At 72.1% G+C, this 55,998-nt stretch carries 52 protein-coding genes (2 of these 52 cut by a window edge); 29 read left to right on the top strand and 23 right to left on the bottom strand.

Annotated features, from left to right (window positions below; genetic code table 11):
* From BMZ82_RS01315 to BMZ82_RS01300, 4 genes are all read right to left on the bottom strand, one after another.
* A protein-coding gene (locus BMZ82_RS01315; protein ID WP_093770689.1) for a TetR/AcrR family transcriptional regulator crosses the window boundary here: on the bottom strand, positions 1–224 show its 5' portion. It extends 424 nt beyond the left edge of the window; only the first 224 of its 648 coding nucleotides appear in the window; its start codon is at positions 222–224; its stop codon lies beyond the left edge, outside the window.
* A 15-nt stretch (positions 225–239) separates the two neighbouring features.
* Entirely contained in the window at positions 240–2,675 is a 2,436-nt protein-coding gene (locus BMZ82_RS01310) for a glycoside hydrolase family 3 N-terminal domain-containing protein (protein ID WP_093770687.1), read from the bottom strand.
* Between the two features lie 11 nt (positions 2,676–2,686).
* Positions 2,687–5,140 carry a glycoside hydrolase family 2 TIM barrel-domain containing protein gene (locus BMZ82_RS01305; RefSeq protein WP_093770685.1) on the bottom strand — a complete coding sequence of 818 codons (2,454 nt, stop codon included), beginning with the start codon at positions 5,138–5,140 and terminating at the stop codon, positions 2,687–2,689.
* Positions 5,141–5,244: 104 nt separating this feature from the next.
* Positions 5,245–6,957, bottom strand: a complete 1,713-nt coding sequence (locus BMZ82_RS01300; protein WP_093770683.1) for an IlvD/Edd family dehydratase — start codon at positions 6,955–6,957, stop codon at positions 5,245–5,247.
* 49 nt (positions 6,958–7,006) lie between these two features.
* Here BMZ82_RS01300 and BMZ82_RS01295 point away from each other — a divergent pair, with 49 nt between their 5' ends.
* The 6 genes from BMZ82_RS01295 (at position 7,007) to BMZ82_RS01270 (ending at position 12,988) form a co-directional block, all read left to right on the top strand.
* Positions 7,007–7,876, top strand: a complete 870-nt coding sequence (locus BMZ82_RS01295; protein ID WP_093770681.1) for an IclR family transcriptional regulator — start codon at positions 7,007–7,009, stop codon at positions 7,874–7,876.
* A 49-nt stretch (positions 7,877–7,925) separates the two neighbouring features.
* A complete protein-coding gene (locus BMZ82_RS01290) occupies positions 7,926–8,786 on the top strand; it encodes a fumarylacetoacetate hydrolase family protein (protein ID WP_093770679.1) in 861 nt (286 codons plus the stop codon).
* A gap of 11 nt (positions 8,787–8,797) precedes the next feature.
* Positions 8,798–9,817, top strand: coding sequence for a zinc-dependent alcohol dehydrogenase (locus BMZ82_RS01285; RefSeq protein WP_093771101.1), 1,020 nt, complete (start codon positions 8,798–8,800; stop codon positions 9,815–9,817).
* A 449-nt stretch (positions 9,818–10,266) separates the two neighbouring features.
* On the top strand, positions 10,267–11,388 hold the full coding sequence (locus tag BMZ82_RS01280; RefSeq protein ID WP_093770677.1) for a PP2C family protein-serine/threonine phosphatase: 1,122 nt from the start codon (positions 10,267–10,269) through the stop codon (positions 11,386–11,388).
* Between the two features lie 119 nt (positions 11,389–11,507).
* Positions 11,508–11,762 (top strand): hypothetical protein, encoded by a 255-nt coding sequence (locus tag BMZ82_RS01275; RefSeq protein ID WP_093771099.1) that lies wholly within the window; start codon positions 11,508–11,510, stop codon positions 11,760–11,762.
* A gap of 8 nt (positions 11,763–11,770) precedes the next feature.
* Entirely contained in the window at positions 11,771–12,988 is a 1,218-nt protein-coding gene (locus BMZ82_RS01270; RefSeq protein ID WP_256251702.1) for an SPFH domain-containing protein, read from the top strand.
* A gap of 81 nt (positions 12,989–13,069) precedes the next feature.
* Here BMZ82_RS01270 and BMZ82_RS01265 read toward each other — a convergent pair whose 3' ends face one another.
* From BMZ82_RS01265 to BMZ82_RS01255, 3 genes are read right to left on the bottom strand one after another with little or no spacing between them, the layout of a single operon-like run.
* On the bottom strand, positions 13,070–13,921 hold the full coding sequence (locus tag BMZ82_RS01265) for a carbohydrate ABC transporter permease (RefSeq protein ID WP_256251701.1): 852 nt from the start codon (positions 13,919–13,921) through the stop codon (positions 13,070–13,072).
* Entirely contained in the window at positions 13,918–15,024 is a 1,107-nt protein-coding gene (locus BMZ82_RS01260) for a carbohydrate ABC transporter permease (RefSeq protein WP_093770673.1), read from the bottom strand. The genes BMZ82_RS01265 and BMZ82_RS01260 overlap by 4 nt, the downstream gene beginning before the upstream one ends.
* Position 15,025: 1 nt before the next feature.
* Positions 15,026–16,303, bottom strand: coding sequence for an extracellular solute-binding protein (locus tag BMZ82_RS01255; protein ID WP_093770671.1), 1,278 nt, complete (start codon positions 16,301–16,303; stop codon positions 15,026–15,028).
* 402 nt (positions 16,304–16,705) lie between these two features.
* Here BMZ82_RS01255 and BMZ82_RS01250 point away from each other — a divergent pair, with 402 nt between their 5' ends.
* From BMZ82_RS01250 to BMZ82_RS01230, 5 genes are all read left to right on the top strand, one after another.
* Positions 16,706–17,458: a DeoR/GlpR family DNA-binding transcription regulator gene (locus BMZ82_RS01250; RefSeq protein ID WP_093771097.1), complete on the top strand. Its 753-nt coding sequence runs from the start codon at positions 16,706–16,708 to the stop codon at positions 17,456–17,458.
* A gap of 71 nt (positions 17,459–17,529) precedes the next feature.
* Positions 17,530–17,796 carry an RICIN domain-containing protein gene (locus BMZ82_RS01245; protein ID WP_093770669.1) on the top strand — a complete coding sequence of 89 codons (267 nt, stop codon included), beginning with the start codon at positions 17,530–17,532 and terminating at the stop codon, positions 17,794–17,796.
* 48 nt (positions 17,797–17,844) lie between these two features.
* A complete protein-coding gene (locus BMZ82_RS01240; RefSeq protein ID WP_093770667.1) occupies positions 17,845–18,729 on the top strand; it encodes an intradiol ring-cleavage dioxygenase in 885 nt (294 codons plus the stop codon).
* Positions 18,730–18,918: 189 nt separating this feature from the next.
* Complete coding sequence (locus BMZ82_RS01235) at positions 18,919–22,323, top strand: S8 family serine peptidase (RefSeq protein WP_256251716.1); 3,405 nt, start codon at positions 18,919–18,921, stop codon at positions 22,321–22,323.
* Positions 22,324–22,455: 132 nt separating this feature from the next.
* Positions 22,456–23,451, top strand: coding sequence for a helix-turn-helix transcriptional regulator (locus tag BMZ82_RS01230; protein ID WP_177244326.1), 996 nt, complete (start codon positions 22,456–22,458; stop codon positions 23,449–23,451).
* Between the two features lie 27 nt (positions 23,452–23,478).
* Here the strand turns inward: BMZ82_RS01230 and BMZ82_RS01225 are convergent, their stop codons facing one another.
* Entirely contained in the window at positions 23,479–24,867 is a 1,389-nt protein-coding gene (locus BMZ82_RS01225) for a glycoside hydrolase family 43 protein (protein WP_093770661.1), read from the bottom strand.
* Between the two features lie 200 nt (positions 24,868–25,067).
* Here BMZ82_RS01225 and BMZ82_RS01220 point away from each other — a divergent pair, with 200 nt between their 5' ends.
* The 4 genes from BMZ82_RS01220 (at position 25,068) to BMZ82_RS01205 (ending at position 28,057) form a co-directional block, all read left to right on the top strand.
* Complete coding sequence (locus tag BMZ82_RS01220; RefSeq protein ID WP_177244325.1) at positions 25,068–25,286, top strand: hypothetical protein; 219 nt, start codon at positions 25,068–25,070, stop codon at positions 25,284–25,286.
* A gap of 154 nt (positions 25,287–25,440) precedes the next feature.
* Positions 25,441–26,958, top strand: coding sequence for an SPFH domain-containing protein (locus BMZ82_RS01215; RefSeq protein WP_093770659.1), 1,518 nt, complete (start codon positions 25,441–25,443; stop codon positions 26,956–26,958).
* A gap of 44 nt (positions 26,959–27,002) precedes the next feature.
* Positions 27,003–27,455 (top strand): type II toxin-antitoxin system PemK/MazF family toxin, encoded by a 453-nt coding sequence (locus BMZ82_RS01210; RefSeq protein ID WP_093770657.1) that lies wholly within the window; start codon positions 27,003–27,005, stop codon positions 27,453–27,455.
* A 149-nt stretch (positions 27,456–27,604) separates the two neighbouring features.
* Entirely contained in the window at positions 27,605–28,057 is a 453-nt protein-coding gene (locus tag BMZ82_RS01205; protein ID WP_093770655.1) for a hypothetical protein, read from the top strand.
* On the opposite strand, the gene BMZ82_RS01200 is transcribed toward BMZ82_RS01205, so the two are convergent.
* Complete coding sequence (locus BMZ82_RS01200) at positions 28,054–28,878, bottom strand: TIGR02452 family protein (RefSeq protein ID WP_177244324.1); 825 nt, start codon at positions 28,876–28,878, stop codon at positions 28,054–28,056. The genes BMZ82_RS01205 and BMZ82_RS01200 overlap by 4 nt on opposite strands.
* A 264-nt stretch (positions 28,879–29,142) precedes the next feature.
* On the opposite strand from BMZ82_RS01200, the gene egtA reads away from it, so the two are divergent.
* From egtA to BMZ82_RS01175, 5 genes are all read left to right on the top strand, one after another.
* On the top strand, positions 29,143–30,453 hold the full coding sequence (gene egtA, locus BMZ82_RS01195) for an ergothioneine biosynthesis glutamate--cysteine ligase EgtA (protein WP_093770651.1): 1,311 nt from the start codon (positions 29,143–29,145) through the stop codon (positions 30,451–30,453).
* A complete protein-coding gene (gene egtB / locus BMZ82_RS01190) occupies positions 30,450–31,814 on the top strand; it encodes an ergothioneine biosynthesis protein EgtB (RefSeq protein ID WP_093770649.1) in 1,365 nt (454 codons plus the stop codon). Before egtA ends, egtB begins: the two co-directional genes overlap by 4 nt.
* Complete coding sequence (egtC, locus tag BMZ82_RS01185) at positions 31,814–32,605, top strand: ergothioneine biosynthesis protein EgtC (protein ID WP_093770647.1); 792 nt, start codon at positions 31,814–31,816, stop codon at positions 32,603–32,605. The genes egtB and egtC overlap by 1 nt, the downstream gene beginning before the upstream one ends.
* The gene (gene egtD / locus BMZ82_RS01180; RefSeq protein ID WP_093770645.1) at positions 32,602–33,570 is read left to right on the top strand and encodes an L-histidine N(alpha)-methyltransferase; all 969 of its coding nucleotides are present in this window, start codon (positions 32,602–32,604) and stop codon (positions 33,568–33,570) included. The genes egtC and egtD overlap by 4 nt, the downstream gene beginning before the upstream one ends.
* A gap of 133 nt (positions 33,571–33,703) precedes the next feature.
* A complete protein-coding gene (locus tag BMZ82_RS01175; protein ID WP_093770644.1) occupies positions 33,704–33,922 on the top strand; it encodes a dodecin in 219 nt (72 codons plus the stop codon).
* Between the two features lie 26 nt (positions 33,923–33,948).
* On the opposite strand, the gene BMZ82_RS01170 is transcribed toward BMZ82_RS01175, so the two are convergent.
* On the bottom strand, positions 33,949–34,440 hold the full coding sequence (locus BMZ82_RS01170; RefSeq protein ID WP_093770642.1) for a phosphatase domain-containing protein: 492 nt from the start codon (positions 34,438–34,440) through the stop codon (positions 33,949–33,951).
* A 125-nt stretch (positions 34,441–34,565) separates the two neighbouring features.
* Here BMZ82_RS01170 and rpmF point away from each other — a divergent pair, with 125 nt between their 5' ends.
* The 3 genes from rpmF to BMZ82_RS01155 are packed head-to-tail and all read left to right on the top strand — an operon-like array spanning position 34,566 to position 36,966.
* Positions 34,566–34,736, top strand: coding sequence for a 50S ribosomal protein L32 (gene rpmF / locus BMZ82_RS01165; protein WP_093770640.1), 171 nt, complete (start codon positions 34,566–34,568; stop codon positions 34,734–34,736).
* 5 nt (positions 34,737–34,741) lie between these two features.
* Positions 34,742–35,923: a GTP-binding protein gene (locus BMZ82_RS01160; protein WP_093770639.1), complete on the top strand. Its 1,182-nt coding sequence runs from the start codon at positions 34,742–34,744 to the stop codon at positions 35,921–35,923.
* Positions 35,924–35,964: 41 nt separating this feature from the next.
* Positions 35,965–36,966, top strand: a complete 1,002-nt coding sequence (locus BMZ82_RS01155) for an LLM class flavin-dependent oxidoreductase (protein ID WP_093770637.1) — start codon at positions 35,965–35,967, stop codon at positions 36,964–36,966.
* 6 nt (positions 36,967–36,972) lie between these two features.
* Here the strand turns inward: BMZ82_RS01155 and BMZ82_RS01150 are convergent, their stop codons facing one another.
* The 6 genes from BMZ82_RS01150 to BMZ82_RS01125 all read right to left on the bottom strand — a co-directional run bounded on the left by BMZ82_RS01150 (position 36,973) and on the right by BMZ82_RS01125 (position 43,419).
* Positions 36,973–38,028, bottom strand: a complete 1,056-nt coding sequence (locus BMZ82_RS01150) for an NAD-dependent epimerase/dehydratase family protein (protein ID WP_093770635.1) — start codon at positions 38,026–38,028, stop codon at positions 36,973–36,975.
* A gap of 64 nt (positions 38,029–38,092) precedes the next feature.
* A complete protein-coding gene (locus BMZ82_RS01145) occupies positions 38,093–39,067 on the bottom strand; it encodes a lysophospholipid acyltransferase family protein (RefSeq protein WP_218159002.1) in 975 nt (324 codons plus the stop codon).
* Positions 39,067–39,837 (bottom strand): GNAT family N-acetyltransferase, encoded by a 771-nt coding sequence (locus BMZ82_RS01140; RefSeq protein ID WP_093770633.1) that lies wholly within the window; start codon positions 39,835–39,837, stop codon positions 39,067–39,069. The genes BMZ82_RS01145 and BMZ82_RS01140 overlap by 1 nt, the downstream gene beginning before the upstream one ends.
* Before the next feature lie 215 nt (positions 39,838–40,052).
* Positions 40,053–40,802 (bottom strand): succinate dehydrogenase/fumarate reductase iron-sulfur subunit, encoded by a 750-nt coding sequence (locus BMZ82_RS01135; RefSeq protein WP_093770631.1) that lies wholly within the window; start codon positions 40,800–40,802, stop codon positions 40,053–40,055.
* On the bottom strand, positions 40,799–42,745 hold the full coding sequence (locus tag BMZ82_RS01130) for a fumarate reductase/succinate dehydrogenase flavoprotein subunit (RefSeq protein ID WP_093770629.1): 1,947 nt from the start codon (positions 42,743–42,745) through the stop codon (positions 40,799–40,801). The genes BMZ82_RS01135 and BMZ82_RS01130 overlap by 4 nt, the downstream gene beginning before the upstream one ends.
* 2 nt (positions 42,746–42,747) lie before the next feature.
* Positions 42,748–43,419 (bottom strand): succinate dehydrogenase, encoded by a 672-nt coding sequence (locus BMZ82_RS01125; RefSeq protein WP_093770627.1) that lies wholly within the window; start codon positions 43,417–43,419, stop codon positions 42,748–42,750.
* Positions 43,420–43,550: 131 nt separating this feature from the next.
* Here BMZ82_RS01125 and BMZ82_RS01120 point away from each other — a divergent pair, with 131 nt between their 5' ends.
* The gene (locus BMZ82_RS01120) at positions 43,551–44,435 is read left to right on the top strand and encodes a LysR family transcriptional regulator (protein ID WP_093770623.1); all 885 of its coding nucleotides are present in this window, start codon (positions 43,551–43,553) and stop codon (positions 44,433–44,435) included.
* Between the two features lie 4 nt (positions 44,436–44,439).
* Here BMZ82_RS01120 and BMZ82_RS01115 read toward each other — a convergent pair whose 3' ends face one another.
* A complete protein-coding gene (locus BMZ82_RS01115; protein ID WP_093770621.1) occupies positions 44,440–45,330 on the bottom strand; it encodes an NAD(P)H-binding protein in 891 nt (296 codons plus the stop codon).
* A gap of 136 nt (positions 45,331–45,466) precedes the next feature.
* On the opposite strand from BMZ82_RS01115, the gene BMZ82_RS01110 reads away from it, so the two are divergent.
* Positions 45,467–46,294, top strand: a complete 828-nt coding sequence (locus BMZ82_RS01110) for a LysR family transcriptional regulator (RefSeq protein WP_093770619.1) — start codon at positions 45,467–45,469, stop codon at positions 46,292–46,294.
* A 22-nt stretch (positions 46,295–46,316) separates the two neighbouring features.
* On the opposite strand, the gene BMZ82_RS01105 is transcribed toward BMZ82_RS01110, so the two are convergent.
* The 4 genes from BMZ82_RS01105 to BMZ82_RS01090 form a co-directional block, all read right to left on the bottom strand.
* Positions 46,317–46,703, bottom strand: coding sequence for a nuclear transport factor 2 family protein (locus tag BMZ82_RS01105; RefSeq protein ID WP_093770617.1), 387 nt, complete (start codon positions 46,701–46,703; stop codon positions 46,317–46,319).
* Positions 46,704–46,765: 62 nt separating this feature from the next.
* Positions 46,766–48,901: a putative bifunctional diguanylate cyclase/phosphodiesterase gene (locus BMZ82_RS01100; protein ID WP_093771093.1), complete on the bottom strand. Its 2,136-nt coding sequence runs from the start codon at positions 48,899–48,901 to the stop codon at positions 46,766–46,768.
* The gene (locus tag BMZ82_RS01095; protein WP_093770615.1) at positions 48,898–49,710 is read right to left on the bottom strand and encodes an SAM-dependent methyltransferase; all 813 of its coding nucleotides are present in this window, start codon (positions 49,708–49,710) and stop codon (positions 48,898–48,900) included. The genes BMZ82_RS01100 and BMZ82_RS01095 overlap by 4 nt, the downstream gene beginning before the upstream one ends.
* A 325-nt stretch (positions 49,711–50,035) precedes the next feature.
* The gene (locus tag BMZ82_RS01090; RefSeq protein WP_093770613.1) at positions 50,036–51,037 is read right to left on the bottom strand and encodes an SCO0930 family lipoprotein; all 1,002 of its coding nucleotides are present in this window, start codon (positions 51,035–51,037) and stop codon (positions 50,036–50,038) included.
* Positions 51,038–51,335: 298 nt separating this feature from the next.
* Between BMZ82_RS01090 and BMZ82_RS40135 the strand changes: the two genes are divergently transcribed.
* The 3 genes from BMZ82_RS40135 (at position 51,336) to BMZ82_RS01075 (ending at position 53,544) form a co-directional block, all read left to right on the top strand.
* Positions 51,336–51,968 carry a hypothetical protein gene (locus BMZ82_RS40135; protein WP_177244309.1) on the top strand — a complete coding sequence of 211 codons (633 nt, stop codon included), beginning with the start codon at positions 51,336–51,338 and terminating at the stop codon, positions 51,966–51,968.
* A 21-nt stretch (positions 51,969–51,989) separates the two neighbouring features.
* Positions 51,990–52,754 (top strand): bestrophin-like domain, encoded by a 765-nt coding sequence (locus tag BMZ82_RS01080; protein WP_093770609.1) that lies wholly within the window; start codon positions 51,990–51,992, stop codon positions 52,752–52,754.
* A 241-nt stretch (positions 52,755–52,995) separates the two neighbouring features.
* A complete protein-coding gene (locus BMZ82_RS01075) occupies positions 52,996–53,544 on the top strand; it encodes a hypothetical protein (RefSeq protein ID WP_093770607.1) in 549 nt (182 codons plus the stop codon).
* An 87-nt stretch (positions 53,545–53,631) separates the two neighbouring features.
* On the opposite strand, the gene BMZ82_RS01070 is transcribed toward BMZ82_RS01075, so the two are convergent.
* On the bottom strand, positions 53,632–54,138 hold the full coding sequence (locus BMZ82_RS01070; protein WP_177244323.1) for a hypothetical protein: 507 nt from the start codon (positions 54,136–54,138) through the stop codon (positions 53,632–53,634).
* Positions 54,139–54,472: 334 nt separating this feature from the next.
* On the opposite strand from BMZ82_RS01070, the gene BMZ82_RS01065 reads away from it, so the two are divergent.
* Complete coding sequence (locus tag BMZ82_RS01065; RefSeq protein ID WP_093770603.1) at positions 54,473–55,144, top strand: class F sortase; 672 nt, start codon at positions 54,473–54,475, stop codon at positions 55,142–55,144.
* Positions 55,145–55,177: 33 nt separating this feature from the next.
* On the opposite strand, the gene BMZ82_RS01060 is transcribed toward BMZ82_RS01065, so the two are convergent.
* A protein-coding gene (locus BMZ82_RS01060; protein ID WP_093770601.1) for a polysaccharide deacetylase family protein crosses the window boundary here: on the bottom strand, positions 55,178–55,998 show its 3' portion. Its footprint extends 19 nt past the window's final position; only the last 821 of its 840 coding nucleotides appear in the window; its start codon lies beyond the right edge, outside the window; it ends in the stop codon at positions 55,178–55,180.

Genomic DNA, 55,998 nt, shown 5'->3' with positions numbered 1-55,998 from the left:
TTGCCCACCACGTCCCGCCGCTCCAGCACCGCGAGCAGCAGGTCGTCGCGGGTGGGGAAGTAGTACGTCAGCGCCGGCTGCGTCACCCCGACCCGGTCGGCGATGTCCTGCAAGGACGCGCGTTCGCCGTGCTCGTCGATGGCCTCGTAGGCGGCCTGGAGGATCTGTTCCCGTCGCTCGGCGCTCTTGCGGTAGGGCCCGCGCGGCTTTCGCTGGTTCGTCACCCGTCAGACCGTACTTCACGCCGTACGCGCACAAGACGCCGTACGGCCTGGGCTGTTGCGGGATTCGGCCATCGCTCGACCACCTGTCGCCGGGCCCGGGATGGTCACCGTCGCCGTGCAGGGGAGCGCGTCGGCGGCGAGTCCGGCCAGGACGGTGACGTCGCCGGGCTCGATGCCGCGACGGCCGTCGGCCAGGGTGTGGTGGAGCCGCTCCACCGGGGCTTCCAGGACGAGGGTCCGGGTCTCCCCCGCCGCGAGGCCGACGCGGGCGAACGCGATGAGCTGGCGCACCGGACGGACCACCGACGCGAACTCGTCGCGCGCGTACACCTGCACGACCGTCTCGCCGGCCACGTCCCCGGTGTTCGCGACCGTGAGCCGGGTCCGGATCACCCCGTCGGCCAGGTCGACCGCCGGGCGGCCCGCCCGCTCGTCGAGCGTGACCTCGAAGGTGGTGTACGACAGCCCGTGGCCGAAGGCGTAGCGGGGGCCCTGGGTGTCGAGGTCGCCGTAGCCGTGGCGGGTGCCGGTGGGGTGGGCGTAGCCGCTGCCGTGGTGGTGGCCGTGGTAGAGCGGGAGCTGCCCCAGGTGGCGCGGGAAGGTGCTGGGCAGCTTGCCGCTGGGGTTGATCAGGCCGAACAAAGTGTGCGCGATCGCGGTGGCCGCCTCCTCCCCGAGCAGCGGCGCGAGCAGGACGGCGCGGGAGGCCGAGGCCGCCTTCTCCAGCAGCAGCGGGCGGCCGGAGACGACGACGGTCACCAGCGGTGTGCCGGTGGCGGCCAGGTGGTCGAGAAGCTCTTCCTGGTCGCCGGGGAGGGCGGGCGAGGCCGTCGACTGGCCCTCGCCCGCCGTGTTGTTGCCGACCCAGCCGGTGCGTTCGCCGAGCACCGCGAGGACGAGGTCGGCGTCCGCGACGGCGGCCTGGACCGTGGCGGCGTCGAGCGAGCCGTCACCCGAGTCGGTCTTCTCGAACCGGCCCAGGGGGACGAACTCGGCCTTCGGGTCCAGTTCCCGTACGGCGTCCAGGACCGTGCGCGCCTCGGGGTGCAGGGCGCGGGTCGCGTCCTCGAAGGTGGGGTCCATGCCCGGCATCCGGGTCTGGAAGATGTCGGTGAACACGAAGGACGCCGGGTCGACGCCGGGCACCCGGCCCTCCATGACCGCCGCCATGCCGAGCGGCATCTCGGCTTGGGAGACGGAGGTGTACGCGCCGAAGTGGACGCGCAGTTCGTCGGCGGCCGGTCCCACGACGACGATGCGCCGCGCACCCGGGGTCAGCGGCAGGACGCCGTCGTTCTGGAGCAGGACCGTGCTGCGGGCCGCGATCGCCCGACGGACCTCGGCGGCCTCCTCCCGGTCCGGGCGCGCCGCGGACGCCGTCGGGGGCGTCGGGGCGAAGCCGGGGACGAGTCCGACGCGGGCCTTGACGGCGAGGACGCGGGCCACGGCCACGTCGACGACCTTCTCGTCCAAGCGCCCGGCGGTGACCTCGGCGGCCAGGAACGCGTAGTTGGTGTTGCCGGGGAGTTCGACGTCAAGGCCGGCGGTGAGCGCCTGCACGGCCGCCTCGCCCTCGGTGCGGGCGGTGCGGTGGTGGACGCGCAGCATGTTGACCGAGTCGTAGTCGCTGACCACGAGGCCGTCGAACTCCAGGGTGTCACGGAGGAGTTCGGTGAGCAGCCAGCGGTTCGCGGCGGCGGGCACGCCGTCGATCTCGTTGTACGAGTTCATCACCAGCCGCAGGCCCGCCTCCGCGATCGCGCGGCGGAACGGCTCGGCGTACTCGTCGACCAGCGCGCGGCGGCCGAGCGGGGTCACCGCCTGGTTGAGGCCGCCCTCCGAAGCGCCGTAGCCCAGGAAGTGCTTGCCGGTCGCGAGGACGCCGGGCTCCGTCTGCGCGCCGCGCACGAACGCGACGGCCATCCGCGCGGCCAGCTCCGGGTCCTCGCCGTACGTCTCGTGGACGCGGCCCCAGCGCGGGTCGCGGCTGATGTCCAGCACCGGGGCGAACACGAGCTGGATCCCGGCGTCGCGCAGGTGCGCGGACGTCACCGTCGCGGCCCGCCGGACCAGCTCCGGGTCCCAGGTCGCCGCCTGCGCCCACGCGGTGGGGAACTGTGAACCGGAGGCGTGCAGAAAGCCGTTGACGCCCTCGTTGTGGATCAGCGCGCCGATCCCGAACGGCGAGACCTCGCGGACGGCCGTCTGGATCTGCCCGAGCAGTCCGCGCAGGCTGTCGGCGTCGTGGCCCAGGAACCAGGCCAGGGACAGGTGGCCCACACCGTGCGGACGCAGCTCCGCCACGCGCCGCGGCTCGACGGCGGGACCGGAGTCCGACCGGGTGAACACGTCGGTGGCGTGCAGACCGGCGAGTTGGGCGACCTTCTGTTCCAACGTGAGCCGGGAGACCAGCTTGCCGATCCCGTCGGAGCTCCACGCATCGGTGGCCATGTCGGATCCCTTCATTCGGCGGTGACGACGACGTCGGCCGGGTCGCAGCCCTCGGCCGTCGCGGTGAGGCGGATCTTTCCGGGCCCGGTGGGGCGCAGGACGGCCAGCGCGCGTCCCTCGTATGTGAGGCGTTCCGAGCTGCCGAACGGCTCTTCGGTCCACGGGTCCGCGCTGCCGAGGCCCAGCAGGACGCCGGGGCCGCAGACCTCGACGGCTACGCGGCGGTCGGCGGCGGTGTGGCCGGTGCCGTGGGCGTCGGTGAGGGCCAGGGTGACGTACGCCAGGTCGCCGCCCGTCGCCCCGATCATCTCGCGGTCGGCCTCGGCGGTCAGCAGGACGGGGCCGTCGGTCGACCGCAGTCCGGTGCGGCCGGTCTCGACGCCGTCGCGGTAGGCGACGGCGACCAGTTCGCCGGGCACGTAGGTGATCTCGTACGCGGTGCGGAAGCGGTGGTCCGCGCCGACGGGACGCCGCCCGAAGGAGGTTCCGTTGACGAGGAGTTCGACCTCGTCGGCGTCGCCGTAGACCTCGACGGTGATCGGTGCGCCCTCGAAGCCCGGCCAGTTCCAGTCGGCGACGGTGTCGCTCCACGCCCACGGCGACGGCGCGACGGTCTTGCCGTGGTGTTCGGGGCGGCGGACGGCGAGGTACGGCTCGGCGCGCAGGCCGAAGACGATCTCCCGGTAGTAGGAGGCGGGGCGGCGACGGCCGGTGATGTCGAGGTCGCCGCAGCCGGCGACCAGGTAGGGGTAGGGAGCGGTGTGGGACGGGACGGGCGTGTCGGGGGTGACGTACTGGGGGCGGCCGATGCCGGCCTCGCCGAGGTAGTCCCAGCCGGTCCAGGTGAAGTCGCCGATGACATGGCCGTGTTGGCGCACCAGCCGCCAGTTGCCGTCGATGCGGGTGGGGAAGGTCTCGGTGCCGAGGATGATCCGGTGCCGGAACAGCTCGCGGTCCAGGGCGTAGCGGGCCTCGGAGTAGTTCATGCCGGCCACGTCGAGGACGGCGTAGGACTCCGCCGTACGCTCGGTGACCAGCTCCGAGGCGCTGACGGCGTTCATCGCGTCGCCCGCGTCGGCCATGAGGGTGTTGATGCCGGCGCCGTCCTCCGCCGCCGCCTCCTCCCGCGCGTTCTGCGTCGACTGGTGGAGGGCGCCCAGTTCGGACATCACCGCCAGCATGTTGTTGACGGCGTTGGTGACGTAGCGCGTGGGGTCCAGGGAGCGGACCTTCTCGGCGAGTCTGCGTCCCCACGCCGCGCCGAAGGGCGAGCCGGTCTCGGGGATCTCGTTGCCGATCGAGTACATGATGACGCTGGGGTGGTTGACGTCCTTGGCGACCATCGCCTCGATGTCGCGCTCCCACCACTCGGGGAAGTTCAGGCTGTAGTCGAACTCGGACTTGGCGGACGTCCACACGTCGAAGGCCTCGTCGACGACGAGCATGCCGAGGCGGTCGCAGGCGTCCAGCATCGCCTTGCTCACCGGCTGGTGGGACATGCGGATCGCGTTGAATCCGGCGTCCCTGAGGAGTTCGACGCGGCGTTCCTCGGCCCGCGCCCAGGTCGCCGCGCCGAGGATCCCGTTGTCGTGGTGAACGCAGGCGCCGCGCAGTTTCACGCTCTCGCCGTTGACGCGCAGGCCGTGCTCGGGGTCGAGCCGCAGGGTCCGGATGCCGAACGTGACCTGCTCCTCGTCCACCTCGCCCAGGGCGACCCGGCAGCCGTAGAGGTGCGGTGTGTCGGGGCTCCACAGGGCCGGGGCGGGGACGTAGAGGTGCTGGCGGACCGTGGCCGGCTCGCCGGGCAGCACCGTCACCCTCGACACGTCACGCGCGACGACCGCCCCGGACGCGTCCCGCAGCTCGGTGACGACGGGGAGCGTGCGGACCTCGATCGAGTCGTTGACGACCTCCGTGGCGACCTCGACGACGGCGCGCGAGCCGTCGACGTCGGGGGTGGCGACCCGCACGCCCTCGGGCACGATCCGCACCGTCTCGCCGACGAGCAGCCAGGTGTCGCGGTAGATGCCCGCGCCCGTGTACCAGCGGGAGTCACGGTGGGCGCGGGCCTCGACGCGGATCTCGTTGTCCGCGCCGAAGCGCAGGAAGCGGTCGGCGTCGATACGGAACTGCGAGTAGCCGTAAGGCCGTTGGCCCGCGTAGTCGCCGTTGATGTACACGGTCGCGTCGCGGTAGACGCCCTCGAACTCGACGAAGATCCGCCGGCCCCGGTGCTCCTCGGGGACGGCGAAGGTCTTGCGGTACTCGAAGACGCCGCCGGGGAAGTACCCGCCCGCGCCGCCCTCCATCGTGGTCGCGCCGTCCGGGGCGGTGCGCCGCTGCTCGATCATCGCGTCGTGCGGCAGCGTCACCGGCCGGAAGGGGACCACTCGACCGGACAGTTCGGCGAAGGGGTTGACCTTGGGCCGGACCTGCCAGGCGTCGTTGAAGGACGTGCGGATCATGCGGACTCCCTGGGTAGTCGGCTCGCCGGCGACCGGCGAGCCAAAATCTACTACCCGAAAAAATTCACGGCCAGAGTCGCCGCCCGGCGTCGACGGGAGTCGCGTCAGTGGGAGTCGCGGCTGACCTCCGAGCCGCTGGAGCCGACCAGGAAGTCCAGGTCGGCGCCCGTGTCGGCCTGGAGGACGTGGTCGACGTAGAGGCGTTCCCAGCCGCGCCGGGGCGCGGCGTAGCCGGTGACGGTGGCCGCGTCGGGGGTCCGGCGGGCGAGTTCGTCCGCCGGGACGTCGACGTCGATACGGCGGGCCGCGACGTCGAGGGTGATGAGGTCCCCGGTCCGCACCAGCGCGAGGGGGCCGCCGGCCGCGGCCTCCGGGGCGACGTGCAGGACCACGGTGCCGTAGGCGGTGCCGCTCATCCGGCCGTCGCAGATCCGGACCATGTCCCGGACGCCCTGTTCGAGCAGCTTCTTCGGCAGCGGCATGTTGGCGACCTCGGGCATGCCCGGGTAGCCCCGGGGGCCGCAGCCGCGCAGGACGAGGACCGAGTCGGCGTCGACGTCGAGAGCCGGGTCGTCGACGCGGGCGTGGAAGTCCTCGACCGAGTCGAAGACGACCGCCCGGCCCCGGTGGCTGAGCAGGTGCGGTGAGGCCGCCGCGGGTTTGATGAGCGCCCCGTCGGGTGCCAGGTTGCCGCGCAGGACGGCGATGCCGCCCTCGGCGACCAGCGGGTGCGCGCGGGTGCGGATGACCTCGGCGTCCCAGATCGGGGCGTCGTCGAGGGAGTCGACCAGGGGTGTGCCGAGGACGGTGAGCGCGTCGGGGTCGAGCAGGTCGCGGACCTCGCGCAGGACGGCGAGCAGGCCGCCGGCGCGGTGGAAGTCCTCCATGAGGAAGCGGCCGGCCGGCTGGAGGTCCACCAGGACCGGCACCCGGGAGCCGACGCGGTCGAAGTCGTCGAGCGTCAGGTCGACCCCGAGCCGGCCGGCGACGGCCAGCAGGTGGACGACCGCGTTGGTGGAGCCGCCGACGGCCGCCAGCGCCACGATCGCGTTGTGGAAGGACGCCTTGGTCAGGAAGGTGCCCGGCCGCCGGTCCGCGGCGACCATGTCCACCGCGAGCCGGCCGGTGCGGTGCGCGGCCGCGAGCAGGCGGCTGTCGGGGGCCGGGGTCCCGGCCACCCCGGGGACAACCGTGCCCAGCGCCTCGGCCACCAGCGCCATCGTGGAGGCGGTGCCCATGGTGTTGCAGTGCCCGCGACTGCGGATCATCGCCGACTCCGACCGGGCGAACTGCTCCTGCGAGAGCGTGCCGGCCCGGACCTCCTCCGACAGCCGCCACACGTCGGTGCCGCAGCCCAGCGGCGCGCCGCGGAAGGTCCCGGTGAGCATCGGGCCGCCGGGCACGACCACGGCGGGCAGATCCACCGAGGCGGCGGCCATCAGCAGCGAGGGGATCGTCTTGTCGCAGCCGCCCAGCAGGACGACGCCGTCGACGGGGTTGGCCCGCAGCATCTCCTCGGTGGCCATCGCGGCCATGTTCCGCCACAGCATGGCCGTGGGCCGGACCTGCGTCTCGCCCAGCGACACCACGGGCAGCTCCAGCGGGATGCCGCCCGCCTCGTACACGCCGTCACGGACGGAGGCCGCGACCTCGTTCAGATGCGCGTTGCAGGGGGTCAGGTCGGAGGCGGTGTTGGCGATGGCGATCTGCGGCCGGCCGTCGAAGGCGTCGTCCGGCACACCCCGGCGCAGCCAGGCCCGGTGGAGGTAGGCGTTGCGGTCCTGACCGGCGTACCACTGTGCGCTGCGGAGCCCCATCCCGAACCTCTTCCAATAATCGGTACACCGATCTAAAGTCTGGAATGCGATGGAGCATACGCAGCCGGACGACGGACCAACAGACCACGCCGAGGGCGACACGACCGGTGCCGGAGGCGGCACGGCCGGTGCCGAAAGCAGTCGGCTCGTGGGGTCGGACCGGGTGCTCGCGGTTCTCAGGGAGCTCGCCCGGTATCCCGACGGCGTGGGCCTGGAGGAGCTGACCCGGGTGATGGGCAGCCCCAAGCCGACCGTGCACCGGGCGCTCGGCGCGCTGCGCCGGGCCGGTCTGGCCGACCAGGACGCCCGCGGTCACTACGTGCTCGGCGACGAGTTCCTGCGCATGGCCTTCGCCCACCACGAGGCCCGGCCCGAGCATGTCCGGGTGCGCCCGGTGCTGGAGGCGCTGGCCCGCCGGTTCGGCGAGACCGCGCACTACGCGGTGCTCGACAGCCGGGTCGACGGCCGTCTCGACGACCGTGACGTCGTCTACCGCGCCAAGGTCGACCCGCCCACCGGCGCCGTCCGGCTCACGTCGACGATCGGCGGGCGCAACCCCGCCCACTCCACCGCCGTCGGCAAACTGCTGCTCGCCCGGCGGCTGGGCACCCTCGCGGAGGTCGAGGCGTGGATCGGCGACGCGCCCCTGGAACGCCGGACGCCACGGACGCTGTGCACGGCCGCCGACCTGCACCGCGAGCTGACGGCCACCCGGCTGCGCGACCACGGCGTCGACGACCAGGAGAGCGAGACCGGCGTCAACTGCCTCGCCGTACCCGTGTACCTCACCTCACCGACGACCCCCTCCGGAGCCGTGAGCATCAGCGCCCTGGCCTACCGGACGCCCCTGACGACCCTGGTCGACGCCCTCGACGAGATCCGCGCCCTCCTCGGCCCACTGGGCACACCGCTCCACTGACCCCTGCCGCTTGCCGTGACCGACCCCCGCGAACCCTGGAGAGAGACCCGTGTACCTCATGCGTATCGGTGCCCCCGGCGCCGAGAAGCCCGTTGCCCGCATCGACGACGAGACGTACGTCGACCTCTCCGACGTCGTCATGGACTTCGACGAGGCGTTCTTCGGCACGGGCGGCGTCGCCCGGGTGCGTCCGATCGTGGCCCGGCGGGCGGCGGAGGGCCGGGTGGGCCTGTTCGCCGGGGAACGCGTCGGCGCTCCCATCGCCCGCCCGCACCAGATCCTCTGCGTCGGGCTGAACTACCGCGACCACGCGGCCGAGAGCGGCATGCCGGTGCCCGACGAGCCGATCCTGTTCACCAAGTCGCCCAACACCCTCGTCGGCCCGAACGACGACGTGCGCATCCCGCGCGGGTCCGCCAAGACCGACTGGGAGGTGGAGCTCGGCATCGTGATCGGCAGGCGGACGAGTTACCTGGACGACGTGGCGCAGGCGCGCGACGCCATCGCCGGGTACGTGGTCGTCAACGACGTCAGTGAGCGCGCCTTCCAGTTGGAGCGCGGCGGGCAGTGGTCCAAGGGCAAGTCCGCCGAGACCTTCAACCCGGCCGGGCCGTGGCTCGCGACCGCCGACGAGATCGACGACGTCCTCGCGCTGGACATGTGGCTGGACGTCAACGGGGTGCGGCGGCAGACCGGCAACACCAAGACGATGATCTTCGACCCGTACTTCATCGTGCACTACCTGAGCCAGTTCCTCGTCCTGGAGCCCGGCGACCTGATCAACACCGGCACCCCGCCCGGCGTCGGCATGGGCCTCAACCCGCCCGTGTGGCTCCAGCCCGGTGACGTGATGGAGCTGGGCATCAGGCACCTCGGCACCCAGCGTCAGCACGTGCTCGGCCCCCGGTGAGCACCCGCCTCATGCGCGCCTTCGTCCTCACCGCCCCGGGCGCGTACGAGGTCCAGGAACTCCCCGCGCCGGTGGCCGGCGCCGGGGAGGTCGTCGTGGACGTCGAGCGGGTCGGCGTGTGCGGCACCGACATGGAGTTCTACACCGGCGCGATGGCCTACCTCCACCAGGGCCACTCGTCCTATCCGATGCGGCCGGGCCACGAGTGGTCCGGCCGGGTGGCCGCCGTCGGCGCGGGCGTCGACCCCGGCTGGCTCGGCCGCCGGGTCATGGGCGACACGATGCTCGGCTGCGGTGCCTGCCGCCGCTGTCTGCGGGGCCGCGGGCATGTATGCGAGGAGCGGCAGGAGGTCGGCATCCGCGGCGCGCGGGCCGGCGCGCTTGCGGAGCAACTCGCGGTGCCCGCCGCCTCGTTGCACGCGCTGCCCGACTCCGTCGACGCGGTGCTCGGCGCGCTGGTGGAGCCGGGCGGCAACGCCCTGCGCGCCGCGCGGGCCGCCGCGCCGAGTCCCGGGGACCGGGTGCTGGTCCTCGGGCCGGGCACGATCGGCCTGCTGGTCGCGATGTTCCTGCGGGCCGCCGGTGCCGAGGTGCATCTGATGGGCGCCACCGACGGCTCCCTCGCCTTCGCCCGCGGTCTGGGCTTCGCCCACGTGTGGACCGAGAGCGCCGTCCCGGACCTGCCGTACGACGCCGTCGTCGACGCCTCCAACGCCGCCCATCTGCCGGGCAGCGCCCTGGAGTTGGTGGAACCGGGCGGCCGTGTCGTGTACATCGGGCTGGCCGGCGAACCCAGCAGGATCGACACCCGCGCACTCGCCCTCAAGGACGTGACCGCGGTGGGCGTCCTGTCCGCCTCCCCCGGCCTCGCCGCCACCATCCGCGCCTACGCCGACGGGACGGTCGACCCCCGCCCACTCGTCGCCGCCACCGTCCCCCTCGACGAGGTCGGCCCCGTACTCGCCGGCACCCGCCCGCCCGACGCAGGCCCCGGCCCCAAGATCCACGTGAACCCCGGCAGGTCCTGGTGAACCCGGCAGGTCCCGGCAGGTCCCGGCAGATCCCGGTGACCCCGGCAGATCCCGGTGAACCCGGTGAACCCGGTGAACCCGACTGAAGGGGATCACATCCCGCCATACCTCCCGCGCGCCCTGCGGCCTGCGGCCCGTCCGCCGCCGACCGGGCCGGGCCGGGCATGCCTTCGCCGACCCGGACGAGCCGGACCTCGCCCGCGGCCCCGGCCCTCATCTCGCTTCCGGCGCCGGGAACTGTGCGCGACGAGGACGGTGTCGTCGTCCTGCTCGATCCCGAACCCGCCGCGGACTCGCGCGGCGCGCCGTCCGGGACGACGCCGCCGACTGCCCCGGCGCGCCGTGATCGCCCTAGGCGACGCCTGACGTATCCCGCGTATCCCGCCGGGCCGTCGTCCGTGCGAGGTTCTGCCTAAGGTGGAGAGATCACCGTTTGCCCGGGAGCGTTCATGATCGGTATCCGTCGGAAGAGACCCGCCGACGCCCTCGATGCCATCGAGCCGCCGGGTAACGCGGAGACGGTCGCCGGTGTGCTGTCGGTGACCGTGCTGGTCGAGGTGCTCGGGGTGCTGTCCGGGTCCGAGGTGTGGCTGCTCGGGCTGCTGGTCTTCCTGCCGGGCACGGCGTCCGCGCTGTGCACGGTTCAGCAGACGAGGTTCATCGCCGCGTGGACCACCCTCTTCGTCACCCTCACCGTGGTGCTGCGGGCCGGTGACGGGGCGAGGTGGCTCGATCGCGCGCTGCTGGTGCTGCTCACGCTCGCCCTGGGAGCCGCCTCCGTCTACGCCTGCCACCGGCGCATCGGGCGCGAGCACGAGATGCTGCGGCTGCGCTCCACCGCCGCCGCCATGCAGCGGCACATCCTGCACCCGCTGCCCATGCTCACCGACGACGTCCTGGTCAACGGCGTCTACGAGCCCGTACAGGAGGACCGGCTCGTCGGCGGCGACATCTACGACGTGGTCACCTCGCCCTGGGGCACCCGGGTGCTGATCGGTGACGTGCAGGGCAAGGGGCTGGCGGCGGTGGGCGCCGCGTTCGCCGTCATCGGCGCGTTCCGCGAGGCGGCCAACCGGGAGCCCACACTCACCGCGCTCGTCGACGCCCTGGACGCCTCCGTCGTCCGGCACAACTCGTACGCCGAACAGACCGGCGAGGACGAGCGGTTCGTCACCGCCCTCATCATCGGCGTCGACGCGGGCACCGAGGCGCAGGTCGTCAACTGCGGCCATGTGCCGCCCCGGTTGGTGCACGAGGGCGCCGTCACCACGCCCGCGCTGGACACCGGCGTCCCCCTCGGCCTCGCCGAACTGGCCGACGAGCCCACGACGGTGGACTGGTTCGCGTTCCCGGCCGGTTCGACACTGGTGCTGACCACCGACGGCCTCACCGAGACCCGCGCCGCCGACGGCACGTTCTACCCGCTCGACGAACGCCTCGTGAAACACCTCGGTCTGTCCCCCACCGAACTCCCCCGGGCCCTGTACGAGGACGCCCACGCGTTCGCCGGGGACGGCCTGCGCCACGACGACGTCGCCGTCCTGACCGTCCGCCGGTCACCGCGCGGCTGAGCAGCAGCAAAGCCGCAAAAGGCCGCAGGTCGCAGGCCGCGGCGGAAGCCCCGTTGGGTCACCGACCCGGGTGGGTCTATCGTCTGAATCGTGGGCCAGAACATTGGAGAGCGGCCATGATGCCGCAGGACGAAGCCGTGATCGGCTGCACGGGGCAGGTGATCGTCGCAACCCGCGGTGCCGCGGGCCCCGGCGAGATCCTGGTGCGGGTGAGAGGCGGCTCCGAAACCTTCCTCGCCTGGTCCGAAGATCCACTGCCCCTGGGGGCGACGGTGCTCGTGATCGAGTCGCGTGGATGTCGCGAGGTCGGCGTCATCGAGTGGGTGGATCCATTGGACGCGCTCGGCGATCTGCCGGCGCCGACTGAGGAGTAGAAAGAGAAATGTTCGGATACCGCGTTCCCGCTCCCGACGAGGCGATGCTGATCTCGGGGGGCCGGCGGGGACTGGGCGGCGCGCCGTTCCGAGTGGTGACGGGGCACGGCAAGTTCGTCCTGCCGGTCTTCCGCAAGACCCGCTTCCTCACGCTGTCGATGTGCGAGGCCGAGGTCACCGAGACCTGTGTCACCAGGCAGGGCATCGCGCTGCACGTGCGCGCCGTCATCGCGTTCAAGGTCGGCAACGACCACGAGAGCATCATCAACGCGGGCCAGCGCTTCCTCTCCGACCAGGACCAGATGTCGGTCCTGACCGGCCGGATCTTCGCCGGGCACCTGCGGGCCATCATCGGCTCGATGACGGTCGAGGAGATCGTCACCGAGCGGCAGAAGCTCGCCGCCGAGGTGCTGGACACGTCAAAGGTCGAGATGGCGAAGATCGGCCTGATCGTGGACTCGCTCCAGATCCAGTCGATCGACGACGGCGAGGTCGGCTACATCGAGGCCATGTCCGCGCCGCACAAGGCGGCCATCCACCGGCAGGCGCAGATCGCCCAGGCGCAGGCCACCCAGGCCTCGGTCGAGGCGGAGCAGGTCGCGGCACGCAACCAGGCCGAGTACGCCCGGCAGACCGCGGTGGTCAAGGCGGAGTACTCGGCCGAGGTGGACCGCGCGCAGGCGAAGGCCTCCCAGGCCGGACCACTCGCGCAGGCCCACGCCCAGCAGGAGGTGCTCGCCGCCCAGACGGAACTGGCGCAGCGCCAGGCCCAGTTGCGCCAGCAGCAGTTGGTCGCCGAGATCGTCAAGCCGGCCGAGGCCGAGGCCCAGCGGATCAAGCTGCTGGCCATCGCCGAGGCGGAGCGCATGAAGATCCAGGCCGAGGCGGCGGCCTCCTACGACCGGGTCGCGCTCGACCGGATGATCATCGACCAGCTTCCGCAGATCGTGAAGGAGGCGGCCGGCGGCCTGGCCGGCGCCAATGTCAACGTCCTGAACGGCGCGGACGGCCTGGGCGAGATCGCCGCGGGCCTGGTGTCCCAGGGCCTGACGATCCTCGACTCGGTCCGCCAGAACCTCAGCGGCCAGGACTCCGGCGACAGCCGCCGCCCCGAGCCGGGCAACGCCTCCGCCCTGCTCCAGCTCCGCGCGGGCGAGGACAAGACCAAGAACGGCGCCAAGGACAAGACCAAGAAGACGGACGACGGCCGGGTGGACGTCGACTAGCACCGAGGGCGCCGTACCCGCCGGTGCCGCCGCAGTCGTAGGCCGGGCGCGCCAGGGTGTCGCCCACCCTGGCCCGCGCCGTCAGCGGAGGGCGCCCTTGGTGGCGTCGGCGATGAAGCCGCGGGCGAAGAAGGTGAACACGAGCACCAGCGGGACGACGGACAGCAGCACCCCGGCCATCACCATGCTGTAGTCGGTGGAGTGGCCTGAGTACAACTGCGCCAGCGCCACCTGGAGGGTCAGCCGGTCCGGGTTGACCAGCATCACCAGCGGATTGATGTAGTCGTTCCAGGCGCCGATGAAGGTGTAGATGCCGAGGAACGCGAGGGCCGGGCGGACGCACGGCAGCACCACGTGCCAGTAGAGGCGGAAGAACCCGGCGCCCTCGATCCGGGCGGCGTCCAGCAGTTCGTCGGGGACGCTGGTGGTGGTGTACTGCCGCATCCAGAAGATGCCGAAGGCGTTGGCGGCGGCGGGCACGATGAGCGCCTGGAGGGTGCCCAGCCAGCCCAACTGCACCATGATCTCGTACTGCGGGATGATCGCCAGTTGGGTCGGCAGGATGTACATCGACAGCAGCAGGCCGAAGAGGTACTTCTTGCCGGGGAAGTCGTACTTGGCGAAGGCGAAGGCCGCCAGCGAGTCGAAGAACAGCACCAGCAGGGTCGTACAGACCGCCACGATCACGGTGTTGAGCAGCGACCCGAAGAAGTCCATCTTGGCGAACAGGTGCTGGACGTTGGTCAGCAGATGATCGCCGAACCACAGCTTCGGCGGGTAACTGTAGATGTCCTGCGAGGTGTTCGTCGCCATGACGACGATCCAGTAGAACGGGAACACCGAGACGGCCACGCCGGTCATCAGGACGAGATGGACGCTCAGCCCCCGGACCCGCCGGCGGTTCAGACCGGTCATGCCTCTCGTGCCGCTCATGGCCGTCGCTCCTTACGCTGCACCAGGCGCCAGTTGATGACGACGATGAGCAGGATCAGCAGGAAGAAGGCCCAGACGATCGCGGCCCCGTAGCCGAAGTCGTTGTTGTCGAAGGCCTGGTGGTAGAAGTACAGCAAGGTGGTCAGACCCGCCTGGCCCGGTCCGCCGGAGTTGGGGTTGGTGGACGCCTCGCTGCCGAACAGCACCTGCGGTTCGGTGAAGCTCTGCAGGCCGGTGACGGTGGAGATCACCACGGTGAACAGGATGATGGGCCGCAGCAGCGGGACCGTGATGGACAGGAAGATCCGGACCGGTCCTGCGCCGTCCATCCTGGCGGCCTCGTAGACCTCCGAGGGGATCGACTGGAGGCCGGCGAGGTAGATGATCGCGTTGTAGCCGGTCCACTGCCAGGTCATCAGCGCCGCGATCACCAGCTTGATCGTCCACTCGTTGCTCATCCACGGCACGGCGGACAGGTGCACCGACCGCAGGACGGCGTTGATCAGGCCGAAGTTGTTGCTGAAGATCGCGCCGAAGAAGATCGCGATGGCCACCAGCGAGGTGATGCTGGGGATGAACAGGCAGACCCGGTAGAACGCGGTGAAGCGCTTGGTGGAGTTCACCAGCACCGCCAGCACCAGTGCCATCAGGAGCATCGGCACGGTCGACAGCACCCAGATGACGAGGGTGTTGCGGATGGACAGCCAGAACACCGGGTCGTCCCACAGGAAGCGGAACTGCTGGAACCCGACGAAGTGCATGTCCCCGATGCCGTCCCACTTCTGGAACGCCAGAAAGACGGTGTAGAGGACCGGGAAGAGCATGAAGACCGTGAAGAGCAGGTAGTACGGGGAGACGGCCAGGTACTGCGGCCAGTACCGGGCGACCCGCCGCCGCGGCCCGCGCGGGGCGCCGGCCGACACCGGGCGGACCCGGCGGCGGCGCCCCGGACCGGAGGAGCGGCCCGGGGCCGACCGGCCGGCGGGCCCGGGGGCGCCGCCGGATCCGGAGGCCGGTCCCGAGGCCTGCCCCGAGGTCGCGCCGGAGGCCGGTCCGGAGGTCGGTCCGGTGGGTGCCGGGCCGGCTACCGGGGTTGGCGACATGTCACTTCACTCCCTGCCGCTGGGCGATCTGCTTCGCCTGGCTGACGGCGTCCTTCCAGGCCTCGTCGGGGTCCTTGCCCTTGGCCTCGATGCTGGTCAGCTCGCTGAAGAAGGGCGCCGAGACCGCCGCGTCGGCCGGAGCCTCGTAGGCGGCAGGGATCTTCTCGGCCGCCGGGCCGAAGATCTCGATGGTCTTCTGGCCGCCGAAGAAGGCGTCGCCGCCGGTCAGCGCCGGCAGCTTGTAGGCGGCCGGGGCGGTCGGGAAGAGGGCCGCGTCGGTGAAGCCGCGGGCCTGGTTCGCCGGGTCCAGGATCCAACTGATGATCTTGAAGGCTTCCTCGGGGTTGCCGCTGGTCGCGGGGATGGCCAGGAAGGACCCGCCGAGGTTGGACGGCCCGCCGGGCAGGCTCGCCACCCGCCACTTGCCCTTGGTGGCCGGGGCCGCGTTGCTGATGTCCAGCGCGTGCCAGGCGGCGCCGATCTCGGTGCCCAGGGCGCCGCTGCCGATGGCCGCGTTCCACGTGTTGTCGTTGATCTTGGCGTCGATGCCGAGGGTGTAGGGCTTCACGGCGGTGGTCCAGGCGGCGCGGATGTGGTCCTGGTCGCCGATGAACGTGCCGTCCTCGTCGATGAAGCGCTGGGTGCCCTGGCCGACGATCATCGAGAAGACCGAGCCGATGTTGTTGATCAGGTAGGTCGCGGGGACGGCCTTGTGCAGTTCGACGCCGGCCTTGAAGTAGTCGTCCCAGGTGGCCAGTTGGGCGGAGACCTGGGCGGGGTCGGTGGGCAGCCCGGCCTTCGCGAAGAGGTCCTCGCGGTAGTAGGTGGCGCACGGCCCGATGTCGATCGGGAAGCCGATGAGCTTGCCGTCCTTCGTGGTGGCCTGCTTCAGCTTCCACGACAGGTACTGCGGGGCCAGTTTGTCCGCGCCGAGGGTGTTGAGGTCGACGAAGCGGTCGGCGTTGGGCAGGAAGGAGGCGATGTCCTCGCCCTTGACGCCGGTGATGTCCGGGGCGGACTGGGCCGCCCGCAGGCCGGTGAGCAGCTTGGTCTTGAAGTCGCCGCCGACCACGGAGGTCTTCAGGGTGACGTCGGAGAAGTGCTGCTTGGCGTCCGCGACGACCTTGTCACTGAGGCCGCCGGCCCAGTACCAGAGGCTCAGGTTCTTGCTGTCCTTGCTGCCGCTCGTCCCGGAGCCGCCGCCGCACGCCGCGGTGGCGCCTGCCGCGGCGGCCGTCAGCACGGCGGCCTGAAGGAATCGTCTGCGGGAAAGGTCCACGGCGTTCTCCTGGGTGGTTCGGCGAGTCCGGCCGCTTCGGCACGTTCCGAAGCATCCGGGACGTCCTACGGGGACCTGTGAGCACGGGTTGGGGAGGGGACGGAAGGGGAGGGCGGGGATGGGCTCGGGGGACCGGGTGGCCGAAGAGCATCGGAGGGGTGGTCAACTCTTCGGCCACCCGGCGTGGGTGACCGGGTCTTCTCAGACGGTGCCGACGCATGGATGAGGGGTGGTGTGCACCGTTCATCCCGCTTCAGCCGACCGGAGTGGGGGCCGGACCTGGATTCGAATTACGCAAGAGAGTGCACCCGGTGAGCAGGTTTGACAAGGGTCAAGCAGATATCGAGACATACATGAGCGACTTTGCTTGAGTTTGGAGAGATCGCGAGTATGGTCTCCGGCATGCTCCCTGACCGAAGGCATCAGTTGATCCTGCGCGTCCTGCGCACGGACGGGCCCACCGCGGTGGCCTCCCTGGCCGAGAAGGTCGGGGCGAGCCAGGCCACCATCAGGCGCGACCTCGTGCAGTTGGAGGACGAGGGCCTGCTCAAACGCGTCTACGGCGGCGCGGCACCCGTAGTCGGCGAGGACGACCCGTTCGCCGACGTGGCCTCGGTCCGCACCGAGGCGAAGGACGCCCTGGCCGCCTGGTGCGCGACCCTCGTCAGGGACGGCGAGACCGTGCTGCTCGACATCGGCACCACGGCCCACCGGGTGGCCCGGCATCTGCGCGGCCGGAGCCTGACCGTGATCACCAGCAGCCTGGCCGTGTACGAGGAGCTCCAGGACGACAAGGGCGTCCAGTTGATCATGCTCGGCGGGGTGGTGCGGCGCGACTACCGCTCGCTGGTCGGTTTCCTCACCGAGGACAACCTGCGGCAGATCCACGCCGACCGGCTGTTCCTCGGCACCAGCGGGATCCGCCCCGACGGGCAGGTGCTGGACACCACCGCCGTGGAGGTGCCCGTCAAGCGGGCGATGATCGCCGCCAGCACGCAGGTGGTGCTGCTGGCGGACGCGGGCAAGTTCCCCGGCACCGGCATGGCCCGGGTGTGCGGGCCCGAGGAGCTCGACATCGTGGTGACCAACGCCCCGGCGCACGACAGGACGTGCGGTCGGCTGCGGGAGGCGGGAGTCGAGGTGGTCGAGGTATGAGACCGCGGCGGGAGTTCGGCACCGGAAGGGCAGGGTAACTCGCCTGCCCAGCCCCCGCACTTGATAACGAAATGTCCCAGTACCTCGTCGTCGATCAGGGCAGCCACCTCTGTCTGGACGCCGACACCGGCACCGCCGGCCACAACGGCCGGCGGATCCGGGCCAGGAACTGCGACGGACTCGGCGCTCAGAGGTGGCGACTCGGCCGCGGGACGCTGGTCAGCGTCCCGGACGGCTTCTGCCTGGACGCGGAGGCCACCACCTCCGGCAACGACGGCCAGCCGGTGCAGGGTTGGGGATGCGCGGGCAGCGACAACCAGGTGTGGCACTGGTCCTGATCGCCCAACGGGTGGGTACCGTCTGGGGACACCGACCAGGAGATCACCATGACGACGGACTTCAGCGCCGAGACCGCGACCGCCGCGGTCGTGGACAGTTTCGCCCGCGCCTCCGACCCCCGGCTGCGGGAGTTGCTGTCCGGTCTGGTGCGGCATCTGCACGACTTCGTGCGGGAGGTCGAACCGACCCGGGCCGAGTGGGAGCAGGCGATCGCGTTCCTCACCGCCACCGGGCAGAAGTGCGACGACACCCGGCAGGAGTTCATCATGCTCTCGGACGTCCTGGGCGTGTCGATGCTCGTCGAGGAGGTCAACGACCGCAAGGAGGCCGCCGCCACCGACTCCACGGTCCTCGGCCCCTTCCACATGGTCGCCTCGCCGCCGCGCGCGCTCGGGGACTCGATCGACCTCACCGGCAGCGGCGAACCCTGCCTCGTCACCGGCCGGGTCGTCTCCGTCGACGGCACCCCGCTGCCCGGCGCCACCCTGGACGTGTGGCAGGCCGACGACCACGGCTTCTACGACGTCCAGCAGCCGGACGAGCAACCGCGGGGCAACGGGCGCGGACTGTTCACGGCGGACGCGGAGGGCCGCTTCTGGTTCCGCTCGTGCGTGCCGAGCCCCTATCCGATCCCGACGGACGGACCGGTCGGAGCGCTGCTGGCGGCGACCGGCCGCCATCCCTACCGTCCCGCGCACGTCCACTTCATCGTGACGGCCGAAGGACACCGGCCCGTCACGACGCACATCTTCGTGGCGGGCAGCGACTATCTGGAGTCGGACGCGGTCTTCGCCGTCCGCGAGAGCCTCGTACAGGAGTTCACCCAGGTGGACGCGCCGGAACGGGCGGCCGCGTGCGGCCTGCCCAACCCCTTCCGGCAGGCCCGCTTCGACATCGTGCTGCAACCGGAGCCGTCGCGGTCGTCCAACTAGCCGGCGCGGGTGGCTCGTTCGCGCCATGGCGTAGACGCGTCAGGGCTCGTCGTTGTTGCGGGTGGGGCCGGTCTGCCACCTTGTGGTGCGTGTGCCCCACCCCTTCACCGCTACGGAGGCCGACACGTGTTACCCCTTCGAAGACCTCGTACGACAGTCCGTACGGCGTTCTGTACGGCGTTGGCGCTCGTGGCGTCGATGTCCTCGGCGGCGGCCGTGGCGTCCTCAACTGGTCTGCCCCCGGCGAACGTTGACCAGGCGTTGGGCGGCGAGCCGACGGGGTTGCGGGCGGTGACGCTGATCACCGGGGACCGGTTTCTCGTGGATCGCGGCGGCGACCTCGTGTCGGTCACGCCCGGCGAAGGGCGCGACGAGGTCGGGTTCCGGGTCGAGGCCTCCCGTGAGCACCTGTACGCGATCCCCGCGGACGCGGAGCGGATGATTGCGCAAGACACCCTGGACCGTGGGTTGTTCGACCTCAAGGCTTTGCTGGACGCCGGGTACGACGACGCGCACCGTGCCGAACTCCCGTTGATCCTGGGCGGGTCCACGTCCACCTCCTTGTCCGCCACCCGGCTGGGTTCGCAGCCCGTGCCCGAAGGGACGGTCGTCACAAGGAAGTTGGCGGCCGTGCGTGGCGTCGCGGTCGAGGTCGGCAAGGAGACGGCCGGTGAGTTGTGGAAGACGCTGACCCTTCCGAACGGCGTCCGGGCGGCGGCCGGAATCCGGAAGATCTGGCTCGACGGCACGGTGCGGGCCACGTTGGACCGCAGTGTGCCGCAGATCGGCGCGCCGAGCGCATGGGCGGCCGGATACACCGGACAGGGCGTGAAGACGGCCGTGCTGGACACCGGCATCGACTCAAGTCACCCGGATTTGGCGGGCCGTGTCGTCGGCGAGCGGAACTTCTCCAGCTCCGCCGACGCGGTCGACCACTTCGGGCACGGCACCCATGTGGCGTCGATCATCACGGGCAGCGGCGCGGCCGCCGACGGCAAGTTCAAGGGCGTCGCCCCCGGTGTCGGTCTGCTGAACGGCAAGGTGCTGGGCGATCAGGGCAGCGGCAGCGAATCGGGCATCCTCGCGGGGATGCAGTGGGCGGTCGACCAGGGCGCGAAGGTCGTCAACATGAGCCTGGGCGGCCCGGACAGCCCGGGCACCGACCCCCTCGAGGACGCCGTCGACACCCTGTCCGCCGAGCACGGCACCCTGTTCGTCGTCGCCGCGGGCAACGAGGGCGCCGACGGCGACAGCACGGTCGGCAGCCCGGGCAGCGCGGACGCGGCGCTGACGGTGGGCGCAGTCGACGACTCCGACACCCTGGCCTCGTTCTCCAGCACCGGTCCCCGGCTGGACGACGACGCCGTCAAGCCCGACATCACCGGCCCCGGTGTGCACATCGTGGCCGCCCGCGCGGCCGGCACGGCGCTGTGCAAGAACAGTTGCGTACAGCCGGGCGACGGCCCGGTCGACGACAACTACACCTCGGCGTCCGGCACTTCCATGGCCACACCGCATGTCGCAGGCGCGGCGGCGCTCCTGGCGAGCGCGCACCCCGACTGGTCAGGCGAGCAACTGAAACGCGCGCTGATGGCCTCCGCCCGGCCCACCGCCGATCGCGGCGCGTTCCAGCAGGGCGCGGGCCGGGTCGACGTCGCCGCCGCGATCAACGAGCGCGTCACCAGTGACCCGGCGTCACTGAGCTTCGGCCTCGCCGCCTATCCGCACACCGACGACGCGCCGACCGGCAAGACCCTGACGTACCACAACAGCGGCGACGAGGACGTCGTCCTCGACCTGACGGCGTCGACGACCGACCGCGCGGGCCGGCCGGTGAACGACGGCACGTTCACCGTCTCTCCGGAGCGGGTCACCGTCCCGGCAGGCGGCGGGGCGACCGCCACCGTCACCTCCGACACCCGGGTGGGCCCGACTCTCGGCCAGTTGTCCGGCACGGTCACGGCGACCGCCGCGTCCGCAACCACGACGTCCGCCGCCGCCGTCGCCCGCACCCCGCTCGGCGTCGTCCGGGAGACGGAAGGCTACGACCTGACGCTGCGTCACATCGGGGCGGACGGGAACGCCCCGGCCCCGGCGACCGGGGACACCCTCTACGACGTCGTCACCGGCGAGATCCACCCGGTCTCGATCCAGTCCGACGGCACCGCGGTGGTACGCGTCCCTCCCGGCACCTACCACCTCACCAGCACCGTCTTCACCCGCCGCACGGACGGCTCCTACGAGCGGGCGGCCCTCTACCAGCCCCAGATCGTCATGGACAGGGACACGTCCCTGACGCTCGACGCCCGCGTCGCCAAGCCGATCGGCGTCACCCTGCCCGACCCGCTGGCCACGGCCTCGTCCGGGGTCCTGGCCGTCCGAAGGACCACAAGCAACGGGCAGGGCAGACTGACGAGTTCCTGGCTGGGCTCACTCGACCGGCTGTCGTTCGCACAGATCGGCGGCCCCGCCACAGCTCCGTCCACGACCGGGTCACTCCAGGCGATGATCGGCGGCGTCTGGACCCGCCCCGAGGCCTACGAGGGCGCCAACCCGCCCGAATACCGGCTCGCCTACTCGCTGCCGGACCAGCCGTACGCCGGTCTCACCCGGCACCTCACCCGCCGTGACCTGGCCCGGATCGACAACACCCTCGGTGCCTCCGTCGCGAAGAAGCGCGCCGACATCTCGGCGGTGCCCTACGCGGCGGACGGCATGAGCTCCGCGGGCGTCGCCATCCGCACCACCACCGCCCTGCCCCGCGTGCAGACCGACTACGTCAACACCGAGGCCGGGGTGTCCTGGGGTTTCATCGTGACGCAGAACGGCCAGACGCTTCAGAACGAGGCCAACTACTACAACCCGGAACGCCGGTACCGGCCCGGCCGGACGTACCGGGCCGGCTACGGCGTCGGCGTCTTCGGCCCCGGACTGGGCCTCGCCGAAGGCCGCGACAGTTTCGGCGGCACCGGCTGGGGGCTGTTCCGCACCGGCGACACCCTCCGGATGAGCATCCCCCTGCACACCGACGGCGCCGGCCACCCGGGCAGCACCGGCCTGCGCTTCGGCGGCAGCGCCCGCACCACCCTCGTGGCAGACGGCACCTCCCTGCTCGACATCGCCGCGCCGCCCGCCACCACCAACATCCCCGTCCCGGCAGGCGACGCCCGCTACACCCTGTCCACCGACCTCAACCAACAGGCCACCATCACCGACGTCTCCTCCCGCATCACGTCCACCTGGACGTTCCGCTCGGCGACGGCCGCGACCGGCACCCAGCGCGTTCCGCTGCTGAACGTCCGCTACGCGCCCCGCCTCGCGACCGACTCGACCACACCCGCCGGACAACCCATCCTCGTGCCGGTCACGGTGGAAGGGGCGCGCGCGGGTGTACGGAACCTGACCGTGGACGTCTCCTACGACGCGGGCAAGACCTGGCAGCGCGTGCCCGTGCACGCGGGCCGCGCCCTGCTGCTGAGGCCGCCCACCGACGCAGGCTCCGTGTCGCTGCGCGCCAAGGCGGTGGACGGCAGGGGCAACACCGCCGAGCAGACCATCATCCGCGCCATCAAGGTCGCCCCACTCGCCAACTGACCACCTACGCCACGGTCGTTCCCGGCCCGGCCTCCCCGAGGAGAGGCCGGGCCGGGCGCCATGTCGCACGAGCCGTCGGAGACCTACCCTGTGGTGTTCCCGCTGCTGCCGGCCGGAAGGAGGGCGGGGCCCATGCTGGGCGCTCTCGGCCTGAGCCCCGTCGAGGAAGACGTCTACCTGCACCTCGTCGACCGTGGCGAAGCCACCACCGCCGCCCTCGGCGCGGCCCTCTCCCACCCGGCGGACGCCATCGCGGACGCGCTCTCCGCCCTCGCCCGGCACGGGCTGGTCAGCACCGCGCCCGACGAACCCGGCCGCCATGTCGTCGGCCCACCCACCGTCACCCTCGGCTCGCTGCTCGCCGCCCGGCGCGACGTACTGCACCAGGCCGAGTCGGCCATCACCGAACTCGCCGAACGGCACCGCGCCGCCGCCGGTCGCGATCTCGGCGGCCTCATCGAGATCGTGACCGGCGTACAGCCCATCAGCCGACGCTTCCTTCAGGTCCTGGAGTCGGCCGACCGCGAGATCTGCGGCTTCACCAAGTCCCCGCCGGTCGCCGTCGGCCCCAGGGACAACCCCGCCGAACCCGTCGTCGCCGGACGGGGGTTACGTATGCGTACGGTCATCGAGCAGTCGTACCTGGCCGACCCCGACTCGGGGGTCGACATCGACCAGGCCCTCGGCCGGGGCCAGGAGATCGCGATCGCCGCCGAACTGCCCGTGTCCATGGTCATCGCGGACTCGGCCATCGCGCTGGTACCGGCGTTCGCCGACCCGCAGGACACCCCGCGCGCCATCCTGATCAACTCCAGCGGCCTGCTCAGCCCGCTCGTCGCCCTCTTCGAGCGGACCTGGGCCGAGGCGTACCCCCTGCGCCCGCGCACGGTCAGGGACGGCGACCCGGTCCCGTACGCGGACGGCGGCCCCGGTCCGGCCCGGCTCGCCCCGCTCGACGCCAGGATCCTCGACCTCCTGCTGGCCGGCCTCACCGACCGCGCCGTCGCCGGGAAACTCGGCGTGTCCCTGCGTACCGTCACCCGCAGGATCCGGCACCTGATGAACCTCGCCGGGGCCGACAACCGCATCCAACTGGGCTGGCGGGCGGCCCAACGCGGCTGGATCTGACCCCGGCGAGGGACGCGCGGGTGCGGTTCAGGCCCAGGGGCTCACCGGCACGAACGAGCTGTCCTGGCGGAACAGGTCGGTGCCGTCGGGCCGTTCCACGCGGAGCTCGTAGGCGTAGTGGCGCAGGTAGTAGCCGGGGTAGTTGTACGACTCGAAGCGGATCGCGTCGCTCGTCGTGCCCGTCCGGGCGATGAAGGTGGCGTCCCGCGCGAACGTCGACGTGCCGTCGTCGGCGTCGAAGCGGGCGCGGAAGGAGTAGTGGCGCAGGTACTTGCCGGACGCGTCGCGCAGGGAGTAGGCGTTCGCGTCGGCGAGGCCGGGCACCACGGTGAAGGTGGCCGCCTGCTTGTCGGCGGCGGCGCTGGAGCCGCTCACCACGGGCAGGTTGAGCAGGGCGGACTGCTCCTGCCAGTAGCGGGTGGGGTAGTTGGCGGAGCGCAGCGAGCGGGTGGCGTTCTTCGTGAGGGCCGGGCCGCCGGTCACCGTCTCCTTGATGACCGTGAAGTGGCGTGCCGTGCCCGAGATGCCGGGCAGGCCCTTGGGCGCGGTCCAGGTCGCGAAGGTGTCGTAGCTGTCGCTGTAGTAGTAGGTGCCGTCGCCGTATCCGTCGAAGAAGATCCGCCAGCCGCCGTTGTCGAGCTGGATGACGGACGGGCCCTCGCGGTAGCTGCCCCAGCCGGCCCAGTCGCCGGTCTTCGTGAGCGTGTAGGGGCCGGCGAGGCGCGACGCGGTGCCGTACTCGATGTACTTCGCCGTCTCGTTCTTGGTGAACGCGTGGTAGGTCGAGCCGATCTTCACGATGTAGGTGTCGATGTGGTTCGGGCCGATGCCGGACAGGGCGACCGGTGAACTCCAGGCGGTGAGCGCGGAGTTGGTGGCCCTGAGCAGGTAAGGGGTGAAGATCCACTCGTCGTCGGCGGTGGAGCAGGACACGATGACGTTGACGCTGCCGTCGCTGTCGACGAACCACTCGGGCGCCCAGGCGCGGGAGAGGTTGGTGATCGGGACCGGATAGTCGTACAGGAAGGTCCAGTTGGCCCGGTCGGAGCTGCGGGCGAAGCCGATGGTGAGGCTCGGGTCCTGCCAGGTGTGGGTGGTGTAGGTGACGTAGTAGTAGCCGTCGGTGTGCTTGAAGACGCTCGCGTCGCGGATGCGGTTGCTCGGCGGGGTGTAGGCGGCGGACCGCAGCAGCCGGAAGTCGGTGGCGTCGTCGGACTGGTAGACGTTCACCGTGCCGTCGTCGCTGTCGAGGAACGGGACGATGGTGTAGCGAGTGGCCGCTCCGGCGGCCGGCGCGGCGGCGAGGGCGGTGCCTAGCAGGCCGGGCGCCTCGCCGAGCACGAGTGCGGCGGCGGGCAGCGCGGCCAGCGCGCGCAGCAGGGCGCGGCGGGACGGGGTGGGGGGACGGGTCGTCATGGTGCGGCTCTCCTACGGGGGGTGCGGCTCTCCTGCCGGTGGTACGGCTCTCCTGCGGCTCATTGTTCGATATTCCGGACATGGTTCGGAACATCGATCGGACGGTAGAGGCGAGGCAGGTACACGTCAATCCTTTGGGCGGAATCCACAGCCGGCCGGGCACCGGCCGGACCGGCGGGTTCCGCCCGTACCCTGTGGCCATGGACGATGCGTCGATGGTCGGGCTCATGGGGCGGGTCACCGGGACGATCGGGCCGGGGCTCGTCGGTGAGGTGATCGTCCGGGTGCGCGGCGGGGCCGAGCACTTCCTCGCCTACGCGGCGGACGGCACCGGCCGCATCGAGTGCGGCACGGTCGTGATGGTGGTGGAGCACCTGCCGCCCAGGACGGTCTACGTCACCCGGGCGTACGACAGTTGAGCCCGCAGCGGCGCAGGTGAGAGCCGTTGTGTGAGTCTTCGGGAACGTAAGCGTCAAGACTGCAACAAGGTTGCGCCGATGTCTTCTCCCCCGGCTCGCGCAGGCGCACACTCCCTTCGTTCGGTGCCGAAAGGGCACCATCACAAGGGGGCGTATGCCGATGATCGTCGGCGTCGTTGCGGGGGCGGCGGTTGTCGCCGTGCTCGTACTGCTCGGTCTGTTCAAGATGATGTGGCGGGTCGCCGAACCCAACGAGGCGCTCGTCATCTCCGGCTCCAACCACCGTACGGAGGGCCTGGAAGCGGGCATGGGCTTCCGTATCGTCACGGGGCGCGGCACGCTGGTGATGCCCGGCGTGCAGGTGGTGCGCAAGCTGTCGCTGGATCTGAACGAGACCGAACTGCACGTGGACTGCGTGACACACCAGGGCATTCCGCTCAAGGTGCGGGGCGTGGTCATCTTCAAGGTGGGCGACGACTTCGTGTCGATCGCCAACGCGGCCCGACGCTTCCTCGACCAGCAGAAGCTGATGTCGGAGCGGGTCCACAACGTGTTCGCCGGTCATCTGCGGTCCATCGTGGGCGGGTTGACGGTCGAGGACATGATCCGCGACCGGGAGAAGCTCACCGGCCAGACCCGGGCCGCCTGCGGTACGGAGATGGAGAAGCTCGGCCTGATCGTGGACTCGCTCCAGATCCACGAGATCGAGGACCCGACCGGCTACATCCGGAACCTGGCGATGCCGCACGCGGCGGCCGTGCAGCGGGACGCGCGCATCGCCCAGGCGGAGGCGAACCGGCTCGCCACGGAGGCGGAGCAGGCGTCGTTCGCGCGGATGGCGGAGGCGACGCGCGACAGCGAGATCCTCCAGGCCGGCTACCAGGCCGAGCGCGACAAGGCGGGCGCGAAGGCCCGGCAGGCGGGACCCCTCGCCGACGCGGCGGCCCGGCAGGAGGTCGTCGTCCAGGAGACGCGGGTCGCCGAACTCGAGGCGCACCGGCGCGAACAGCAGCTCCAGGCGGACGTCCGCAAGCCCGCCGACGCGAAGGCGTACGAGAAGCGCACGCTGGCCGAGGGCGAGCGCGACGCCCGGATCTCGGCGGCGCAGGCCAAGGCGAAGGAGACCGAACTCGCCGCCGCCGCCGAGGCGACCCGCGTCAAGCAGGCCGCCGGCGCCGAGGCCGAGGCGACGAAGGCCCGGGGTGTGGCGAGCGCCGCCGCGACCCGAGCCACCGGTGAGGCCGAGGCGGCCTCCGCGCAGGCGCGGGGGCTCGCGGCGGCCGAGGCGACCAGGGCGCAGGGCCTCGCGGAGGCGGAGGCCATCAAGGCGCGGGCCGCCGCGCTCGCCGAGAACCAGGAGGCGGTGGTCGCCCAGCAACTCGCCGAGAACTGGCCGGAGATCGTCCGGGCCGGCGCGTCCGCCTTCGGCAACGTCGACAACATGGTGCTGCTCAACGGCGCGGACGGGATGGCGGACGTGTTCGCCAAGGCGCTCACCATGGGCGGCACGGGGCTCGGCCTGGCCCGCCAGTTGCTGGCCTCGATGAACCAGCACGACCAGAACGACCAACACGACCAGCACGACCGGAACACGCCGGGTGCGCACGGCACTTCGGCCCGCAACGGGGTCGCGGCCCCGCCGTCGCAGAAGGTGCCGATCGAGGAGAAGTGACCCGCTGACGACGCTGTCACGGGGGCACCGTCTAGGGTGCCCCCGTGACAGCGTTTACCGATGAAGATGCAGACGTCCCGGGCCGCTTCGGCCCCTCCGCGACCACCGAGGCCGACGCCCGCGAGGTCGGCCGGGTGCGCACCGAGTACTCCCCCGCGCACGACGGCGACCCCGACCCCGGCGAGATCGTGTGGACGTGGGTGCCGTTCGAAGAGAACGACGGGCGGGGCAAGGACCGCCCGGTGCTCGTCGTCGCCCGGGAGGCGGGCGGCACCGTCCTCGCCGTACAACTCTCCAGCAAGCGCCATGACGGCGACCGGGAGTGGGTGGCGATCGGCAGCGGCCCCTGGGACCGCACCGGGCGGGACTCCTGGGTGGACGTCGACCGCGTCCTGCGGCTCCACGAGGACGGCATGCGCCGCGAGGCCTGCGCGCTGGACCGGATGCGGTTCAACCTGGTGCGGCAGCGGCTGCACGAGCGCTACGGCTGGACCTGAGCCCGCGTCAGCGCCGCGCGCACGGGTCCGGCCTGCGAGTCGGGGGCGCCGGGCCTAGGGTGGAGACGGAGCAGGAAACCGCCCCGCACAGGGGCGGGCGCGCACCCGGATCCGGCGCATCCCCCACACCCTCGTCTCTGGGAGTACTCATGCGTACGCTCCACCGACCTGCCCGGCCTGCCGTGCGACGGCTGTGGATCACCGCGGTCACGGCCGCGGTCGCCGCGACCGTCGCCGCCGCACCCCTCGCGACGGCCGCCCCCGCCACCGCACCGCAGCACACGACGGCCGCCGTCACGAAGGCCCCGCAGTCCTTCCTCTTCCAGTACACGTTCAACCACCATCTGAAGATCGGCGGCGGCAACTTCACCGTCGGCGGCCTCGTCTACCTCGCGGTCAAGTTCAACAACGGCGCGATCTTCTTCCACACGAACGTGACCGCGCAGACCCACCCGGTCACCCCGGGCGGCGCCATCTACGTCGAGACGACCGTGGCCTCCCCGTGCGCGCCGGGCAACAACGGTTACGCGCAGGCGTACGACTGGACCACGCAGACCTGGTCGCCCAAGCTGCCGGTGCCGATCTGCGTGCCGATCGACTAGGCGAACGCCTTCTCGAAGGCGCTCAGCACCGCGCCGCCCGGCGTCCGGTCCAGCACGCCGAACACCACGTGCTCGAACGTCCGCTCGAACCGCCCGCCCGGGCCCAGCAGCGCCCGGAACGCCCCGGCCACCTGCGCGGGGTCGTTCTGGAACACCCCGCAGCCCCACGCGCCCAGCACCAGGTGCCGGTAGCCGTACGCGGCGGCCGTCTCCAGGACCCGTTCGGCGCGCCCGGCGAGCGCGCGCGGCAGCTCGGCCGCCCGCTGCGGCGCCGTACGCCGCACGACGCCCGCGTTCGGCGCGGCGGCCGTCAGGAAGCCGACGGTGTACGGCTCGTCGAGGAGGCGGCCCCGGTCGTCGCGGAAGACGGGCACGGCCGGTGAGTGGATGACGCGGTCCGTGTAGAACGGGTCGCGGTGGGCGCGGTGGTGGTCGTAGAACTCCCGGGCCGTGAGCAGGCACGTGTACAGCGCGGAGGCCCGGCACAGGGCTTCTTCCTGCGCCTGCGCGCCGTTGAGATAGCCGCCGCCGGGGTTGCGGGCCGAGGAGAAGTTGAGGACGGCGACCGGGTCGACGCCGGCGAGCCGACGGGCGGCCTCCAGGCTGCTCTCCCCGGTGACCTCGACGACCGCGCGCGCGGCCGGAGGCACGGTCTGCGGCGCGGGCCCGACGACCGGCTCCGGTCCCACCATCCGCGTCCCCGCCCGGGCCGCCTCGATCGCCGCCGCGAGGGACACCTCGCGCCCGTCGGACGCGCGGTAGCCGCCCGCCGCGACGATCTCCTGCGTGCCGTGCGCGATGCCGCGCAGCCGCGCGCTCATGGCACCACCCCCGTGGACTCCATGCCTGCGCGCCGCGCGGTCGCACACGCCCCGCCCGTCACCCCCGTCGCGTCCCCCGTCGTGCTCATGAACGCATCGTGAGCGATGCTGGACGGGCGGTGCAACAGAGTTTCCCAGGTCCCCCAAGCCCCGCTTTGCACCCTTGTGCGATTCGGCGCGAGCGTCTTGGGTGGACGGGTGATGCCGGTCCGGCCGCACCGAGGCCGGACCAGTGGCATGGTGGAATCTCAGGAGGATCCCGACATGTCCGATTCATCGAACACCTCGGTGGGTGACTGTACGAAGCCCCGTACGGCGCTCACCGAAGCCGAGGTGGAGGCCCTCGTCAGGGGTATCTGCTTCAAGACCGGCCCGCCCCGCACCGTCGGGGTGGAGGTGGAATGGCTCGTCCACGAGACGCGGTCACCCCGGCTCCCCGCCTCCCCCGAACGACTCGAAGCGGCCTACGCCGCACTGCGCACGGTGCCCCTGAGCTCCCCGCTCACCGTCGAACCCGGCGGCCAGTTGGAGCTCAGCTCGCCGCCCGCCGCCTCCCTGATGGAGTGCGTGGGCACCGTCGCCGCCGACCTCACCGCCGTCCGCACGGCCCTGGCCGACCACGGCCTCGCCCTCTCCGGCAACGGCACCGACCCCTGGCGCACCCCCCGCCGGTTCCTCCATGAGCCGCGTTACGACGCCATGGAGGCCTGCCTCGACCGCACGGGCCCGGCCGGCCGCGCGATGATGTGCACCTCGGCCTCCGTACAGGTCTGCCTGGACGCCGGGTACGAGGAGCCCGGCCCGCTGGGGCACGGGCGGCGCTGGTGGCTGTCGCACACGCTGGGCGCGGTGCTGGTGGCGGCCTTCGCCAACTCCCCGCTGCTCGGCGGCGAACCCACCGGCTGGCGCTCCACCCGGCAGTTGCTGTGGACGGAGATCGGCGCCGGCCGCGCGGGCGGCCCCGTCCTGGACGGCGATCCGCGCACCGCGTGGGCCCGGCACGTGCTGGACGCGCCGGTGATGTGCGTCCGGCGCGACAGCGGGCCGTGGGAGGTGCCGGAGCGGCTGACGTTCCGGGAGTGGACCCGGGCGGGTGCGCAGGCGCCGACCCGGGACGACCTCGACTACCACATCACCACCCTGTTCCCGCCGGTCAGACCACGCGGCCACCTGGAACTGCGCATGATCGACGCGCAGCCGGGCGACGACGGCTGGATCGTCCCGCTCGCCGTGACGACGGCGCTGTTCGACGATCCGGAGGCCGCCGAGATCGCCTACCGCACCGTGAAGCCGCTGGCGGAGCGGGCCCGGCCGCAGCCGGCCCCGCACAATCCGCTGTGGATCGACGCGGCCCGGTACGGGCTGACCGACCCCGAGCTGCACGAGACCGCCGTCGCCTGCTTCGACACGGCGCTGCGGGCCCTGCCCCGCCTCGGCGCGAGCGACGGCGTCCTGGACGCGGTGGCGGACTACCACGACCGCTACGTCCTGCGGGGCCGCACCCCCGCCGACGACCAGCTCGACCGCCTGCGCGGCACGGACACCCGCGCGTACGGGAAGGACCTCCGCCCATGACCGAGCCCGCCGCCCTGGACACCGGGCCCGCCCCCGGTACCGGGCCCGCCCCCGTCACGGACGCGGAGACCCTCCGCGCCCGGGTGCTGGCCTCGCTCACCACGGCCCGCGAGCGCACCACGCTGCTGACGAGCTGCGTCGAGGAGCCCGACCTCACCGCCCAGCACTCCCCGCTGATGTCGCCGCTGGTGTGGGACCTGGCGCACATCGGCAACCAGGAGGAGCTGTGGCTGCTGCGCGCGGTGGCCGGCCGGGAGCCGATGCGCCCCGAGATCGACGGCCTGTACGACGCCTTCGAGCACTCGCGCGCCGAACGCCCCACGCTGCCGCTGCTGCCGCCCGCCGAGGCCCGCCGGTACGCGGCGGAGGTGCGCGGCCGGGTGACGGACCTGCTGGAGTCGGCCGACTTCGAGGGCACCCGGCTGACCGAGGCCGGTTTCGCCTTCGGGATGATCGCGCAGCACGAACAGCAGCACGACGAGACGATGCTGATCACCCATCAGCTCCGCACCGGCCCACAGGCCCTGACCGCCCCCGACCCGGACCCGGTGCCGCTGTTCACCGGACCGGCCGAAGTCCTCGTCCCCGGCGGCCCGTTCACGATGGGCACGTCCGGTGAGCCCTGGGCACTGGACAACGAACGGCCCGCGCACCGGCGGGAGGTGGCCGCCTTCCACATCGACACCACCCCGGTGACGAACGGGGCGTACCAGGCGTTCATCGAGGACGGCGGCTACGACCAGGAGCGCTGGTGGACGAAGCCCGGCTGGGCGCACATCCGCGAACACGGCATCCACGCCCCGCAGTTCTGGCGGCGCGACGGCGGACAGTGGCTGCGCCGCCGGTTCGGGGTCACTGAAGTGGTGCCACCCGAGGAGCCGGTCCTGCACGTGTGCTGGTACGAGGCCGACGCCTACGCCCGCTGGGCCGGACGCCGGCTGCCCACCGAGACGGAGTGGGAGAAGGCGGCCCGCTTCGACCCGGCGACCGGCGGCTCGATGCGCTACCCGTGGGGCGACGCCGAACCGGGCCCCGAACACGCCAACCTGGGCCAGCGCCATCTGCGCCCGGCTCCGGCGGGCAGCTACCCGGCCGGTGAATCCCCGCTCGGGGTACGGCAGTTGATCGGCGACGTGTGGGAGTGGACGGCCAGCGACTTCCTCCCGTACCCCGGTTTCCGGATGTTCCCGTACAAGGAGTACTCGGAGGTGTTCTTCGGCCCCGAGTACAAGGTGCTGCGCGGCGGTTCGTTCGCGGTGGACGCGGTGGCCTGCCGGGGCACGTTCCGCAACTGGGACTATCCGATCAGGCGGCAGATCTTCTCCGGTTTCCGCACCGCCCGTTCGGCCGGGGCCGCCTGATGTGCCGTCACCTCGCCTTCCTGGGCCCCGAGGAGCCGCTCGGCCGACTCCTCGTGGAGCCCCCGCACAGCCTGTACCGCCAGTCGTGGGCACCGCGCCGGCAGCGGTACGGGACGGTCAACGCCGATGGTTTCGGGGTGGGTTGGTATGCCGAGGGGGACCCGGTGCCGGCCCGCTACCGCCGCGCCGGGCCCATCTGGGCGGACCTGTCCTTCGCCGACCTGGCCCGCGTCGTGCGCAGCCGGGCGCTGCTGGCCGCGGTCCGCGACGCCACGCTGGCCGGGGCCGACGCGGAGGCCGCGGCGGCGCCGTTCGCGGCCGGGCCGTGGCTGTTCAGCCACAACGGGGCGGTCGCGGGCTGGCCGCGCTCGCTGGAGCCGCTCACCGGCACGCTGCCCGCCGCCGAACTCCTGTCGATGGAGGCCCGCAACGACTCCGCGTTCGTGTGGGCGCTGGTCCTGGCCCGGCTGCGCGGCGGCGACGCGGAGGGGCAGGCGCTGGCCGACACGGTGCTGGAGGTCGCCGCGGCGGCCCCCGGCTCCCGGCTCAACCTGCTGCTCACCAACGGCGAGACCATCACGGCCAGCGCCTGGGGCGACACCCTCTGGTACCTGGCCGGGCCGGGCCTGCGCACGGTCGTGGCCTCCGAACCGTACGACGACGATCCGCACTGGCAGGAGGTACCCGACCACACCCTGCTCACCGCGAGCCGCAGCGACGTCCTGCTCACCCCCCTCAAGGACCCGAGCCCGGACGTGGCACCCGCACCACCCAAGGAGCCCTGCCCGTGAGTCCGTTGCACGTCACCCGCACCCTCCCCGAGGACGCCACCGACGCCGCCCTGCGCGCCGACGTCCGGCGCGGCCTCGCCGCCGACCCCAAGTCGCTGCCGCCCAAGTGGTTCTACGACGCGCACGGCAGCGACCTGTTCGAGCAGATCACCGAACTGCCCGAGTACTACCCGACCCGCGCCGAGCGCGAGATCCTCGTGCACCGCGCCGGGGAGATCGCCGCGGCGGCCCGCGCCCGTACGCTCGTCGAACTCGGCTCGGGCTCCTCGGACAAGACCCGCCATCTGCTCGACGCGCTGACCGAACTGGACACGTACGTGCCCGTGGACGTCAGCGAGAGCGCCCTCACCCAGGCCGGGCAGGCGTTGATCGCCGAACGGCCCGCGCTGAACGTGCACGCCCTCATCGCCGACTTCACCGGGAAGTGGGCCCTGCCGAACACCCCGGGCCCGCGTCTCGTCGCCTTCCTCGGCGGCACGATCGGCAACCTGCTGCCGGCCGAACGCGCCGCGTTCCTGGCCTCGGTGCGCGCGCTGCTCGCGCCGGGCGACGCACTGCTGCTCGGCACCGACCTCGTCAAGGACGAACGGGTCCTGGTACGGGCGTACGACGACGCGGCCGGGGTGACGGCCGCGTTCGACAAGAACGTCCTGACCGTCGTCAACCGTGAACTGGGGGCCGACTTCGACCCCGCCGCCTTCGACCACGTGGCGCTCTGGGACGCGGAGCACGAGTGGATCGAGATGCGGCTGCGCTCCCGTACGGCGCAGACCGTGAAGGTGCCCGCGCTCGACCTGGCCGTCGACTTCGCGCCCGGCGAGGAGCTGCGCACCGAGGTGTCGGCGAAGTTCCGGGAAGCCGGGGTGCGCGCCGAACTGGCCGCAGCGGGGCTGGATTTGACGCGCTGGTGGACGGACGCCGAGGGCCGCTTCGCGCTGTCGCTGAGCACTGTCGGCGCGCGGTGAGCGGACCCTGAGCCGGGCTCGCCCGGCCCTCCCCTCGCCCGGCCCTCCCCTCGCGCCGCGTCGCGGCTTGGGGCACGGTGGAGTGACGCGTGACATACGTGACGACGCCGTCACGGTCGAGAGGAGCACCCGCATGTCGAACCACACCTACCGGGTCACGGAGATCGTCGGCACCTCGCCGGACGGCGTCGACCAGGCCGTCCGCAACGGCATCGCCCGCGCCTCGCAGACCCTGCGCAATCTGGACTGGTTCGAGGTGCTCCAGGTGCGCGGTCAGATCGAGAACGGCGAGATCGCGCACTGGCAGGTGGGCCTGAAGGTCGGCTTCCGCCTGGACGAGTCCGACTCCTGACCCGTAACCCCCTCAGGCATACGGCCTCAGGTACGGCCCTCTCGCTCCTGCGCCTGCTCCAGGGCGCCCGAGGGGGCCGTCCAGCGCGCCCGGACGACGGTGAAGCCGGCCTGTTCGGCGTCGGCGCACACGAGTTCGTCGTCGTCGACGAGGACCCGCACGTCCCGGTTGCGGGCCAGTCGGCGGAGCACGTCCAGCTTGGTGCGCCGGGCGGGCCTGCGGTCGTCGTTGCGCCGCATGTGGACGCTTCCCTCGGGCAGCCCCTGCGCGGCGAGCCACGCCAGCGTGTCGCGCCGGCAGCGCTCGGGCCGGCCGGTGAGGTAGACGATCTCGCACTTCTCGGCGTGGGCCAGCGCCAGCGCGACGCCCTCCGGGAGCGGCGGGTCATGAGGCGCGGCCGCGAAGAACGCGTCCCAGTCGCGCGGCGCCCGCTCAAGGAAGCGCTGCCGGTGGGCCGTGTCGGCGAGGGTGTTGTCCAGATCGAACACGGCGAGGGGCCGCTTGCTGCTGTCGGTCACGCACCCAGCCTAGACAGCCACCGCCCGGACAGTCGCCCGGGAGGTGCCAATTGCTAATGGGATCCATTTTCATATAGCGTCCTCGAAGCTCACCCCGAGCCCCGCCAGCCCTTCGAGGAGTTCCCATGGCCGTCCCCAAGCGGAAGATGTCCCGCAGCAACACCCGGCACCGCCGCGCCCAGTGGAAGGCGAGCACCGCGCAGCTCGTCCCCGTCACCGTCGACGGCGTCCGTCACCTCGTGCCCCAGCATCTGGTGAAGGCGTACGAGCGCGGCCTGCTGCACCCCGAGGGCTGACCGGGATGCCGAAGGCCCAGACCGGCCGTCTGCCCGTCACCGTGCTGTCCGGGTTCCTCGGCGCGGGCAAGACGACGCTGCTCAACCATGTCCTGGCGGGCCGCGAGGGCCTGCGCGTCGCGGTCATCGTCAACGACATGAGCGAGGTCAACATCGACGCGGCCCTGGTCCGCGGCGGTGAGGCCGCGCTGTCGCGGACCGAGGAGCGGCTCGTGGAGCTGACCAACGGGTGCATCTGCTGCACCCTGCGCGACGACCTGCTGGAGGAGGTCGACCGGCTGGCCCGGGAGGGCCGCTTCGACCACCTGCTGATCGAGAGCAGCGGTATCAGCGAGCCCCTCCCCGTCGCCGCCATCTTCTCCTTCGCCCGCGACGACGGCGCGAGCCTCGCGGACGTGGCCGAACTGGACACCATGGTCACCGTCGTCGACGCGGCGAACTTCCTGACCGAGCTGGCGAGCGGCGACGAGCTCTTCGAACGCGGCCTCGACCAGTACGAGGACGACGAGCGCACGGTCAGCGATCTCCTCGTCGACCAGGTCGAGTTCGCGGACGTCATCGTGCTCAACAAGCTCGACCTCGTCGACGCCGGGGCCGCGCACCGACTGCGGGCGGCGCTGGCGCGGCTCAACCCGCTCGCCCGGGTCGTCCCCGCCGTGCACGGGCGGGTGGACCTGCGCGAAGTGCTCGGCACCGGGCGGTTCGACCTGGAACGGGCGCAGCAAGCGCCGGGCTGGGTACGGGAGTTGAACGGCGATCACGTCCCGGAGACGGAGGAGTACGGCATCTCCTCCACCGTCTTCCGCTCCGAACTCCCCTTTCATCCCGGTCGGTTGTGGACCTTCGTTACCGAGGGGCTGGACAGCGGGGCGTACGGGCGGGTGCTGCGCTCCAAGGGGTTCTTCACCCTGGCCAGTCGCCCGCGCGTGACGGGGCTGTGGTCGCAGGCCGGTGCGGTGGCGCGGTTCGAGCCGTCCGCCGCCCGGGACGCCGACGCGCCGTACGCGCAGGAGCTGGTGTTCATCGGCACGGACCTGGAGGCGCGGGCGCTGAGCACCGCCCTCACCGGCTGTCTGCTGCGCAGCGGCGAGGCGGTGCCGGCCGACGACCCGTTCCCGGCCTGGGACACCTACGGCATCGACGACGTCTGCGAGCACGAGCACACCGCCGCCACCGCCACCGTCTGAGCGATGCGGAATCCTGGGGGCCGCCAGGTGTTGTACCCGGTATGAGTTCCGCGATCGCCTCGGCCCGTTTCTCCGTCCTCGACCGCTCGCGCATCCGCGAGGGGTATGGCGGCGCGCAGGCGCTGCGGGACACGGTGGCGCTGGCGAGGGAGGTCGAGGACCTCGGCTACCTGCGGTTCTGGGTCTCGGAGCACCACGGTGTGCCCGGGGTGGCGGGTTCGGCGCCGACCGTTCTCGCGGCCGCCGTGGCCGGTGCGACCCGCACGATCCGGGTGGGCACCGGCGGGGTGATGCTGCCCAACCACCGGCCGCTGGTCGTCGCCGAGCAGTTCGGCGTTCTGGAGTCGCTCTTCCCGGGGCGGATCGACATGGGTCTGGGCCGCTCGGTGGGCTTCACCGACGGCGTACGCAAGGCGCTCGGCCAGGACAAGGAGGGCGCCGATGCCTTCGCGGACCAACTGGCCGAGCTGCTCGGCTGGTTCGGTGGCGACTCCCCCACCGGGGCGCACGCGTACCCGGCGGAGGGGCTGGCCGTGCCGCCGTTCGTGCTGGCCATGGGCGAGGGCGCGGAGATCGCCGCCCGCGCGGGCCTGCCGATGGTCATCGGCGACCTTCGCGACAGAGAGCGGATGCGGCGGGGCATCGACCACTACCGCGCCCGCTTCCGCCCGTCCGCCTGGGCGTCGGAACCGTACGTCGTCGTGTCGGGCACGGTCGCGGTGGCCGCCACCCCCGAGGCGGCCCGCCGGCTGCTGATCCCGGAGGCCTGGTCGATGGCGTACTCCCGCAGCCACGGCACCTTCCCGCCGCTGCCGCCCGCCGGGCGGGTCGAGGCCCGCACGATGACCGCGAAGGAGCGCGGCTTCTACGAGTCCGGGCTGACCGGCCACCTCGCGGGCACCGAGGAGCAGGTGGCCGACGGGCTGGAGACGCTGCTGAAGGAGACCGGGGCGCAGGAGGTCCTGGTCACGACCAGCACCCACGACCGCGAAGGGCTGCTGGACTCCTACCGGCGGCTGGCCGCGGTCGTACGCGCCGCCTGACGGCGGTCAGCGGCGCTGTTCCCGCCAGGACCGGTGGTGGTCCAGCAGGGTTTCCTCGATGGGGCGGTAGGTGAGGCCCAGTTCCTCGGTGCCGCGTCGGTTGTCGACGCGGAAGCGGATGCCGAGGTGGCCCCGGATGTAGTCCTGGGAGAGGCCGAAGGCGGGGCCGAGGATACGGACCGGCCAGTGCGGGAGGGCGGTGCGGGGCAGCCGCAGGTCTCGCGGGTGGTGCGCGAGGAGCATGCGCGCCATCTGGTGGAAGGAGGTCATCTCCGCGGCGGCGACGATGTACCGGCCGTGCGCCCGCGGGTGCTCGGCCGCCGCGATGTGGGCCGCCGCCACGTCCCGGACGTCGACGGTGGTGAAGCTGAAGTCGGGGGCGCCGTAGCAGAAGTAGCCCTTGAACAGCTCGTCCAGGAGGAACAGGCTGCCGGAGTCGGAGGCGGGGGTGAGGGACGGGCCGAGGATCAGACCGGGGTTGAGGGCGACCATGCTCCAGCGGTCCTGCCCTGCCGCGGCCTCCCAGGCCGCTTGCTCCGCCACGGTCTTGGCGTAGTGGTACGGGTTGTTCGCCACCGTGCTGGTGGTGTTGAAGTACTTCTCCGACAGGGTCTGGTCGGCCATCGCGCGTACGTCGGCGTAGTCGCCGAAGATCGCGCCCACCGTGGACGTGAAGACGAGGCGCTCGACGCTCTCCGTGCGCTCGATCGCCGCGACGACGTTGCGGGTGCCCCGCAGGGCCGGTTCCACCACGTCCCGCAGGCCGTCCTTGATCTTCTCCGGCATCAGGAACGGCGAGGCCACGTGGAAGACCACCGCGCAGCCCTTCGCCGCCTCGTCGAAGGAGCCCTCCGTGAGCAGGTCCGCCTCGAAGAGGTGCAGGCGGCCGGGGTGGGCGTCTCCCAGGGCGTGCAGGGGCCGCAGCTTGGCCGGGTTCGCCGTGCCGCGCACGGTGGTGTGGACGTGGTGGCCGCGTTCCAGGAGCTGCCGCACGAGATGGGCGGCCACGAAACCGCTGCCTCCCGTCACGAGCACCGTCCGTTCGGCCGGGCTTTTGCTCACGCACGCTCCCCTCAGAGGTCGGGACGCGTCATGATCCCATCACGGGCGGCCGACTTCCCCTGGTTCAGCGGGAATTCGTCGCCCGGGCGCGAGGTCGGCGTCGTGGGCGTCGTCCACGCGGGTCGAGACGGTGGCCGGGCACGCCGCCGGACCGGCCGACGGGCGCGAGGGCCCGCCGCTCGTAGGACCCATAGGACCCATAGGGCTCGTAGGGCTCGTAGGGCTCGTAGGGCTCAGCCGGCCCACAGGGCTCGTGTGGCGCGCCCAGTACTCGGGTGCCCGCGGCCGACGCGAGCGACTTGCGGTCGGGGTGGTCGCCGGGGGCGAGTGCGGGGAGTATCTCGATCTCCGCGACCAGGCCGCGCGCCGACACCACCCGCCACAGCGAGGCGAGCAGCGGGTCGTCGCCGACGAACGCGGCGGCGGTGCTGGCCGCTCCCGTGCGGTCCAGGTAGCGGATGCGGACGGGCTGGACGGGCACGCGGGCGTCCAGCGCGGCCTGGAACACGGCCCGCCGGAAGTGCCCCTGGGCGCGCCCGCACCAACTGCTGCCCTCCGGGAACACCGCGACGGCCCGGCCGGACCGCAGCACGTCGGTGATCCGGGCGACCGTGCCGGGCAGGGCGCGCAGCCGGTCGCGGTCGATGAACAGGACACCGCCGCGCGCGGCGAGCCCGCCCGCCACCGGCCAGCCCCGGATCTCGGCCTTGGCGAGCATCCGGGCCGGGCGGACGCCGGCCAGCAGCGGTATGTCCAGCCAGGAGATGTGGTTGGCGACCAGAAGCAGCCCGCCGGCGGTGGGCACGGGCCCGCCGGTGACCCGGACCCGTACGCCCGCCGCCCGTACGACGGTCCGGCTCCACCGTCGTACCGCGCGGGCCGGGACCAGCCGGGCCAACGGCAGCAGCAGGGCCCCGCCCAGGACCAGCGCGACCACCGCCGTGAGCCGCAGCACGGCGCGCGGTACGGCCGTCAGGGACGCCGTCGGGTCCACGCACGCCCGCGGGGTGCAGGGCGCGCTGGGCAGCCAGACGCTCATCACGCCGGGACGAGGGAGAGGAAGTGCCGCAGGTAGCGCTGGTTGATCCGGCGCATCGACAGCAGCACGTACAGGTCGGCGACGCCGAAGTCGGGGTCGTGGGCGGGCTCCCCGCACACCCACGCGCCGAGCCGGACGTAGCCGCGCAGCAGGGCGGGCAGTTCGGTGCGGCCGGCCGGGGCGGGTGTCTGCGGCACCCAGGGCAGCAGCGGGCGGACCCGGAACTCCTCGGGCGCGAGGTGCTTGTCGCGCACCCGGTCCCAGGTGCCGGCGGCGAGCGCGCCGCCGTCGGCGAGCGGGATCGAGCAGCAGCCGGCCAGCCATTCGTGGCCGCGGTCCACCATGTAGCGGGCGATCCCGGCCCAGATGAGGCCTATGACCGCGCCGTCGCGGTGGTCGGGGTGCACGCAGGAGCGGCCGACCTCGACCATGCCGGGCCGGATCGCGTCGAGCGCGGTGAGGTCGAACTCGCCCTCGGAGTAGAGGCGTCCGGCGACGGCGGCGCGCTCCGGCGGCAGCAGCCGGTAGGTGCCGACGACCTGCCCGGTCTGCGTGTCGCGGACGAGCAGGTGGTCGCAGTAGGCGTCGAAGGGGTCGATGTCGAGGCCGGGCTGAGGAGTGGCCAGCAGCGCGCCCAGCTCGCCGGCGAACACGTCGTGGCGCAGCCGCTGGGCGGCCCGCACGTCGTCCTCGTCGCGGGCCAGGGTGACGGTGTAGCGGACGGGGGCCGCGTTCTGCTGGGGACGGTCTAGGGTCGATACGCCACTCATGGCTTCTCCTGGTCACGGGCCGAGGACGGCGAGCGGTGCCGCCGGGTCTGTTCTTCCTACGCCGGTTGGCGCGCCGGTGACCTGTGCCAGGAGCGGGGATGTGGGCTTGCTGAACGGCGGGAGCCGACCCCCGAAAACCGAGACGGGGCCGGAAATGAGCACCACTCCCGGCCCCGCCCGCCCGCACTCTTCGGCGAACGTTCACTTGAAGCGCGCTACCGCTTCCCCACCGTGCGCGTGGCCCGCAGCCACTCCCGGTTCATCCCGGTGATGGACACCAGGGGAATCCCCTTGGGACAGGCGGTCGCGCACTCACCCGTCAACGTGCACCCCCCGAACCCCTCCGCGTCCATCTGCCCCACCATGTCCAGCACCCGCGTCTCCCGCTCGGGCGCTCCCTGCGGCAGCACGTTGAGGTGGTTCACCTTGGCGGAGACGAACAGCATCGCCGCCCCGTTGGGGCAGGCGGCGACACACGCCCCGCACCCGATGCACTCGGCGTGCTCGAACGCGAAGTCGGCGTCGGGCTTGGGCACCGGCGTGGCGTGCGCCTCGGGCGCTGCGCCGGTGGGAGCGGTGACGTAGCCGCCGGCCTGGATGATCCGGTCGAAGGCGCTGCGGTCGACGACCAGGTCCTTGACGACGGGGAAGGCGGCGGCCCGCCACGGTTCGACGTCGATCGTGTCGCCGTCCCGGAAGGACCGCATGTGCAGTTGGCAGGTGGTGGTCCGCTCCGGTCCGTGCGCGTCGCCGTTGATGACGAGGGAGCACGCGCCGCAGATGCCCTCGCGGCAGTCGTGGTCGAAGGCGACCGGGTCGTCGCCGCGCAGGATGAGTTCCTCGTTGAGGGTGTCGAGCATCTCCAGGAAGGACATGTCGGGCGAGATGCCGTCCACCTCGTACGTGGACATGGCGCCGTCGGCGTCGGCGGCACGCTGCCGCCAGACGCGCAGGGTGAGCTTCATGCGTAGCTCCGCTGGGTGGGGTGGACATACTCGAAGACCAGGTCTTCCTTGTGCAGTACGGGAGATGAGCCCGTGCCGGTGAACTCCCAGGCGGCGGCGTAGCCGAACTCCTCGTCCCGGCGGGCGGCTTCACCGCCTGAGGTCTGCGACTCCTCGCGGAAGTGGCCGCCGCAGGACTCGGCGCGGTGCAGTGCGTCGAGGCACATCAGCTCGGCGAGTTCCAGGTAGTCGACGATCCGGTTGGCCTTCTCCAGGGACTGGTTGAACTCCTCGCCGGTGCCCGGGACCTTGACGCGCCGCCAGAACTCCTCGCGGATCTGCGGGATGCGCTCGAGTGCCTTGCGCAGCCCGGCGTCCGTGCGTGCCATGCCGCACAACTCCCACATCAGTTCGCCGAGTTCGCGGTGGAAGGAGTCGGGGGTGCGGTCGCCGTCGACCGACAGGAGCAGGTTCAGCCGGTCCTGGGTGTCGGCCAACAGCTCCTGCACGACGGGGTGTTGGTCGGTGACCGGGTCCTGGCGGGGGTGGCGGGCGAGGTAGTCGTTGATGGTGGCGGGCAGGACGAAGTAGCCGTCGGCCAGGCCCTGCATCAGCGCGGACGCGCCGAGCCGGTTCGCGCCGTGGTCGGAGAAGTTGGCCTCACCGATCGCGAACAGGCCCGGGACGGTGGTCTGGAGGTCGTAGTCGACCCACAGGCCGCCCATCGTGTAGTGCACGGCGGGGTAGATCCGCATGGGGACCGTGTACGGGTCCTCGGCGGTGATCCGCGCGTACATGTCGAAGAGGTTGCCGTACTTCTCCTCGACGGCCCTGCGGCCCAGCCGTTCGACAGCGTCGGCGAAGTCCAGGTACACGCCCTGCCCGCCGGGTCCGACGCCCCGGCCCTCGTCGCAGACGTTCTTGGCGGCGCGGGAGGCGATGTCGCGCGGGACCAGGTTGCCGAAGGACGGGTAGCCGCGCTCCAGGTAGTAGTCGCGCTCGTCCTCGGGGATCCGGTTGGGCGGGCGGTCGTCGCCCTTGGCCTTCGGCACCCAGATCCGCCCGTCGTTGCGCAGCGACTCGCTCATCAGCGTCAGCTTCGACTGGTGGTCGCCGGTGCGCGGGATGCAGGTGGGGTGGATCTGGGTGAAGCAGGGGTTGGCGAAGTACGCGCCCCGCCGGTGCGCCCGCCAGATCGCGGTGGCGTTGGAGTTCATGGCGTTGGTCGACAGGTAGAAGACGTTCCCGTAGCCGCCGCTGGCGAGGACGACGGCGTCCGCGAAGTAGGTGTCGACTCGCCCCGTGATGAGGTCCCGGGCCACGATCCCGCGCGCCCGCCCGTCGACCACGATCAGGTCGAGCATCTCGGTGCGCGGGTGCATCTCGACGTTCCCGGCGGCGATCTGCCGGCTCAGCGCCTGGTAGGCGCCCAGCAGGAGCTGCTGGCCGGTCTGGCCGCGGGCGTAGAACGTCCGGGACACCTGGACGCCGCCGAAGGAGCGGGTGTCGAGGAGACCGCCGTACTCCCGCGCGAAGGGCACGCCCTGCGCGACGCACTGGTCGATGATCTCGACGGAGATCTGCGCGAGGCGGTGGACGTTGGACTCGCGCGCCCGGAAGTCGCCGCCCTTGACGGTGTCGTAGAACAGCCGGTGGATCGAGTCGCCGTCGTTGCGGTAGTTCTTCGCCGCGTTGATGCCGCCCTGCGCGGCGATGGAGTGGGCGCGGCGCGGGGAGTCCTGGTAGCAGAACTGGACGACGTGGTAGCCCTGTTCGGCGAGGGTCGCGCCCGCCGAACCGCCCGCGAGGCCGGTGCCGACGACGATCACCGTGTGCTTGCGCCGGTTGGCCGGGTTGACCAGCCTGGCCTCGAAGCGGCGGGTGTCCCAGCGGTCGGCGACGGGGCCGCCGGGGGCCTTGGTGTCGGCGAGGGGCTCGCCGGTCGGGAAGTCGGTGTAGGTCATCTTCAGCTCACCACTTTGGTCATGACGCCCACGGGCACGGCGAGGAAGCCGGCCGTGAGCAGCAGCGCGAGGACGTTCGCGGCGGTCTTGAGGGCGCGGTCGCGGGTGCGGCTGCCGACGCCGAGGGTCTGGGCGGCGGCCCAGAAGCCGTGCCGTACGTGCAGGCCGAGCGCGAGCATCGCGACGATGTAGACGACGTTGCCGTACCAGGTGGAGAAGGTGTCCACGACGTTCTGGTACGGGTGGCCCGGCTGGAAGCCGCCGCTGTGCACGGTGCCGGTCGTCAGGTCCAGGATGTGCCAGACGATGAACAGGCCGAGGATGATCCCGCCCCAGCGCATGGTGCGGGTGGCGTAGCTCGCCCGGCGCTTGCGGTGCACGTACCCGCCGGGCCGGGCCCTCAGGTCGCGGCGGCTGAGCTGGTAGGCGGAGACCGCGTGGGCGACGACGGCCACGACCAGCACCACGCGGACCAGCCAGAGCGTCCACTCGTAGTGCATGAACGGCTCGCCGACCGTGCGCAGCCAGTGCGCGTAGTGGTTGAACTCGCCCGGCCCGAAGAAGATCTTCAGGTTTCCGATCATGTGGACGACCAGGTACAGCAGCATGGTCAGGCCGCTGACGGCCATCACCGTCTTCTTGCCGACGGAGGAGTCCCACACGGTGCGCGCCATCGACGGCCGTCGGTCCGTCCGCGTTGCCAGAGCCATGGCCACGACGCTAGAGCCGGGCGACCCCATCGGTCCAAGACATGGTCCGGCTCGTTTCCATAGCCTGTGCCTATCATGGCTCGTATCATGGCCGGATGCAGTTCCAGCAGCTCCAGTACTTCGTGGCGGTCGCCGAGACCCGGCACTTCACCCGGGCCGCCGAGCTCGTCCATGTCGCGCAGCCCTCGCTGTCGCAGCAGATCAAGGCGCTGGAGCGGGAGTTGGGCGCGGATCTGTTCCTGCGGGCGCGCGGCAACATCACGCTCACCGACGCGGGCGAGGCGCTGCTGCCGCTGGCCCGGCGGATCCTGGCGGACACCGAGACCGCCCGGTACGAGGTGCAGGAGCTGGTGCAACTGCGCAGCGGGCGGGTGCGGCTGGGGGCGACGCCGAGTCTGTGCACGGGCCTGCTGCCGGACGTGCTGCGCGCCTTCCACGACCGCTATCCGGGCATCCGGCTGCTGATCGAGGAGGGCGGCTCGCACGACCTCGTCCGGGAGCTGGCCCGCGGCGCCCTGGACCTGGCCCTGGTCGTGCTGCCGCTGCCGACCCCGTCCCCGGCGCTGACGACGGTGGAACTGCTGCGGGAGGACCTGGTCGTGGTGTCCTCCCCCGAGTCGCCCAAGCCGGGCGGCGGCCACCGGACCGTACGGATCGCCGAGTTGGAAGGCGAGCGCCTTGTGATGTTCCGGCACGGCTACGACCTGCGGGAACTCACCGTGGCCGCATGCCGGGCGGAGGGGTTCGAGCCGGACTTCGCGGTCGAGGGCGGGGAGATGGACGCGGTGCTCGGGTTCGTACGGGCCGGGCTCGGGGTGGCCGTCGTCCCCCGCATGGTGGCCGCCCGCTCGGGCCGGGGGCTACGGGTCACCCCGCTCACCCGGCCCGGCCTGCACCGCACGATCGCCCTCGCCCACCGCAGCGACGTGGCTCCGCCGCGCGCGGCACGGGAACTCCAGCGGATGCTGCTGGAGCGGTGAGCGGTCAGGCCTCGGTCGCCGGTCGCAGCACCTCCTCGCACCACTGGCGGAAGGTGGTGGGCGCGAGGTCGGGGGTGGGGAGCTGGGAGACGCCGTAGAAACCCTGCTCGTTCTGGGCCGTCACCATGTCGGCGTAGGAACGGACCCAGCCCTCGACCGCTCCGGTACGCAGGAGCCCCGCTCCCAGCTCGGTGACGGGAACGAACCGGGTGCGCACGGGCCGGCCGAGCACCTCGGCGAGGACTGCGGCCATCCCCTCGGGGGTCAGGTCGTCCGCGCTGACCAGGGGGACGTCCGCCCGCCCGGTCCAGGAGTCGTCGAGCAGCAGCCGGGCCGCCGCAGCGCCGACGTCGCGCGTGGCGCACAGCCGCAGCACCCGGTCGGTGACGTGCGGGGTGGCGAACACGCCGGTGTCACGGATCGCGGCCGCCTGGCGGAGCGTGTTCTCCATCAGGGCCGGCGGGCACAGCGCCCGGTAGTGGACGCCGGTGGCGGCGATCCGCTCGTCCATGGCGAGGCCGGCGGAGATCATCCCGGCGTTCCGGGCGACTCCGCGGCCGAGGGTGGAGACGGCCACCACCCGCTCCATGCCCTGCGCCTCGATCACCTCGCACAGCCGGTCGGTGAAGGCGCCGTAGTACGCCTCGGAGTCGGGCGCGGCCGGGTTCGGCGGGAGCAGCCAGAACACCTGGTCGGCCCCCTGACAGGCCTCCTTCAGCACGCCGGGGTCGGCGTGCGACCCCTGGACGACCTCCACGCGCTCGCGCACCTGCGGGGCGAGCGCGGCGGGGTCGCGGGCGATCACCCGGACCGGTACGGAACCCTCGCCGGCGTCGAGCAGACGGGCGAGGACCTCGCGGCCGATCTGCCCGGTGGGTGTGGTGACGACGATCATGAACTGCTCCAGAAAGAAAGGCGGTTGGGATGTCGTCGAGCCTGCTGCCTGGCGCCGCCGAACTGAAGGACCGTTGCGCTCACGGTTGTTACCCTCAGGGCAATACCGGACCGAAAGGCGACCGAGGGAGCCGTCCATGGAGTCCCGTCCGCTGCGCTACTTCGTCGCCGTCGCCGAGGAGCTCAACTTCGCGCGCGCCGCTGACCGGTTGGGCATCTCGCCGCCGCCGCTGTCCCGGGCGATCCGCCTGCTGGAGACGGAGTTGGGCGTCACCCTCTTCGCGCGGACCACCCACAGCGTGGCGCTGACCCCGGCGGGGACCGTGCTGCTGACCGAGGCCAGGACGGCGCTGGACGCGCTGGAGGCCGCCGCCCGGCGGGCCCGCCGGGCGGCCGACGCGGAGCCGAAGCTCGTCCTGGCCATGAAGGCCGACGGCGACGCGGGTCTGCTGGAGGCGCTGTGCGCACGCTACGCGCAGGAGCCGGCGGCGCTGCCGGTCGCCATCCGGCTGTCCCGCTGGCAGGAGCAGCCCCGGCTGTTGCGGCTCGGCGAGGCCGATGCCGCCCTGATCTACGAGCCGTTCGACCGCACCGGCCTCGACGCCGAGACGCTCGCCACCGAGCCGCAGGTCGCCGCGCTCGCCGCGAGCCACCCGCTGGCCGCCCGTGACCGCCTGGTCCTGGCCGACCTGGGCCTGCACCCCGGCGAGCTGCCGCGGTACCTGCACGAGATCCGCTGCCAGGGCCACGACCTCGCCCAACTGCTCACCCTGACCGGCCTGGGCCGCGTCATGCCGCTGCTGCCCGCCTCCGTCGCCGTCCGCTACCCCCGCCCGGGCGTCGTCTACCGCCCGGTGTCGGACGCCCCGCCCGCAGTCCTGATGATCGCCTGGCCGCAGCAGTCCCGCTCGACGGCGACGGCCGCCCTGGTCCGGGCCGCCGCGTCGGTGGCGGAAGCGGGCTGACGGCCGGGGGGACGAATGCGTGTCACGCCGCCTCGGGCGGTACCGGCGTCCCCTGGTGGTAGTACATCCGCCAGCCCGTCTCCTCGCTGCGCCTGCGCCACAGCGAGCTGCGGCGGGCGCGGTGGCCGTCGAAGTCCGTCTCGTAGGTGAGGTGGACCAGGCCGGGGGCCAGCAGGACGCCCTCGATCGCCGACGGCTCGTAGCGGGGGCCGGCCTGCGCGCTGCCCGCGTGCTCGGGCAGCCAGGCCAGCATGTCCGCGTACGTGTAGCGGCGGCCCGAGGAGCCGACCTCCACGAACTCGGGGTCGAGCAGCCGCTCGAAGCGGGCGCGGGAGGCGCGCACGGCGGGGTCCAGGAGGGCCAGCTCGCCGGCGATCGCCTGGCTCACAGCGTCGTTTCCATGGGTCACCCACCTATCGTCGCGGGTGACCCCCACCCGCCCGCAACCGAGTTACGCCGGCCCCGCCCCGCTCACCCCGTCGCGTCCACCAGGGCCAGTTCGTGGAGGCGGTCCGCCGGGCCCGGGCGGGCGTAGTACCAGCCCTGGGCCGTGTCGCAGCCCAGTATGCGGAGCTGCTCGGCCTGCGCGCCGGTCTCCACGCCCTCCACCGTGACCGCGAGGTTCAGGCTGTGGGCGAGTGACACGATCCCCTCGACGATCTTGAGGTCGACGGGGTCCGCCGGGAACTGCTGCATGCCCTGGGTGAAGGAGCGGTCCAGCTTGAGCACGCTCACCGGGAGACGGCGCAGGTTGGCCAGGTTGGAGTAGCCGGTGCCGAAGTCGTCCAGGGCGATGTCGACGCCCATCTCGGCGAGCCTGCGCAGCGGTTTGAGCAGGTCGTCGTCGGCGCCGATCAGCGCCGACTCCGTCACCTCCAGGCACAGCGCCTCCGGTGCGACGCCCGCCCGTTCCAGGATGTCGACGGTGTCCTGCACCAGCCCGGGGTGGGTGAGCTGGCACGGGGAGAGGTTGACGTTGATGCGGACCGGGGCGGTGTCGCCGTTGCGCTCCCGCCACTCGCCGGCCTGCCGCACCGACTCCTCCAGGACCCAGCGGCCCAGCGGCACGATCAGCCCGGTGTGCTCGGCGAGCGGGATGAACCGGTCGGGGCCGAGCACCCCGTGCTGCGGGTGCAGCCAGCGCACCAGGGCCTCCGCGCCGCGCACACTGCCGTCGCCGAGGTGGACGAGCGGCTGGTACTCGATGAAGAACTCGCCCCGCTCCAGGGCCGCCGGAAGCGCCGTGGTCAGGCCGTGCCGGGTGATCGCGCGGGCGTCGGCCTCCGGGTCGGCGAGCTCGAAGCGGTTGCCGCCCGCCGACTTGGCCCGGTACATCGTGATGTCGGCGCTGCGCAGCACCTCCGCCGCGCTGCGCTCCCCGGCCGGCCCCTCGACGATGCCGATGCTGCCGCGCACGGTCAGCTCACGGCCGTCGATGCTGACCGGCGCGAGCAGGGCGTTCATGATGCGCGCGGCGAGTTCGTCGACCTCGTGGCGGGTGTCGGGGCCCGTGGTCAGCGCCACGAACTCGTCGCCGCCGAGGCGCGCGACCATCTCGCCGGGCGCCGTCGCGCAGGACTGAAGCCGGTCGGCGACTTCGACGAGCAGCCGGTCGCCGGCCGCGTGGCCGAGGCTGTCGTTGATCGTCTTGAAACCGTCCAGGTCGAGGTAGCACAGTCCGAAGCGCTGGCCCGGACCGGCCCCGAGCGCCTTCTCGAGGCGTTCGAAGAACAGGGTGCGGTTGGGCAGGCCGGTCAGCGCGTCGTGGGTGGCCTCGTAGCGCAGCCGGAGGTTGAGCAGCCGGCGCTCGGTGGTGTCCTCCATCAGGGCCAGCGTGTACTGCGGTTCGCCGTCGGCGTCCCGCAGCAGGGAGACCGTCAGGTTGGTCCACAGGACCGTGCCGTCGGGGCGGCTGAACGCCTTCTCCGTGTGGTAGTGCTCGCGGTCGCCGCGCACGAGTTCGTCGTAGAGTTTCCAGGTCTGCGGCGCGTCCTCGGGATGCGTCAACTCCTGGACCTTGCGGCCGCGCAGGGTCTGCTCGGAGCCGCCGAACATGCGCAGCAACGCCCCGTTGATCTGCTGGACGTTGCCGTCCAGGTCGGCGATGCCGATTCCTATCGCGGCGCCCTCGAAGACCGCGCGGAAGCGGGCCTCGCTCGCGTGCAGCGCCTGCGCGACGACGCCCTGGGCGCGCAACGCGGCCTGGGCGATGGCCTCCTGCTCGGCGAGCGTGCGCTCGCGCAGCGCCTGGGCGAACCCGGCGGCCATGGCGTGCTGCAACCGTGAGGCGCGGGTGCGCAGGTCCTCCTGGGGGCCGTCCTCGCCGCAGTAGAGCACCAGGTAGGCGTCGACGCAGTCGAGGGAGCTGCTCAGCGCGTCGGGGTCGGTGCAGTGCGCGTCGACGAGGGCGGCGCCCACCGTCTTGCCCGCCTCCGCGTCGAAGGCCCGCTCCAGCAGTGCCTCGCGCAACCGCCGGGCCAGCGGCAGGAGTTGCTCTTCGAGCTCGGGCCGGGTGAGCGACGTCGCGGTGACCGGGTACACGGCCCGGCTCCAGATCGTCACGAACCGTCGCAGTCTGCCCTCCGGACCGTCCGGCTCCGCACTCACGCCGTACGCCCCACGCCGGCGAAACCGGAGAAGCCCCACGGGTCCTCGTCCTCCGGCGCCGTGTCCGGCCGCCAGAGCGGCATCGGCACCAGTCCCGGTTCCACCATGTCGTACCCCTCGAAGAACCGCTCGATCTCGGCACGCGAGCGCATGATCAGCGGGTTGCGAATGTCCTTGTACACGTCCACCGCGCCCTGGGCCCGCTCCGGCGGCAGCGGGATTCCCTCGTACGAGGCATGCGTGAGCACGAGCAGACTGCCCGGCGCGAGCGCGGCGGCGAACTCGGCGACCGTCGCGTACGGATCGTCCGCGTCCTCCACGAACTGCAGTATCGCCACCAGCAGCAGCGCCACCGGCCGCTCCAGGTCGATCAGTTGCTCCACCTGCACGCTGCCGAGAATCTCCTGCGGCTTGCGCAGATCGGCGGCCACGACACCGGCGTCGGCGTTGCCCGCCAGCACCTCCTGGCTGCGCGCCACGGCCACCGGGTCGTGGTCGACGTACACCACACGCGCCCCGGGGCTGGCCCTCTGCGCGACCTCGTGGACGTTGCCGAAGGTGGGGATTCCGGAGCCGATGTCGAGGAACTGGGTGATGCCCTCGGCCGCCGCGTACCGCACGGCGCGGCGCATGAACGCCCGGTTCGCCTGCATGATCTTCGGCAGTCCCGGCATGAACTCCATGGCCCTGCGGGCCGCTTCCCGGTCGACCTCGAAGTTGTGCGAACCGCCCAGGTAGTAGTCGTTGATCCGCGAGACGCTCGGCACCGAGATGTCGATGCTCCGAGGTGCCCAGGCGGGACGCTCCATCTATCTCTCCAAGGCGTAGGCGATCCGGTGTTCGAGCTGAGGCTACTGATCGCCCGCCAAACGGGCGAGTGGAAACGGAAATTGACCGTCCGTTCCCGGTCACTGCCTGCGGCACGTGCCGAATCGGCGACCCCCGAGGGGCTACGAAAAGTGCCCGAGGTGTTCCGGAGCATTCCGGAGCGGCCCACAGGGCGGCGAAAGTCTACGCACAGGATGCGGGTGGCGGACAAGCACAACGGTCCGCCCCCTCCGTGCGGCGCGGAGGGGGCGGACCTGAGGTCGTGCGCGAGGGGCAGTTACGGGATCGGCCCTGGGGGGAGTGTCCCTACTGCGCCGGCGCTCCGACCAGCTTTCCGTCGGGCGCGACGGCGTACCACGTGCCGCCCACACCCTGGCCGTTGGTGTCGCCGGGGGCCTTGTCACCGGTGAAGGTGTAGATCGGCGAGCAGTTGACCGTCTGCTGCTTGACGCCGTCGCCCCGGGTGAAGCTCATGAGGCCCTTCTTCTGGACGCCCTCGGTGTCGTTGGCCTCGACCGGCGCGACGACCGGCCACTTCTCCAGGCAGGCGCCGTTGCAGTTCGACACCGGCTTCGGCCACGCCTTGTCCTTGAGGAAGCGGTAGACCGTCATGCCGTTCTTGTCGACGACGATGTCGCCGAGCTTGGCGTCCTTGCGCACGGACAGGCCCGCCAGGTCGGAGGACGACGAGGAGGAGGAGTCGGACTCCGCCTTGGCCTTCTTGCCGTCGGGGGCCAGCGCGAACCACTTGTTGCCGACGCCCTGACCGGTGGTGTCACCGGGGTTGGCGTCCTTCGCGTAGTAGTAGGCGGGCCAGCCGCCCACGGTGAGCTGCTTGCTGCCGTCGGCGCGGGTGGTCTCGCCGAGCAGCGACTTGTCGATGCCGTCGCCGGCGCTGATGTCGTCGGCGGACACCGGCGGCCAGGTGGTCGCGCAGTCGCCCTCGCAGTTGGACTTCGGGGGCTCCGCGGTGTCCGCGTCGAAACGGTAGAGGGTTTTGCCGGCACTGTCGGTCAGAATCTTGCCGAGCTGGGCGTTCGCGGAGATGGCCAGCTCACCGGCGTCGGTGGACTCGGCACCGGTGTCGGTGCCCGTACCCGCGCCGACACCGGCCGGGGCGCTGGCGCTCGCACCGGCGCCGACACCGCCGTAACCGCTGCCGACGCCCGCGATGCCACCGGCGGGAGCCGTGGCCCCGACGTTCTGGCTCGACGCCGACGTGCCGCTTTCCGATCCGCACGCCGTAGTCAGCGCCAGAACGGCCACAGTGCCCGCCGCGAGTGAGGCGCTCCGCCAGGTGGTCTTCATCGTCAACAACTCCCCGATCGTCACAAGGGTGTTGCAGCGCCCTGCTGCGCCGCCGCACGGTCCTGAATACGCAGGGGGGCGGTCGTTGCGTTCAAACCCGGCACGAAAATCTTTCCGCGACCTGTGATCGGCCTCCGGATCGGCCTCCGAATCGGCCCCCGGATCGGCCCCCGAATCGACCAGGCATCCGACCCGTATTCCGGCCCGGTCAAACCTCCGGAACCGACCTTCACCCGTTCGGGGCAATCCCTACCGGACAAGGGCGTACGCCGGTGCGCGGGGGCGCATGATCTTCGTCGTGCATGGACCCGAACTGACCCGATCCGCCCTCGTCACCAGGGCGTTGGCCCTGGTGACCGTGGCCTGGATCCTCGCGGCCGCACCGGCCGGGGTGGCCGCGGCCGACGCGTGCGCGTACGCCTCGACGGGCCCGGACGGCATCGAGGTGGTGGCCGTCGCGGGGAGTCACCCGTGGCCCCCGTGGCCGACGCCCCCGGTGTGCCACAAGCCGACGCCCACGCCGACCCCCACGCCGCCGGAACCGCCGCCACCGCCCGAGCCGACACCGACCCCGCCGCCGAAACCCACCCCCGAGCCGCCGCCCGCGCCGACGCCGACCCCCAAGCCCCCGCCGCCCCAGCCGCGCCCGAAGCCGCCGCAGCCCCCACCGGCGCCCGCGCCGCCCCGGCCCGCGCCACCGCTCCCCCGGCCGGCTCCCCCACCGGCGCCGGAGCCCACGCCGACCCCCACCCCCGTGCCCACGCCGACGCCCACTCCCACGCCGCGCCCCTCCGTGACCCCGGTGCGCTATCCGGCGTACCACCCCTCGGCGCAGCAGCGGCCGGCCCGTGGCGGCCAGTCGCCGGTCACCTACGTCCTGCTCATCACCGTGCCCGCGGTGATCGCCGTCGCCGCCCTGCGACCGCGTTAACGCCGATGCTGGAGGCATCTCTTGCCGGAATGGCTTGTTCTCACCCTCGCGATGCTCGCCGCCTGCGCGGTGGTGGTCGTCGTCACCCTCGTACGGCACCGCAGGGCGCCCGAGGACGAGGACCCCTCCGAGACCCCGGACGTCATCGAGTACATGACGATGTGGATCGGCGTGGTGTACGCCATCGTCCTGGGCCTGGCCATCGCGGGCGTCTGGGAGGCGCGCAGCGTCGCCCAGGACCACGTCCAGGCGGAGGCCCAGGCCCTGCACGAGATCTCGGAGCGGGTGCGGGTCTATCCGGCCGACACCCGTGACCGTATTCGGGAGGACGTCAACGCCTATGTCGGACACGTCGTCACCGTCGAGTGGAAGAAGATGGCCGACGACGGCGAGGTGACGAAGCGCGGCGACGAACTCCTCCAGCGGGTCCGGGTCGACGTCACCGACTACCAGCCGGCCACCGACTTCCAGGCGCAGGCCTATCAGCCGCTCCTCGACCAGATGGCCGCCGCGGACCAGGCACGCAACGCCCGCGCGGAGTCGACCGGGGCGACCATGCCCGGCGTGGTGTGGTTCGGGCTGCTGGCCGGGGCCGCGATCACCATCGGCATGGTCTTCGCGCTGCAGATCCGGCGCACGCCCCGGGAACTGGTCCTGGCCGGACTGTTCTCGGCGCTGATCGCCTTCCTGCTCTTCCTGATCTGGGACTTCGACGCGCCCTACAGCCGGGGCATCACCGCATCGGCTGAACCGTTCCTCCACCTCTTCCCGCACCTCACGGGCTGAGGCTCCTCACGGGTCGACGCCCGCTCCTGCCAGGTTCCCGCGCCGGGGGACGGCCGCCACGCCGCGGCCGTCCCCCGGTCGTATGAACGGCGTCCCCTGTGCGGCCCACCCGCTTGCCCCATTCGCGCTACCCCGATCGCGCAGGCGCACACCTGTTCCTAGCGTTTCGGTCATCGAGGTGCATTTACGGCGCAAGCGGAAAAGGTCCGCGGGCTGCTCCTCGGGGACCGGAGGATCCACCATGCGCGCGATACGCGTCGCTTCGGCCGCTCTGCTGGGGCTCACCGCCCTGACCTTCTCCGCACCCGCCGCCGTCGCCGTCGCCGGTGACGGCGACGACAACCACTACGTCATGTCCGACGGCTACAGCGCGCTGCCCTCGACCATCGCGGCCGGCGGCCGCGTCACCCTTCAGGTGGACCGCGGCGCCAGTGGCTGCCGCAGCTCCGTGACGGTCTCGTCGGAGGTGTTCGGCACCGTCGTCATCCCGAAGGGGTCCTCGTCGGCGGTGGCGCTGGTTGACTGGGAGGCCCGGGCGGGCGCGTCGTACCGGGTGACGTTCGGCTGCGGCGGCCTCAGCGCCGTCAAGGAGCTGACGATCGCGGGCGGCCGTCCGGCCCCTGTCACGCCGGAGTCGCGTCCGGTGCCTCAAGGGGTGCACGCCGGTGAGGGCGGCAGCGTCGCCGGGTTCGACCTGAAGGAGATCGGGGCGGGCGCCGCGCTCATCGCCGGATCGGTCGGCGCCGCGTACTACTTCGCCCGGCGTCGCGCCGGTGAGGACGCCGGCTGACGGGCGCAGCTCTTCGCCCCGGATCCCAGCAGGGACCGGGGCGAAGACCTGTGCCGCGTGCGGTCGTTCGAGGGGGCGGGGTGGGGCTCAGATGTGGCGCTCGGCGCGCCGCCGCATCCAGAACAGGCCACCGCCGACCAGGGCCGCGGCGACGAGCCCGCCGCCGATGGCCATGTCGGTCGGGGTGGCGCCGGTGGTGGTGCTGCCGCCGAGTCCGCCGCGGACGCCGCCGATGACGGTGAAGGCGGCGGGGCGGGTCAGCGGTCGTCCGGAGCAGGTGACGGTGATGTCGTAGGCGCCCGGCTGGGCGTTGTCGTTGATGGTCGCCGTGCCCTTGGCGGTCTGGTTGGCGCCGAGGAGCGACGTCAGGGGGGCCGTCCCGAAGGCGGGCGACGTCATGGTGCCGCCCCCGGGGCAGCCGTCGACGGTGACGGTGATCTGGCCGCCGCGGGCGATGACGCTGGGCAGGACGACGATGTTGCTGGGGTTGGCCCCCATACCGTCCCGGGCGATGGCCGTGGGTGCGGCGAGGCCGAGTGCGGCGACCGCGGCGGCTGAGACCGCCGAGGCCGCCAGGACACGAGTGGTTCGCATGTGTTCCTCCGCGGAAGGCGCCCCGGGGCCCGTCCCCGGCATGTCGGCGAGAAAGCACCTCCCGAACAGACCCTCAGATGCCGTGCGCGCGCCCGCATTTCGGGAATGGTCCGTCCTGGTGAGAGGACACGCCGAGCGAAATGCACACAATTGGATATCGCCGCAGGTCACGGACCGTCAGAAAATTCCTGCCGTCGGCAACTCGGATGGCGCACCGAAGGGCGTCGGTGCCACCCGTTCGCCGCTGCCCCGTCGCCGGTTTCCCGCTCGGGACTTAGCGTTCTCATATGCGCGAAAAGGACGTGGCGACGGCCGCGTCGAAAGGGGATGGCGAATGTCTGCGTACGAGCTGTCCGAGGCGGCGGAGGAAGAGGAGCGGCGGAAGAAGCGCGCCCCTTGGGGGGTGATAGCGCTTGTTCTGCTGACCGGTCTCGCGCTCATCCGGAACGGGTCGGGAGAATTCGACATCGGCCCGCCGCAGCCGGCTTCGGCGGCGGCGGCGGACAGCCGCGCCGCCGTCGGCGTCTTCGGCACGGTGGCGGCTCCGCTGCCGTACGCGGTGCCGACCCGGGTGCGGATCCCCGCGATCCGGGTGGACGCGCCGGTCATGGCGGTGGGTCTGGACACGGACGGCTGGGTCGGCGCGCCGCCGCCGGAGGACCCGAACCTGGCCGGCTGGTTCACCGGCGGGGTCTCGCCCGGCGAGAAGGGCACGGCGGTCGTCGTCGGCCATGTCGACAACAAACTGGGACCGGCCGTCTTCTACGGTCTCGGGGCGCTGAAGAAGGGAAACCGCGTCGAAGTGGCGCGGCAGGACGGAAAGACCGCGGTCTTCGAGATCTACGGCATCGAGGTCTTCGCGAAGAACAATTTCCCCGGCGACCGCGTCTACGCCTCCAAGGGCTCTCCCGAATTGCGGGTCATCACCTGCGGCGGCGGTTTCTCCAAGGCGAACGGATACGACGGCAACGTCGTCGCCTTCGCCCGCCTGGTCGAGGTCCGCTGAGCGGTTTCGACCAGGCGGGAAAAGGGGCTCGCGTCAGGTGTACGGGCGGTGCGGGACGGTGATCTCGTAGCCGGAGTTCAGGAGCTGCGGCAGATAGGTGCGCAGTGCCCGCACGCTCTGGGAGCGGTCGCCGCCGGCGTCGTGCGAGAGCACCACGACGCCGGGGGCGGCGCCGTGCTCGACCCGGTCGACGATGGAGCGGGTGCCGGGGGTGGTCCAGTCGAGGGTGTCGACCGTCCAGGCGAGGGGGTCCATGCCGAGTTCGGCGCCGAGTTGGAAGGCGGCCCGGTTCCAGGCGCCGTAGGGGGCGCGGAACCAGCGGGGCCGCTCACCGTAGCCCTCCTCGATGACGTCGCTGGTGCGGGCCATCTCGGAGTGGATCTGGCGGCGGGTGAGCTTGGTGAGCAGGGGGTGGGTCCAGGTGTGGTTGCCGACGATGTGGCCCTCGTCGGCCATGCGTTCCAGCAGGTCCTGGTTGTCGACGGCCATCTCCCCGCACACGAAGAACATCGCGCGTACGTCGTACTCGGCCAGCGTGTCGAGGATGCCGGGGGTGTAGCGGGGGTCGGGGCCGTCGTCGAAGGTCAGCACCATGGTGCGGCCGGGGCCGGTCATCTTCAGCAGCGGTTCGCTGCGTACCGGGGTGCGGGCGGGCGCGGCGCGTGGGGGGCCGTAGCCGGTCAGCGGCTGGAGGCGGTAGGCGGAGGGCTTCAGCGGGAGGCTGCGCGGCGGGGCGCCGGCGGCGGGGGCGGCGGCCTTGACCGGTTCGGCGTCGCCGCCCCACCCGAACACTCCGGCCGTGCCGACCGCTCCGACGGCGGCGGCGCCGGCGAGCAACGCCCTGCGCCGGGTGA

It is taken from the genome of Streptomyces sp. yr375 (assembly GCF_900110755.1).
In the GTDB taxonomy this organism is placed as follows: domain Bacteria; phylum Actinomycetota; class Actinomycetes; order Streptomycetales; family Streptomycetaceae; genus Streptomyces.
The sequence above is the reverse complement of the archived record's forward strand: the minus strand, read 5'-3'. Positions and strand labels throughout refer to the sequence as shown.

What these genes read in the sequence shown, in the direction of transcription:
- BMZ82_RS01310 (WP_093770687.1), bottom strand. Translation starts at nt 2,675, where the DNA reads ATGGCCACCGATGCGTGGAGCTCCGACGGGATCGGCAAGCTGGTCTCC.
- BMZ82_RS01305 (WP_093770685.1), bottom strand. Translation starts at nt 5,140, where the DNA reads ATGATCCGCACGTCCTTCAACGACGCCTGGCAGGTCCGGCCCAAGGTC.
- BMZ82_RS01300 (WP_093770683.1), bottom strand. Translation starts at nt 6,957, where the DNA reads ATGGGGCTCCGCAGCGCACAGTGGTACGCCGGTCAGGACCGCAACGCC.
- BMZ82_RS01295 (WP_093770681.1), top strand. Translation starts at nt 7,007, where the DNA reads ATGGAGCATACGCAGCCGGACGACGGACCAACAGACCACGCCGAGGGC.
- BMZ82_RS01285 (WP_093771101.1), top strand. Translation starts at nt 8,798, where the DNA reads ATGCGCGCCTTCGTCCTCACCGCCCCGGGCGCGTACGAGGTCCAGGAA.
- BMZ82_RS01280 (WP_093770677.1), top strand. Translation starts at nt 10,267, where the DNA reads ATGATCGGTATCCGTCGGAAGAGACCCGCCGACGCCCTCGATGCCATC.
- BMZ82_RS01275 (WP_093771099.1), top strand. Translation starts at nt 11,508, where the DNA reads ATGCCGCAGGACGAAGCCGTGATCGGCTGCACGGGGCAGGTGATCGTC.
- BMZ82_RS01270 (WP_256251702.1), top strand. Translation starts at nt 11,771, where the DNA reads ATGTTCGGATACCGCGTTCCCGCTCCCGACGAGGCGATGCTGATCTCG.
- BMZ82_RS01265 (WP_256251701.1), bottom strand. Translation starts at nt 13,921, where the DNA reads ATGAGCGGCACGAGAGGCATGACCGGTCTGAACCGCCGGCGGGTCCGG.
- BMZ82_RS01260 (WP_093770673.1), bottom strand. Translation starts at nt 15,024, where the DNA reads ATGTCGCCAACCCCGGTAGCCGGCCCGGCACCCACCGGACCGACCTCC.
- BMZ82_RS01250 (WP_093771097.1), top strand. Translation starts at nt 16,706, where the DNA reads ATGCTCCCTGACCGAAGGCATCAGTTGATCCTGCGCGTCCTGCGCACG.
- BMZ82_RS01245 (WP_093770669.1), top strand. Translation starts at nt 17,530, where the DNA reads ATGTCCCAGTACCTCGTCGTCGATCAGGGCAGCCACCTCTGTCTGGAC.
- BMZ82_RS01240 (WP_093770667.1), top strand. Translation starts at nt 17,845, where the DNA reads ATGACGACGGACTTCAGCGCCGAGACCGCGACCGCCGCGGTCGTGGAC.
- BMZ82_RS01230 (WP_177244326.1), top strand. Translation starts at nt 22,456, where the DNA reads ATGCTGGGCGCTCTCGGCCTGAGCCCCGTCGAGGAAGACGTCTACCTG.
- BMZ82_RS01225 (WP_093770661.1), bottom strand. Translation starts at nt 24,867, where the DNA reads ATGACGACCCGTCCCCCCACCCCGTCCCGCCGCGCCCTGCTGCGCGCG.
- BMZ82_RS01220 (WP_177244325.1), top strand. Translation starts at nt 25,068, where the DNA reads ATGGACGATGCGTCGATGGTCGGGCTCATGGGGCGGGTCACCGGGACG.
- BMZ82_RS01215 (WP_093770659.1), top strand. Translation starts at nt 25,441, where the DNA reads ATGCCGATGATCGTCGGCGTCGTTGCGGGGGCGGCGGTTGTCGCCGTG.
- BMZ82_RS01205 (WP_093770655.1), top strand. Translation starts at nt 27,605, where the DNA reads ATGCGTACGCTCCACCGACCTGCCCGGCCTGCCGTGCGACGGCTGTGG.
- BMZ82_RS01200 (WP_177244324.1), bottom strand. Translation starts at nt 28,878, where the DNA reads ATGAGCGCGCGGCTGCGCGGCATCGCGCACGGCACGCAGGAGATCGTC.
- egtA (WP_093770651.1), top strand. Translation starts at nt 29,143, where the DNA reads ATGTCCGATTCATCGAACACCTCGGTGGGTGACTGTACGAAGCCCCGT.
- egtB (WP_093770649.1), top strand. Translation starts at nt 30,450, where the DNA reads ATGACCGAGCCCGCCGCCCTGGACACCGGGCCCGCCCCCGGTACCGGG.
- egtC (WP_093770647.1), top strand. Translation starts at nt 31,814, where the DNA reads ATGTGCCGTCACCTCGCCTTCCTGGGCCCCGAGGAGCCGCTCGGCCGA.
- BMZ82_RS01175 (WP_093770644.1), top strand. Translation starts at nt 33,704, where the DNA reads ATGTCGAACCACACCTACCGGGTCACGGAGATCGTCGGCACCTCGCCG.
- rpmF (WP_093770640.1), top strand. Translation starts at nt 34,566, where the DNA reads ATGGCCGTCCCCAAGCGGAAGATGTCCCGCAGCAACACCCGGCACCGC.
- BMZ82_RS01160 (WP_093770639.1), top strand. Translation starts at nt 34,742, where the DNA reads ATGCCGAAGGCCCAGACCGGCCGTCTGCCCGTCACCGTGCTGTCCGGG.
- BMZ82_RS01155 (WP_093770637.1), top strand. Translation starts at nt 35,965, where the DNA reads ATGAGTTCCGCGATCGCCTCGGCCCGTTTCTCCGTCCTCGACCGCTCG.
- BMZ82_RS01145 (WP_218159002.1), bottom strand. Translation starts at nt 39,067, where the DNA reads ATGAGCGTCTGGCTGCCCAGCGCGCCCTGCACCCCGCGGGCGTGCGTG.
- BMZ82_RS01140 (WP_093770633.1), bottom strand. Translation starts at nt 39,837, where the DNA reads ATGAGTGGCGTATCGACCCTAGACCGTCCCCAGCAGAACGCGGCCCCC.
- BMZ82_RS01135 (WP_093770631.1), bottom strand. Translation starts at nt 40,802, where the DNA reads ATGAAGCTCACCCTGCGCGTCTGGCGGCAGCGTGCCGCCGACGCCGAC.
- BMZ82_RS01130 (WP_093770629.1), bottom strand. Translation starts at nt 42,745, where the DNA reads ATGACCTACACCGACTTCCCGACCGGCGAGCCCCTCGCCGACACCAAG.
- BMZ82_RS01125 (WP_093770627.1), bottom strand. Translation starts at nt 43,419, where the DNA reads ATGGCGCGCACCGTGTGGGACTCCTCCGTCGGCAAGAAGACGGTGATG.
- BMZ82_RS01120 (WP_093770623.1), top strand. Translation starts at nt 43,551, where the DNA reads ATGCAGTTCCAGCAGCTCCAGTACTTCGTGGCGGTCGCCGAGACCCGG.
- BMZ82_RS01115 (WP_093770621.1), bottom strand. Translation starts at nt 45,330, where the DNA reads ATGATCGTCGTCACCACACCCACCGGGCAGATCGGCCGCGAGGTCCTC.
- BMZ82_RS01110 (WP_093770619.1), top strand. Translation starts at nt 45,467, where the DNA reads ATGGAGTCCCGTCCGCTGCGCTACTTCGTCGCCGTCGCCGAGGAGCTC.
- BMZ82_RS01095 (WP_093770615.1), bottom strand. Translation starts at nt 49,710, where the DNA reads ATGGAGCGTCCCGCCTGGGCACCTCGGAGCATCGACATCTCGGTGCCG.
- BMZ82_RS01090 (WP_093770613.1), bottom strand. Translation starts at nt 51,037, where the DNA reads ATGAAGACCACCTGGCGGAGCGCCTCACTCGCGGCGGGCACTGTGGCC.
- BMZ82_RS01075 (WP_093770607.1), top strand. Translation starts at nt 52,996, where the DNA reads ATGCGCGCGATACGCGTCGCTTCGGCCGCTCTGCTGGGGCTCACCGCC.
- BMZ82_RS01070 (WP_177244323.1), bottom strand. Translation starts at nt 54,138, where the DNA reads ATGCGAACCACTCGTGTCCTGGCGGCCTCGGCGGTCTCAGCCGCCGCG.
- BMZ82_RS01065 (WP_093770603.1), top strand. Translation starts at nt 54,473, where the DNA reads ATGTCTGCGTACGAGCTGTCCGAGGCGGCGGAGGAAGAGGAGCGGCGG.